The following is a 54,607-nucleotide window of genomic DNA, read 5'->3' on the forward strand; positions in this document are numbered from 1 at the left end:
CGTCCAAAAAGGACGGGCGGGACGCCCATCCCACAATAACAATTAAAATTGTAAGTTATTTAATTCGCGATCCTAACCTTGGATTTGAGCATGAGGTCGATCGCTCTCGATGCGATACTAGAGAAACGATGATGTCTGTCCAATTATAGATCACCTTTTACTCTAAACTCTTCCAAGCGAGAGATGATTTTTGGTTTTTTGAAATTTACTATAATAATACCCTCTAATCACTCAAATAATAGATTTTTAAAATGATGGGAAAAACAAGCCTAATAAATTCATGACAGGGAATCCAAAAAAACTTGATCCCGGATAAATCCTATATTGCACTGTTCAATAGTGCGGAAGGTTTTTCTCTGCTCCCATGGCTAATTTTCTAAGATTTTGAGACAGTGTGGATAATTAAATCAATGTCATCTCGACTCCTGACGCGACATTAAATTCGACTTTTTTATTCTGCTTGCCCTCTAAAGCTTGTAGTATTGTTCCCAAAAAGCCCGCTGTATTGAATGTTAACCTGGTTCTATTTATTACATTGACACGAGAAACTCATGGAAAACACATTGTTCGATCGCACATTTCGCGACAGCGAAGGCCAAATTGTTATAGCTCAGATGCCAAATCTACCACTGAGTGTCGGAATTGTAGCTAGTTTATTAACGCTCATTGTTACAACAGGTAAAATTAATTTAGGGTTGGATCTAGTAGCCTTTGGCTCTTTGTTTACTTGGGCTTGGGAAGAATTATTTCAAGGCGTTAATTACTTTCGTAGAGCATTAGGTCTGATTGTGCTTGTTGGTATAATTGCAGGGAAACTTCAATAATTAGGTCAGCATAAATCAAATCAAGAAGGTATAGCAAAACCTTTAATCAGGCGAATGAGGAACGGTGGAGAGGTTGACAGGCTGTAATGGACAATCCAAAAATTAACACCAATCGGATCTGGGAACACCTGAACAATGCTCAACTTATACGCTATCTGCTACTATTTGCGCTGGGCTGGGCGATCGTGCAGGTGTTGGCATATTTTGAAACGGTTCTGATTGTTTTTATTTTTGCAGCTATTCTAGCCTTTCTGCTAAACTACCCAGTCAAATTTGTATCTCGTTTCATCCCTCGTTGGGTAGCGGTTGTGCTGGTGTTTTTACTTGCCTTGTTGATTCTAGGTGGGTTAATGGCAACGCTAGGATTAGCTATAATTTCCCAAGCACAGCAGTTATTGGCACAGGCTCCTCAATTTTTAGAGTCGGCGATCGCACTGTTGGAAACACTCCAATCGTTTCTGCAAAAGCGCAATATTACGGTCGATTTCAGCACCTTTGAGACACAACTGCGCGAACAAGCCCTCGGCATCATTGGCATGGGTTTTTCCACACTGCAAAATGTGTTATTAAACTTGCTAGATGTGATTGTGATTGCGGTGGTTGGCTTCTTTATGCTCCTAGATGGTAGACGACTATGGAATATGATTGTGAGGTTGTTTCCAGCCGGCTTACGCGATGATTTGACCAGGGCAATCCAAAAGAATTTTCTGGGTTTCTTTTGGGGTCGGTTGCTATTATCAATCTTCTTCGGCATCTCTACCTTTCTGGTGTTTATTTTGCTGGATATTCCCTATGCACTGGTCATGGCAGCAATCGCAGGCGCATTTGACCTGATTCCCGGTATTGGCGCAACGATTGGGATTAGCCTCGTCTGCCTGATTATTCTGCCTCAAGGAATTCTGCTCAGTTTGAAAGTTTTAGTGGGTTGCATTGTCTTACAGCAGGTTGAAGAAAACTTACTCATGCCCCGTATTATGCAAGGCTCCATTAATATAAATCCAGTCATTATGTTCTTTGCGCTATTAGTAGGGGCGCGAGTCGCTGGATTGGTCGGAGTTTTTCTGTCGATCCCGATCGCGGGCGTGGCGATCGGCCTCCTGGATATTGATGAAATGCGTGGGGAAAAGACAGAGCAACCTTCTGGTTGATGTAGAAGCTAGTTGGCTTGAGGTTTCGGTTAAGATATTTTGTTGTGAATCTCTGGGAGAGCAATTATGAAAGGTTTAAAGGGAAAAAACGCACTAATTACTGGAGCGAGTTCAGGCATTGGGCAGGCGATTGCCATTCGTCTCGCCCAAGAAGGTTGCAACATTGCCGTTAACTATCGCAAAAGCTTAGAAGAGGCAGAAGATACGGAAGAAATAGCTCTGCAAAAAGCCTGTGGACAAGCATCGGAATGCGGCGTTGAAACCCTATTAGTTCAGGGAGATGTCTCCAAAGAAGACGACATCGTTCGTATGGTGAATACTGTCATTGATAAATTTGGTAGTCTGGATATCCTGATTAATAACGCTGGGATTCAAACAGAAACCGCATCCCATGAAGTGCCAACTGATGAATTCGATCGCGTGATTGCGGTGAATTTGCGAGGTGCATATCTCTGTGCGCGGGAAACCATTAAGCACCTATTGAGTGAGCAACGCCCTGGGGTGATTATCAATATTTCGAGTGTGCATGAAATCATCCCCCGCCCGATGTATATCAGCTATTCCATCAGCAAAGGCGGCATGGGGAATCTGACTAAAACCCTAGCGTTGGAATACGCAAACCGAGGCATCCGTGTCAATGCTATTGCGCCCGGTGCAACAATTACACCGATTAATGAAAGCTGGACGGACGATCCAGAACAAAAGGCAGTAGTGGAAAGCCATATCCCAATGGGACGGGCAGGCACATCGGAGGAAATGGCAGCATCGGTTGCCTTTCTTGTATCAGATGAAGCGGCTTACATTACGGGGCAAACGCTCTATATTGATGGTGGATTGACCCTCTATGCTGACTTTCGCGAAGCTTGGTCTGCGTAAGTTTTGTTGGAGAAACTATGTGGATGAAATAGGCGATCGCTGTCATTTTACCTAAAAACGGATTTGTTTGGGCGATCGCTTTCTTTACTCACCGGACACTAGACTAAACCGCACTAAGGTGTCATGCAGATATGATGGGAACGTGGCAGCCAGGAAGGCATTGCGGAGGAGTTAGACGCCAAATAATTAAAGCAGGTATTCTACTTCATAAACTTGGAATACGTTGTATCTGGCTTGGGTTTGCCGTTGTTATTAACTGTGCAACACGACCCAATTAATGCAATGTTGTCAAGTCCCGTTCGTTGACATGATTAATCTCAAATCCGGTAGCTTCGTCCGGCGTAAAATCGAATCAACAGTCAACAATCACGGATGGTGCAACCGGAATTTTTATATAATTAATCTGCGTTAATCTGTGTTTATCTGCCTGTATCTGCGGTTTAAAAAAGAGAATGTATTAACCGCCCCGGACAATGGATTGATGCTGATTCACGCAGATTAATAGAATAGATATATAAATGATTCCCCTGCTAACAAATTGATTTGATAGAAGCCCGTCAGAACAAGTCTATTTACCTTAACATTGGATAGTTAAAAGTATGACCGATAAACATAGCCAAAATGATCCATCATTGAATCCATTTCCGCTCAAAAATCTTGACGATTTGATTCGTCCTTTTATTGTTCCACCAAAGCAGCAAATTATTGTGCCATCACAGCGAGGAATTTCTCTAACAAAAGACTATGACCCAGCTTACAAAGCCAATCATCTAAAGAAGTCGAAAGCTAAAAGTCAATTAAAGGAAGGTATTAAAGCTTTAGCAGAATATCAAGATATTCTGTATGCCCAAAAAACCCATGCTGTACTAATCATTTTTCAAGCAATGGATGCGGCGGGTAAAGACAGTACGATCAAACACGTAATGTCAGGAATCAATCCCCAAGGATGTCAAGTGCATAGCTTCCAAGCGCCATCGACAGAAGAGTTAAATCATGACTATTTATGGCGTTGTTCCAAAGCCCTACCAGAACGAGGACGGATTGGAATTTTCAATCGCTCTTATTATGAAGAAATCTTGGTGACACGAGTTCATCCAGAAATCCTAGAACAGCGACCAATTCCACCTAGTTTAATCGACAAGGATATTTGGGAGCGGCGCTTTGAAGAAATCAACAACTTCGAGAAGCAATTAGTCAATAACGGGACGATTATCCTCAAGTTTTTTCTCAATGTGTCTAAGGAAGAGCAGCGAGAACGTTTTTTAGAACGGATCAATCGTCCTGAAAAAAACTGGAAATTTTCTGTTGATGATGCTAAAGATCGTACTTTTTGGGATGAGTACATGGCGGTATATGAAGATATGTTTAATCACACCAGTACGGACTATGCTCCTTGGTACATTATCCCAGCCGATCGCAAATGGTTCACTCGTCTTGTAGTAGCTGGCATCATTTACACTAAGTTGAAGGAACTGAACCTTGAGTATCCCAGTGTGAGCGAAGAAAAGCGTCAAGAACTTTTGCAAGCAAAGCTAGTTCTTGAGAGCGAGTAATTAAGGTAACGGTCAATCACCCGGCACCGAGCGGATTACCGATACGGTGCGGGCACAGAAATTGCCTAGTTGACCAGTCTAAGTGGTTCGCCCACTACGTTTAAGGCAAGTGTTATGGCGCGAGATTCCGACTTTGAACCAACGCGAAACTTGAATAATTAAACTTTGCTATGACAGAAACAATTAATCCGCTTTATCTAGCCTCCGAACTGGTTTTAAATAATGGCGATGGCTTAGGGCAAATCAGCTCTATTGTGGTAGCAGGAGTGGTGACTGCATTAGCGGGAATTGCGCTCTTTTCCATCTTAAGATTACCGTTAAGTTGGTTCGCTCCAGAATTATTAACCCAAACTTATATTCGTGTAGTGGTTGGCTCAAAAAACATAGTTTTGGTGTTACTAACTCTTTCAGCAATGGAAGTAATGTTACTTTTAGTTTCTCAAAGTAAATCGCTTAGTTTAATCGAGTTTTGCCTGAGTATTGGCATCACTATACTTAGCGGATGGATGCTGTCAAGACTATTTAGAGAATTTTTTAACACCACAATTTTAGGAGTAACTTTTGAGTCAAACCCCAAAGTTAAAGGCGAGTCAATCTTCTTAATTCGGTATTTGGGAGACTTTGCGATCGCTGTAACGTTAATTTTAGTTTTTTGTATTAGCCATAACATCAACGTTGTCGGCATAGTTGCCAGTTTGGGGATTGGAGGTATTGCCATTGCCTTTGCCGCTCAAAAGACTTTAGAGCAATTTTTGGGGGGGATTGTCTTAACCCTTGATCGTCCGTTTACTGTGGGTGACTATATCGGCTTATCGGATGGGCCTACGGGTAAGCAAGGTACTTTTGGTAAAGTAGAAAGTATCGGCTTAAGATCAACCAAAATTCGCACTTCTGGTAAAGGCACGCTCACAATTATTCCGAATAATGCGCTTACCCAAGCTACCATTGAAAATTTTTCCGGTGCAAAGAAAGTCATGTCTGTAATGGTACTTGAGTTTCTTAAATCAATATCTGCCGATGAGCAAGCATTGATCCGCCAAATTGTGATGGAATGTACTATGGATATTTTTGGTTTAGATTGGCGTAGTACAGAGGTTTCTTTTAGTGAAAATCAGGCTCAAGTTTCCTTTTTTATTCTGGGTTCTAATGAGTTATCGATGGAACTAAGACGACAATTGCTGGATTTGGCAACCCAAAAAATTACCAAGCAACTTCACAAACATGATATTTCTTTTATCCTTAACCAACCAACGATTTATGTGGATGCGCCAATTTCTATCTAAACAAGTAATTAGGCGAGCAATTAAACTGACTAGCTTATTTTTAGTGGTTTGTTTGTTGGTGTTTACTCCCATGAGTTTTGCTCAAAATCCTGCTCAAAATTTTAGTCAGAGTTTTGTTAATGGCAGTGCTCCGGTGGTTGTTGATGGGATTCCCCTTTTTAAGTTGCAAGCTGTGGAGCGATTTACAGCAAAGGAGCGCACCCAATTTGCTAATAATATTCTCAAGGAGGCGATCGCTAATGATCAATCCATAACTTTTGATGTGCGGAATGATGATAGTACCAGCGCTACTTCTATTTCCTTAAATAATAACTACCTTCTCACCGTTACAGCAAATGATGTTCTGCCAGGGTTTTCTCGAACTCAACAAGCTAATCAATGGCGGGCTATTCTAGAAACAGCGATCGCCAAAGCTAAAAAAGAACGCACTCCCCAATATATTTGGCAGAGAAGTCTATGGATTTTGAGCGTAATCGCAGCGCTGATCGTAGTGCGGCTTTTTTTGGGACTAGCAACCAGAATATTTAAGTTTCAAACTGGAATTTTCAGCAAGATTTTTTTTAGTTTTAGCTGGGGTGCGATCGCCATAGTCAGTTCCGAGTGGTTTCCCATCTTACGCAGTCTACGCTATCAGTTTCTTTCCCCATTTTCTCAGCCCCAGTGGCTGCTCTTCTTTGGAGCCATAGGAGCTTCTTTTGTATTTAGCCACTACGCTACCGATTTAGTAAAATTAGCGCTTAAAAAAATAGCTCCCCACGCCCTAGAAACTATCTATATAGAAATTGTTCAACCGAGCGATCGCCTTTTGGAATTTGCAGTTCTCAGTATTTGTATCAGTTGGTCTGTGAGCTTATTAGAACCATTAGTACCAGTCGTTTATAATCTCTTAAACCCGATTATAAATCTATTTTTAATTGGCAGCTTATATTGGTTATCAGTAAAACTAAGTAGCCGCTACCTGCGTACCTACGGATTCAAGTTGGGCGGCAAATTTAGCCCTAGTAGTGATGATGCCATTCTAGTGTTTGAGACCATTATTCATATCTTGATCTTTATTGCAGCTTTAGTTGCCTTTGCCAGCAGCCTCAACTTTGACTTGATTGGATTGGTGGCAAGTTTGGGGTTGGTGGGTTTAGCCGTCGCCTTTGCTGCTCAAAAAATTCTCGAACAACTGATTGCGACTTTAGTTTTATATCTTGATCGTCCTTTTGTTACTGGTGACTACATCCGCTTACCAGGTGGAGAATTAGGGAAAGTAGAAAGTATTGGTTTGCGATCAACCAAAATCCGTTCCCTTGGCACTGGCACAATTATTGTGATGCCCAATTCCATCCTTGTAAGTGTAGAAATTGAAAACGTTACTCTTGCCAAAAAAATCATGGTGTTATTTTATATGGACTTTGCTAGTGTTTTAGGGGAACGAGAATATGCCCTAGTACAACAAGTGATCATGGAAAAAACCGCTTACCTATCAGGGATTGATACTAACAGCACAAATATCTCTCAGGCTGATGGAACAGGAAAAAGATTAAGGGTTAGTTTTGCAATTTTAGGTTCTCAAGATAATGCGATTGAAGTGCGTAAACGTCTACTAGAGTTGGCAAGGGCTAAAATTGCCAAATCACTCTCTATCCATGGGATTGTCTTTACGATGGAAGACCCTACAGTTTATGTGCAGTCCCCGATTACAATTTGATTATTGTTGTGGAGTGTTCAACTTAAAGCAACTGTTTTGAGGGGTAGTCAATCGATTTTAGATTTTAGATTTTAGATTTTAGATTAAAGAATTGAAGCATTGACCCCACGGATAAATTCGGGGGTTCATTTATCGGATACAGGTTTTTTATTTCTGGACGGATGAATCCGGGGGCTTGTATCCTGGATGCTTTCAGTCAATCTCAAGCAATCCCCAATTACGAAGTAGTTCCTGGCAGCGTTTCAAATAACTCCTGAGCATCATACACTTGCTGACTAAATTGCTGAAAATCTTGCTCACAGAGTTTCAATGGCTCGATCGCTGAAACGTAACCAGACGCATCAAACAGAGCGCGATCGCGAATTTTAGGCAACCATGTGATATCATTTCCGGTTAAACCGGAATAATGTTGACTGTTGACGGTTGACGGTTCACTGTCAACAGTCAACCGTCAACAGTCAACAGTGAACTCAAATTTACTATTCCGATGCTAACGGATTTGATATGAGTTGGGGCAAGGCGATCAACTGCTGAAATTGATGAAAATGTTTCCTCAAAAACGCTCCTTTTTTATAAATTTGGACGGGCTACAATAGGTATGTTAAGTACATCCTTCTTGCTGGTTGCTTCTTGCTTCTTCTTTCTTACTTCTACTTATGACCACAAATTTATTGATGGTACCCGCCACGTGATTTATCCGTGGAATCAATCCAAAATCGAAAATCGAAAATCCTCAAGAAAGAGCATTTATCTCGCGCAAGTCAATCTAAAATCTAAAATCTAAAATCTAAAATCTAAAATCGACATTCCACTAGAATGACAGGAATAGGACTGCTTTCTAAGACGGCTTGAGAAACCGAACCTACTAGCACTTGTTCCCAAGGTTGATGTCCTCGTTTCCCGATCACAATATCTGTTACTTGCCGAGCTTGCGCCACGCGGACAATCTCTTCAGTCACAGTCCCAGAAAGACTCAGGAACTCATAGCGAATATCTGATAAGAGTCGTTGTGCTTGTTCTTGTAATTGGGCGATCGCCTTTTTATCTCCCAGATTATCCACATACAAAACAATCACATCCCCATCACTGCGCCGAGCTAAGTCTGCGGCCTTAGTTAAAACATCTGTTGTTAGGGGGGAAGCGTCTACTGCGGCGAGAAAAACTGGACGACCGGAAATAGCTACTTTGGTCGGGTCAACTTCGCCTTTTTCTAATAGTTTGGGAGCAAAGGTAGGAATTGCCCATGCACCCAAGGGAGCCGTTACTAAAATTGAGAGGGCTGCGATCGCCAAAATCGTCTCGCCACCAGCAATCCCCTGAGCTAGAGGAATCGCCCCAATTGCCGCCTGTACCGTTGCCTTAGCCGAATTTCCTGCTAGCAGAAACAGCCGTTCTTTCCCAGTCCAATTACTACCTAAAGTGGAAAGATACCAACCGAGCGATCGCCCAATCAGAGTCCCAATCGCCAACACCAGCAAACCAACCAGCAAGGTATTGCCTAATACATTAAGTTGAATACTGGCTCCCAGCAGCACAAACAAAATAATTTCCGCGATCGTCCACAAACTATCAAAACCACCCCGCAATCTTCGTGCTAAAGGCGCATCCAACTCAATCAGGAAAAACCCCGCCGCCATCACAGCCAAATAGCCAGAAAAAACCGGAATATGTTCTGCTGATACTACCAGCCCTAGGGCAAAGCCAGCAGCGACTAGGGAGTCCTGAACCGCAGTTTGAGTCCAGTTTTGCTTGACTAATAGTGACACCAAAATTCGAGCAGTCACCCATCCCAAAAGCACCCCCAAGGTAATTTGGATGATGATTTGAAATGGCAGCAATTGCAGAGGGCTGAGGGTGATTCCTCCCAGTAAGGTAATGGCTGTAGCTTTCCCTTGGGACAGAAACGCTAGCAGTAGGCTAAACACCAGCAAAAGCAATACATCTGACAAGGCACTCCCCGTCAGAATCGCATCGGGAATTCCTTTTTTTACTCCCCAACCTAGACTTTTTAACCGCAGCATTCCGGGAACAATTACTGCTGGAGATTCCGCGCCAATGATGCAGCCTAGCAGTAGCCCCGTCCAAAAATCAAACTGAAGTAGCCACATCGCAGCGACAGCAATGGCGATGGCCTCGCAAGCTGCCGGCAGAAAGCCTAATCGCAGCGCCACGGTTCCCTGTTGGGATAGCTTTTCGCGATCGAGTCCTAACCCCGCCTTCATCAAAATCACCATCACGGCTATGGTACGAAGGGAATTCGCTGCGCCCAAAACCTCTGGGCTAATGACATTCCCCAGTTGCGGGCCTAATAAAATGCCCACCAGCACCATACCTACGAGTGCTGGAGCTTTCAGCCGTCGAGCAATCTGCCCGACAAAAAAGCCCATTAATAAAATCCAGATTATACTTTCTAACATCACGCCACCTTAAATTTGAATCGATGAAGGTGACTTGTAGGGGAAAGATCGATCGAGGCATCCGCACCATCCTACCCTTCCGCCACAAGTCGGAACAGTAGGAGCCATCAGCCTTTTAAACGTTATGAAGATTATTAATAACGCAGGGCGGTTTCGGCGAGCTCCATCGCCATCATTACTTTTATAGCACTCTTGAAGCTGATAAGCTGTTCGGCATTTAAATTGTATGTCAAAAAAAATCAAAGTCTTGTGGGGAGTAGGGCCCAAGCGTCCCGCCCGCCCTTAATATACAATTTAAATGCGCGACAGCTTATTCCATTTCCGTGCCTCCCGGAATGCCTATCCTTGTTCATAAACTTCGACAGTTTGAATCCATCTTTTTGGGATGGAAACTAGCTCATATCCTGGAAGGATTACTATAGCACTCCTTCCAGGAGTCGTACAAAGATTTAGGGGTAATGCCTTTCTTTATCTACCCGGCCTCCTGGGGGCAACCACGGGGGGTTTGCCCCTACAAGAATTACACAAATGATTTAGCATTAGGATTGTTATAGGTAATTGAGAAGGGTGCACTATCTCAGTTATATTGGATTTTTACCCAAATTAAATAACCTTCTTTTTCCTAGCTCTTTATAAATTTATAAGGGCGATATTTTGCCCAATCTCGCTCGATCGCCTCGCAGCACCTGCCACCTTCAAAGCGTACAAACTACTGGCATTATCTACGTACAAAGGCGTACCGTTTGACAAATATTCCAACACCATATCGGTGTCTTTGGCAAACAAGCCGCGCCGCGTTCCTACTTTGATGTTGCGCCGATTTTCTCCCTGAATTAATTGACCGGATTCAGGAGTAAAAACCAGCGTTCCTGCTTCACCGTAGATGGTAAAAATGTTTTCCGACTGCCAAAAAGTCTCTCCTTTTCCATAAACAGCTTCAGCGACAACGCCATTGGCAAAGCGCAACTGTGCGTTGCACAAACAAGCTTTGTAGAAATCCGGCTGACTGTCCCAAAATTGAGCTTGACAGTTAACGCTTGCCACTTCCCCGAACAAATCAGTAAATCGGTGCAGTCGCGAAATTGCACCAACTAACGGAAACCCAAAGAGGGAATGTTGATAAGTCCACCGCTGCGGCGCTGGATGTTGAGGAGTAATAGTAATGTAGCGGGCGTAAAAAACTTTACCGATTAAGGGCAAAGATTCTTTGATTGAGGAGTGCAAACCGCCTAAGAGTTCGATGTGTTCGATGTGGAGGAGTTTTTGCTTTTGGGCTGCAAGTTCGATCGCCCTTTCTGCTTCAGATACGTCTAAAGATAGAGGATATTCCACCACAACGTGCTTGTTATTTTCTAGGGCGGCCAGGACGATCGCCCCGTGATCCCGGTTCACCGTACAGACAATTACCAAATCTAAATCGTCTCTTTCTACTAGCTTGCGCCAGGAAACCGCAGCTTCTGCCCCGAACCCTTGACAAAAGGCTGCGGTTTTTTCCGGGGAGTGGCCCGCAACTGCTACCAAGTTCGATCGCCCATCAGCTTGAATTGTCTGAGCCCTCAACTTAGCGGCAAAACCAGTACCCACAATCCCCACGCGAATTGGAGAATTAACTGAAAAACCAAAGCGAGTATCAATATTAGTCATGGGATTTGAGATTTAAGATTTTAGATAGTTACAGACTTGCGGTGCAGGGGTTTAGGGGTTCTATGGCCCCGATTTTAACCTGTGGTTGTGGTGCGATTTATGCGATCGAGCCTTCAACACCCAAGTCTTGATGTCGATCTAACTATACATTTCACCGCCTGCTGGGACTTGCCTTGCAGCAAGTCTTGCTGAAACTCGATCGACACACCGCATACCCACAACCCGGTTTTTGTGCTGTAGGGCTCAAAACAGGATTTTTCCTAGAAACCGGATTATTTCGCGCAAGTCTTGCGGCAACAGTATCACAAGGCTGAACCCAAGATAGGTATAAGTAATCAAGATGAAATTAGAAAAAGTTATAACTAATCCCATTCAAATGTTTTGTAAATAAGTGTGTCAACCTCCCTTATATCCCCTAATATCATAGAGGGAACGAACCTAATACCTAACCTCAAAGCTAATAGAGCCTTGAAGGTTGCATTAGGAAAAATTATCAATCTTGTTGAATTTTTGAGAGGATTTAGTGCATGGCAACTTACAAAGTTACCCTCATCAGCGAAGCCGAAGGAATTAACCAGACCATTGACGTTGATGACGATACTTACATTCTTGATGCTGCTGAAGAAGCAGGACTCGACCTCCCCTACTCTTGCCGCGCTGGAGCTTGCTCCACCTGCGCCGGCAAAATTACCAAAGGCGAAGTTGACCAATCCGACCAATCTTTCTTGGACGACGACCAAATCGAAGCTGGATTTGTCCTCACCTGCGTCGCCTATCCCAAGTCTGACTGTACGATCGAAACTCACAAAGAAGAAGAGCTCTACTAAGAAAGGACGCTCTGCGTGATACCCTAAGAAACCCGGTTGCTCGTTTCCAGAATTAAGAAGCTGAAATACGGCAATTATTTTAAGAAACCGGGTTTCGGTGTCTAACACTGCAACAAAGCCGCCAGCAGTCTCTCACTCCCATCTATGAATTCGTAGCTGTTTGAGCAGATAGCTGGCCCAATAATTTTAGATTTTAGATGGCCGATTTTAGATTAACTGTGAAACCAATCTAGAATCCAAAGTCTAAAATCTAAAAGTTTTACGGCTAATATTTAGTCTGGCGTGGCGCGGAATTTATTTGTGTAGTGGCGATTTAACTCGCCGACTCTTAGGCCGACTTCGATCGACTATTCGCGCCAAAATGTAATGTTATCGCTAAGCGGGACAACTTGAGCGCCGGGAAAATAAAAGCCCAGAATTCGAGATCCATTCCAGCCCAAATTAGCCAAATTGTAAGAACCAGTCTGACTCATTCCCACACCGTGCCCAAAACCGCCTCCGACAAAAGCATAACCATTGAGAGTTTTGTCGGGATTGTAAATTGGTTCTAGGTAAAAAAGCGTGCTAATCGGCGGGTAAAAAGCATTGCGAATCTCGTCTTTGTCGATATCAATCGGGCCCAAGTCAGTTTGAACCTTCATTTTCAAAACTCGACCTGCGGGCGACCTTTCTACCACTTCCACCTGAGTGACAGTTTTCAAATTAGCCATCGGGTGCTGTTTCTTCTGAAGATACTGTTTGAGAAATCCACCAATCGCCGTCAAAGAAGCGGGTTCGCGCCACCGAAAAGTGTCTTGTTTTTCCTCATTAAACCCTTTTTCCAAACTGATAAAGCGGCGAAAGTTGTTTTCGTCAGACAAACTCTGCTTGGACAAATCCCAGACATTATTGGGGGAATCGACGATCGATCTCAAATATGGACGTTCCGGGCCCTGCCACACATCGTTAAAAGAGGCTGTCACGCCGCCGCTAGACGCGGAATAGAGCGCGTCTACTAGCTGATTTTCGTAAGTTAGCACCAAACCGCTCGTTTGGGCGATCGCCTTATCACTTTGCGGGTAAACCTCCGTCAAACCCTTATAAACTTGACAGTTAACATCAGCGCACAACTCATAATTATCCACAGCAAACCGGCGCAAATTTCTCAGGGCGTAGGTTCTCGCCAAAATAGTTTGAGCGACAATCGCAGCGTAAGGCGAAAAAGCCCCGATTTCGTGAGGAACAACACCCCGCAAATAAGTTTCCGTCAGCACTTCATTCACCAAAGTATAAGTGCCGTAAGCATTTTTTTGCAGGCGCAAATTCCCACCATAACGGCGAGTTTGTTGAATAGCTTTTTCTGGTTCAATAGCTGTCGCCTCTTGGGTAGTTTGTTCCAATACCTCAATCACATTTTTCCCTGCCGTCACATCCAACTCATTGCGGTTGAAGCGAAAGCCGTTTAAAACCCAAAATGCCTGGGGTACTTGTTTTAAAACTTTGGAATCCAAAAAAGCTGTTGTGTTCCCTTGAGCTTGCAAACTTTGCAACAGCCAGCGCCGCACCAAAGGAGAGTTGTAAATATCTCTTTTTGCCCAAACTTGCCAGCGAAAAGGTTGAGCAATTTCTACCTCAATTCCCTGGGCGCGCCACTGATTAGCGCTATCTTCTGCACTCTCGAAACTGCGGTGGGAGCTCAGAACAACTCGTTCTTCTACTGTCGGCGTTTCCAGAGGTTTCGGGGCTATTTCTAACTTGACGCTAGCAGCAGTTTTGGTTTCTATGCCTTGAGGAGTTTTGTAACGCAAAGTTAAGCTGTCGCCCGGTAATGCTTTCAGCGTCAGTTTGTCGGTTGCTTTCGTGCCAAACCGCTGCACCACGCCGATTTTGATGGGTCTATTTTGGGGACTTTGGGCGTATCCCGCAGCGCTGAAAAGAGGTAACAGGCACAATGCGGTGAAAACAGTGCTAGAAATGCAGCTAAACCATTTGTAATTGGGAGTTGGAGGTGCTTGAGCGAACACGGTTATCTGTCTCGCGATAGTTGAAATTGGGGGATTTTTGATTGTACGTTAGCACATTTAGCGACTGCTATAGGGGAATTGCGGAAGATAAGGTGGTTTGGTTGCCAGAATTCTGTTAAGCAGCTAGGCGCAAATAAACTTTACATCAAGCAATTTTGAGCTATTACCCACCCCACAATCTTATTACGGGTAATTCAATGAAAGCGAGTTTACCTACTTACTTGCTGTTTCCAATATTGGTAGGCGGCATAGGCCAAGGTGACAGCGCCGGTAACTATAGCCGCTTCATCAACCTCAAATTGCGGGTGATGGAGGGGATAGTTCGGTTTGTCAGTCAGTCCCACTCCTAAGCGAAACATGGTTCCCGGTGCGTGTTCTAAGTACATCGAAAAATCTTCCGCGCCGAGGGATGGTTCTGGTAAAATTTCGACGCGCGATCGACCTAAAGCTTCTAAAGCCGCAGTTTCGACTAATTGGGTGAGTTTTGGGTCGTTTTGAACTCCGGGCACGCCGCGCTTGTAGGTGAGTTCGTACTTAGCGCCGTAAGTCGCGCAAACGCTAGAAACAATTTGTTCGATCCAAGCCGGCAGTTTTTCGTGGGTTTCGGGATGCAGCGATCGCACGGTTCCCAATAATTTTACTCGATCGGCAATCACGTTCGGCGCTCGTCCGCCGTTAATTTGCCCGATCGTCAAAACCAGTGGCCTCAAAGGATTTTGCGTGCGGCTAATTGCCTGCTGCAAAGTGGTAATTATCTGAGAAGCAATCCAAATTGCGTCGATCGCCTCGTGGGGACGCGCACCGTGGCCGGATTCGCCCATCACAATCAATTCTATGTCATCTGCCGCCGCCGTCAGTGCCCCGTGGCGGATACCGATGGAACCGCCCGGAATCGTCGGGAAAACGTGCACTCCGAGGATGCCGTCAACATCTTGCATTGCCCCATCTTTAATCATCCATTGAGCACCTTGGGCAATCTCTTCCGCCGGCTGAAACAAGAAGCGGACGTGACCGGGCAATTTTTCCTCTAGCTGAGACAATATCATTGCTGCGCCCAAACCGACGGTGGTGTGGATGTCGTGGCCACAGGCGTGCATCACTCCCTCGTTGCGGGAGGCAAATTCTAAGTTTGTGCGTTCTTGAATCGGCAAAGCGTCCATATCGGTGCGAATTGCCAGCCAGCGGGACTCGCTGCTGTTGCCTTTGATTTCGCCGAGCACTCCTGTTTTGCCGATTCCTTCGATCGCGCGGACTCCGCTGGATGCGAGAACTCCGGCTACGTAGGCGGCGGTTTGATATTCTTGGCCGCTGAGTTCGGGGTGGGAGTGGATGTGGCGGCGAATTTCGATTAAGCGGGGGGCGAGGGTGGCGGCTAATTCTTTGATGCGGGGAAGCATGAATTTAGTTGGGGAGTGCGGTACAAGTTGTAGTCAACTAGGTTAACGCATATGTTTGGGGGTGAACAGGGTTATAAGGCGCAAATGTGCGATCGGGCTTTTGGATGGCAATGCTATTTCGTTTGTGAATAGGATTTTTTTTTTAACCGCAGAGGGCGCAGAGGACGCAGAGAATAGAGAGGAAAGAGAGTTAGGTTGAAACCAGGAATAAACGTCTATATTCTAGGTTCAAAGGCTGATTTTTAGTTAATAATATGATGTCCGGTCGAGCAACCGCGATTTTTGTAGGGGCGGGTTCACCAACAATACCTGTTAATAATTTACTATCTCAAAAACCCGCCCCGACCGGGATATTAGGGTCGATGGATCGGACATGAGATAATTTCTGGTTGTGATATCATCAAATAGTAATTTTATCAAAATTATGACCTATGATTAGCTTGGGATTCTGGAATATAATTATTATAATTACCGTCGCTTTGTTCCTCAAATTTAATTGGCGATTAGATACCGAAAAAACAGCATGGCAAGATTCTTTGTTTTTCAAACATCCTTCGAGCCAAAGGTTGACTCAGTTTTTTCGTCAACCTATCGTTAACTTTATTTTGCAAGCAGTTATTGTATTAGTTCTCACCCGATTTCTCTGTTATACCGGTTGGTTGGTTTACAATCTGACTACTAGGCCCGATCCGCCTTACTGGGATTTTAAGTGGTTTTATGTGGCGAGTAGATTAGCCCATCAGCATTTGAGTCCCTTTAATGTGGAGGTGTTTAACATCGGTTTCTGTAGCATCACAAAAGTGTGTGGGTTTATTCCATCTTTTGTTTATCCACCTAATATCATTCCTCCGCTGTGGTTTTTGGGCTATTTCCCGATGAAGACTGCATTCACCATCTGGACTTGGCTGCATCTTATTGCCACAGGTTTTGTTTTATGGGGAGCGAATATCTTGTTGGTGTCGCACTCACGAGCTTTTAGGACTATTTGTAGTATATCAGTTGCATTCCTCTACGGTTTTGTCTTCGATCTTCAAGTTGGCAATGTGGCAACTTTTATTGCGGTTCTGCTGTTATGGATGTTTATTTATGCTAGAAAAAATCAGGATTTAATTGCTGGATTTTTATTAGGAATTGCCATTTTTAAACCAACATTAGTTATATTGTTTATTCCTTATTTTTTAATCAAAAGACGGTTTCAGCTAGTTTTTGTATCTATAGTCACGGTAACTTTGTTGGCAGTTATAGGTCTAGCTGTAACGGGCAATTCTTTAACAGGATTTATACAGGATGCGACTCGTGGATTTCCACTCTGGCTCAACGATCCATCGAATAATGCTTATATTTCTATGAGTCGCCTTGATTTAAGGGTTATGGGGCCGAGATTTTTCCCCGATAGTCCCTTCGTGGCGAAGCTATTTTCGGATTTAATTATTCTGGTGCTAGTTGGTTTAGTGAGTTGGTATTTTTACAAAAAACAATCTCGCAATGCTTGGTCAAAAAAAGTTGATTTATCTGAAATGGTGCTAATTTCCACTTTGAGCATTGCTATCAACTATTCACAGCCCACCAGTTCTGTGATGTTAGCACCGGCGGTGGTTTTTTTGCTGAATGATTTATGTTTTCAGATTAAAAATTGTGCCTTCTCTAGGCAAAGAATGTCGGTTTGGTTATTGGGGGTTGGCTGTGTCATGGTGCAAACCGCTGTGATTCATGGCGGGCTGTTGGTGTTTCTAGGAAAGCGGTGGAACTGGAAGGGGGGGGAATTGCCTTATTTGTTTAAAGTAACTATTTTTTCACTACCGAGTTATGCGATTTTAGGCCTTACGTTAAGTGTTTTAGTCTTAGCAATTACATCTCTTCGTCAAAAACAGGTTGCTGAATTTGACCTACCGAGCTGAAGCAGGAAATAGACATTTATCTGGCCAAGAGTAAGTAATAGGTAGGGTGTTCAAAATGTCATTTTATAACCAATTTATTCATTTCTCTCTTCTCTTCCTCTGTGCTCTCTGCGTCCTCTGCGGTTAAATCATTCAGAGTCGCTGTCGATTTTCTGTTGCTGCGATCGATCGTCGCTGTGAATTCTCCCCTCAGATTTAGCCTCATCTACTGCTTCTTGAATTAATGTCAACACCATATTCGAGACCGGCCGATAATGCGATTTGGCTAACCGCTCTAGGTCTGCTTTAAGTTCTTCTGGAAGATATACAACTATTCTGGGGAGTTTTGCTGGCAAGGCTGTTATTTGTGCTTTTACTGCCCTATTGTACCTTACCGCGTCACCGTCCAAAACAAAGTACACGGCAGGACACGCAGGCAGTTGAGAGCGATCGCGGGCAGTGGTAGTTGGTAGTTTAATCGTCTTTGGATTCATTAAACTTGCCTTCCTTCTGCGCTCTTTCGAGTCCTTCTTCCACCAAAAGTAATGCCATTTGGGAAATCGAACGACGCTCAATACTCGCCAGTTTTTCTAACTTCTCCTTAATTTCGGGTGGCGGGTAAAAGGCAACTCTAGGAGATTTTGCAGGACTCACATTGTTTGGGGGTAGCGTGTTCACCATGTCATTTTAGCTGACTGCAAATTTTTTAGAGATTTTTTAAGCCAAGGTAGCACACCACAATCTAGTTTATGCTATAGTAGTCTAAACACCCAAAAACCAAACCCCCACCGCTCAGACTCACGATCGTTCGGTGGGGGCTTGAACTCCCATATTTAGGAGGAAACTCTATGATATCACCGCCAAAGTCAGTTCCCGAACTGCTCCGGGAAGAAATTCCTGATGTACCTCAAGGTAAGCAACCGATTCGTTTGCTGTTGTGTGGCGTTCCCAAAGCGGTAGACAGCATCGTTAATCTGTTGCACGTTTTAGGTTTTGCAGAAGTTGGGGAATGGAGCCCGCCTCTACCATCGCCTCTAGCGGGTGAGGTAATTCGGATTTTAACCCGTTACTGGAAAGAGTAATCTTTGAGGGCGATCGCATGAATTGGAAAAGTGCGATCGTCCTTTCTGTCTCATTGAAGAGCGATCGTTATTTGTCAAGGTGAAATCGCTTCTTTTCTTGACAAATACTATAATCAATGGTAAGTAATATCCTATGTCAATTACATGAGAAATAAGTGTTCGAGTTGAGCGTATAAAGCAGGATATAAACAATTAAGAGGGAGGTTTAGATCCTTTTTTTCTATTACTGTCCCTGTGAGTAATTTGAAGGTTCTCTATAGAATCTACTCCCCCGATGCTTAATGGTGTATTATGATCTACCTCAATATCATCTCCTATAAATAGAGGTGCTCCTGAGATAGCACAGCGATTATCTTGTCCTCTAAGTTTTTCAAGCTTTTCGGCTTCAGAAAGTTTAGCTTGTCTTCGCTTCATTGCATACTTTTCCTGAAAGTTTTGAGCTTTTGATCGAAACAAATCTTTGGTGAAACTTTCTGAAGGATTGCTTAAATTAGAAAATATATTTTGCAAGTCTTGTTTCATGTTTAACCTGTGAAACTTAACCATTTCAAGATTAAGTGGATTGACAAGATACCACAGAATGTAAAAGTCTTGTTTTGTACGCCTACATGAACGAACTTGTCTTTGCGCTTTGAAGAGGAAATTCAATTCATCACCAAAAAACTTATCTAATGCTTCTTTGCCTCCTTCAACATCTCTATCCAGCAAAATAAGCTTCACTTTTTTTACAAAGCTTTCTACATTTTTGATACCTTTGAGAAAGTTAGTCTTTACCTCTTCATCTTCAAAAGCACTTTGAAGTAGCCTAGTAATTTCGTGTGAGGAAACTCTTAAATTGATGCCATCGTTTCTATTATAAATAGACCAACTCTTATGAGCCTCCTTCCTCTTCAGGCGCTGATATTCAAGGTACGCTAAGGATGTATAAAGTTCTTCATTTTCCATCCTATCTCTATCATTACTGCTTTTGACAAGTTTGATATAAAACCACTGTCTATGCTTATCAAGATTTTTTCTGATAGTTTCAATAATATCTCTATCTACCCAAGAATTCCACATCTCGAAAGAATTCTCTCTAATCGGATATGGCTTGTTATTGAGCCTAACAAAAAGATCAACTGGGTTAAAATCTGGATTTAGATTTTCTTGAATTTCGACTACCAAGAGTCCAAAGTCTAAAATTTTATCTTGTAAAGAAGCATCAAAATCTTTAAGATCATTGTAGGTTTTATTGTTTAAATGCTTCAGTATTTTTAATCCTTTTAAAGCAAAGCCAGAGTTTTTGCTTGTACATTGATTACCGTTTTCATCCATGTAGTTTTTACATATAAAACCTAAAATTGTTAGTAGACGTTGTTGTCCATCTATCACTTCAGAAACATCATCTTTACGCTTATAAATAAAGATTGGAGGAAGGCTGATACCTAAAAGAATACTTTCAATAATTGAAGATGCTTTAGATATATTAATTACTTCCGATCTCTGGTAAGAAGGACGAACAAGAAACATATCACGATCCATCACTGTCGCAATATCATCTATTGAATTTAGCGATGGTTCGGGTTTTGTTACTCTTAGAGAGGCTAACTCACCGAGTATTGTAACCGTATCGTCATTTTTACTCTTCCTAATGAGATTTAATTCATCTCTTGTCTTCTTGTTACCCTCTAAATAGACACGAAACTTTACACTAAATTCCTGCTCAAATAACTTCGCCGTAAACGAGAAACGTTCTTGAACATTACTATAGTAGTGAGAATCAATAAACTTATGATTGTTATCTGAAATTGCCTGACCTAAGCGTTCAATTAGAGCGTTATTATCCACCTTAGATAAATCAATGTTTTCAGCATCTAATACTTGAATTGCCCATAACAAACATTCAAAAGCTGGTCGTTTTAAAATTAGATTTTTATCGCTAAATATCTGCTTCATTCGATGAACCAGACGAATTTTTTCTACAAATTTATTACATAAATCATCTATATTATCTACTTCATTTGTCATGTGTTCATACAATTTATCTAACGTTTCAGTTCTGTTGTTTCCCCATGAGTAATACCTAATAGGAAACTTGTAGAGAACTAAATACCTACGAATAAACTGTAGTATTCTTCCGCGATCAGAAACTCTTTCACTCTCCTTCGGCAAGAAAAGGTCAGTAATCATGTTGCAGAATTCAGAGTCTTGTTTTACCAAATTCTTGAATTTCCGAAAGACTGAATCTGTATCATAGAGAGCATTATCTATTTCTGGTTTCTTTAAAGGGGTTATACCAGAATTATATCTGCCAAATATTTCCTTCTTAACCTTGTCTTCAAGGGCTAAATCAAGTCTAGGTTCACTAACTATTTTAAATTCTATGATTCTAATTTTTGCAGTCAAAAATAAATTAATTATACTTTTTGTTTCAGAACTAGCTTGTAAAGACTCATAAGTTGCTTTGGCAATCTGCTTTAGTGCTTCCAGACCATTCCTTGTTAAGGAAAATTCATTTTCTTTAAACCTTTTGATGGTTTCAAATCTTTGCCTTCCATCAATTACTTCAATACCCGATCCGTTGTCAAAAAATATAAGAGGAGGAATCTCAGTCCCTAACAAAATACTTTCAATAAAGTAAGTCGCTTTATGATCGTCCCATACATAATTTCTCTGATAATACGGCTTGTAATTGATTTTATTTAAATTGCGTAAACTAAAAAGTGATTCTATAGATCTGGAATAGGTTCCAATCTTCAAGTGCGATGTAAAAATTTTTTCAAAGTCTTCTGGTTTTAAAAAGCCACTCATTTTTAAGTTCTCACTTACATTTTGTATGATCAATACTTCGGACAGTTTTATATCTAATCGAGTGTCCGAAACCCAGACTGGCTATATGGTGGACTATTATTTCAAGGTTTAAGTCCAGCCCTAAGTTTCCTAAAATGCGTTAAAAATGGCAGGGCTTTCTCTGTAAGGCTTACAGGGCCGTTAAAAAACTGTCCGAAGTATTGTATGATGTTTAAGTTTTTAATTATAGCATAGCGACACGCCAAACCCTCAACCTGCCCCAACTCCCCCAACTCCTGCAACCCCAACTCGCCGAAACCAACCTCCACCAAAGCCTCCCTCCAACTCTTCTGCATCGACGGCAGCAAATTCGATAACCTCGCTCGCCCCGCCGATATCTACCTGCAACGGACTGTTTTAGAGACTTGAAGCCATCCTCAATCCCAAAAATTGAGATAAAATATCGACAAGCCCTAAACATAACGAACAACAATGACTCTAGCCAACTATCAACTTTCCCTAAACTTTGAGCAAATTTTAGCCCTAGTCAAACAACTGCCCTATCCCGAAAAATTGCAGTTAAGTCAAGAGCTTGAAAAAGAAGTATTAAACAGTAAATTAACAGTTCTTTTGGAGTCATTTAGAACCGATGAACTTTCTTGAGAAACTATCACCCAAGAAGTAGAATCAGTCCGAAGCGAAATTCATGCCAGAAAAACCAGCCCTTAAAGTAATTAACTATGATTCCAAACAATATTCATTAATTGTCAGGTCGGAAGCGCAAACAATTGAGCGATCGCACTCTCTGAATAGTTTCAAAATCGCGATCGTTATGAACTAGAATAAGCTGGTGTTCGATCGCAAGTTGGGCAATGCAGCAGTCGATACTACTTCTAACCGTTAACCCCTGTCGTTGCAAATCGTAGTAAATCCGAGCAGCCGCTACCCAAGTATTAGGCGTAGACTCGATGTAATCTTGTTCTTGGAGATAAGTTTCTAATAGTGTCCACTCCCGTTCATCTCGACAACCTTGCAAAAGTTCCATCTGAGTAAATCGGTTCAGAAAAATACTTTCATCATTAATTATTGCTTCGAGGGATTGGCGTACTACACCTGTCCTGTCGCGGAAAACGCTGATCTAGACTGAGGTATCAATCAGAAACATTTCGGTTTTCCCGCAAAGCTTTGTAGTCGTAGTCAGTTGAAAATTGAATTTGTCCGCTTAAATCAAGTATATTCCGCTTTTTACGGGTGCGAATTAATTCTTGCAAAGCAAAGTCAATCAGTTCTTTTTCTGTTTTGAAATTGGTTAAGCGAAAGGCTTCTTTAACCAATTCTTCGTTAAGTTCAACGGTGGTTGTCATGGTTAATGGTTGATTTCATTCTCTCATTCATTATGGCATAGCCACACCCAACCCTTAACCTAACCCAACTTCCCCAACTCACCTCAACCAACCTCAACCAAACTCTCTAACTCCTCTGCATCAACGACACCAAACTAGAACTACCCAGATTCCCGACTTCTCAAAGAAGTCAGGAATTTACAAATGGTTAAATTGTCAAGGTGTTTTATACAATTATGACTTGGGCGTATAAGTCGATCGCACTTGCAACTCCTTCAACTGCTTCTCATCCACCCCAGCCGGCGCATTCGTCAGCAAACAACCCGCCTGCTGCGTCTTCGGAAACGCAATCACATCGCGAATAGATTCCTCACCAGCCAACAGCATCACCAACCGATCCAAACCGTAAGCAATGCCACCGTGGGGCGGAGTTCCATACTCAAACGCATCCAACAAAAAGCCAAACTTATTGTAAGCTTCCTCAGTCGATAAGCCGATCGCCTCAAACACCTTTTCCTGAACTTCCCGCTGATAAATCCGCAGAGAACCGCCGCCGATTTCTGTACCGTTTAACACCAAATCGTAAGCTTGAGCTCTCGCAGTTTTCAAATCATTAATATCGTCGGGATGCGGCGCAGTAAACGGGTGATGCAAAGCTTCCAAACGCTTCTCATCAGCGTTCCATTCAAACATCGGGAAATCTGTCACCCACAGCAGATTCATCTTCTCTTTGTCAATCAATCCCAATTCGTTACCGACAAACAAACGCAATCTATCCAAAGTCTTATTGACAGTTGTCACATCGGCTGCGGCGAATAACAACAAATGACCTGGTTGCGCGCCCGTGCGATCGAGCAATTGCTGTTTTTGTGCTTCCGTCAAATTATCCTTAATTGCGCCGATCGTATCAATTTCGCCATTATCCCGCACGCGGATGTAAGCCAATCCCTTCGCACCCGCTTCGCTGGCTTCCTTAAACAAATCGCCTTTCGGGCCCGGTTTAATCCGCACATTAGAAATCGCATCATTACCGCCCGGAATCGGCAAAACTTTCACAATTCCGCCCGCAGCAACCGCCCCGGAAAATACCTTAAATCCCGAATCTTTCATCAAATCGGAAACATCGACTAATTCCATACCGAAGCGAGTGTCTGGTTTGTCGCTACCGTAGCGATCCATTGCTTCAGCGTAAGTCAAGCGCGGAAAAGGACGAGGCACTTCTACGCCTTTGACACTTTGGAAAATCTGGGAGACTAAACCTTCGTTTAATTCGATAACTTCTTCTAAAGACATGAAACTCATTTCCATGTCTAATTGTGTGAATTCCGGCTGTCTGTCGGCGCGCAAATCTTCATCGCGGAAACAGCGGGCAATTTGATAATATCTGTCCAAACCCGAAACCATTAACAATTGTTTGAACAACTGCGGCGACTGCGGCAAAGCGTACCATTCGCCCAAATTGACGCGGCTGGGCACTAAATAATCTCTCGCACCTTCAGGAGTCGATCTCGTTAAAATCGGTGTTTCAACTTCAATAAAACCTCCCACATCTTCCAGGTGGCGGCGCATAGCTTTGACTACTTGGTGGCGAAGCTGCAAATTGCGACTCATACGATCGCGCCGCAAGTCCAAATAGCGATATTTCAGCCGCAAATCTTCCCGCACGCTTTCGGTATCCGCCGTCGCCACCTGAAACGGTAACTGTTTGCGAACCGCATTCAACAACTCAATTTCGTCAGCATAAATTTCCACCTCACCCGTAGGCAATTTCGGGTTGAGGGAATCTTCGGGGCGGCTGCTGACTCTACCCGTAATTTTAAGCACGTATTCGCTGCGTAAAGCCTCAGCCCCGTGATAGGAATCGGGGGTGCGTTCAGGATCGCTAACAATTTGCACAATACCCGATCGATCGCGCACATCCAGAAAAATCACCCCGCCATGATCGCGGCGGCGATCCACCCAGCCGTAAAGGGTGACAGTCTCTCCGATGTGTTCGCTTCGCAGTTCGCCGCAGTAGTAACTTCTCATGGTTGGGGGTTATGGACTAAAAATAATGCTTTTTGATTATAGCGCTTAGTGTCAAAACCTTTTATGAACAGGCAAGATGCCTGTTCCACAAGAAAATTCAATCTTTGTGGAACAGGCATCTTGCCTGTTTTTTAAATATGAACAGCCAAGATGCCTGTTCCACAAGAAAATTCAATCTTTGTGGAACAGGCATCTTGCCTGTTTTTTAAATATGAACAGCCAAGATGCCTGTTCCACAAGAAAATTCAATCTTTGTGGAACAGGCATCTTGCCTGTTTCTTAAAATGGTGTCATATCTGAGTTTAATCCTTCTTGTCAAAAAACGCCGTTAGCGCATTCCATGCAGACTTAGCCGCATCCGTCAAGCGAGTGCCGATCGACTCAATTTGCTTCACAATAAGGTGCCAATTCTTTTCAGCTTCCGTGTGAATGTGGTCAACAGCTTGTTCGATGCGATCGCGTTCGATCAATTTATTTTGTTCCACCGCTTCTCGCGCTTGTCGCACTGCTTTCAAATAAGCTTCGCGACTGACTTCGCCGGCATCTTGCACCTGCGCTTGCGCCCGCGTTTTAATCGCATCTACCACCAGCCAATTTTTCTCAGTTTCTTTTTTAATCAGCTTGACTGCTTCTGTGAATCTCTCGTGGGCAAGATCCTTATTTTCTTCGATCGCCCCCGATGCCTTATTGACAGCTTTTAAATAAGCTTCGCGGGTGAGTTCGCCCGCTGCTTGCACTTCGGCGGTGGCCCGTTTTTTAATTGATTCAAACAGCGCCGCAGTTTCTGCGATCGCCTCATCAGTCGCGTCGGGCATCTCTTTTTTGACGAGCTCCGTCGTTTCGAGAGTAGCCTCTAAAACTGGTTCCTCGGTTACTTTTGGATCTGTCATCTCAATCTTCTCCTTTCGTAGTAAACATTTTGAAAAAAACTAACAGTCCCAGGACGCAGACTTTGTATGTGTAGCGCCAGATTGAATTGTGGTCTTTTATACAGACTTTGTACGTGTAGCGCCAGAAGGAATTCTGGCATTTAATAAGAACTAGGCAATTCTTGTTCCAGCTTTATCAACTTTTGTATCCGCGCTTACCTAGTTGGAATGACCTCAGTTCTATTACATTATATCTACCAAAGTTTCTCTTGTCTGTAGGATACCGCCAACTTGCAGGTACGGTTTAGCGCACTTAGGAGCGCGAATTAAATAACTTACAATTTTAATTGTTATTGTGGGATGGGCGTCCCGCCCGTCCACTCATGACGGGCGGGACGCCCATCCCACTTTCAAGAGTGGAAGTTATTTAATTCTCATTCCTTAAATTTATGATAAGTCTCTCTACCTAAAACAACACACACCAATCAACTTGGTTTCTCAACCCAATAAAACGGGCCAATTTAATAATTTTAATTTGCCAACTGCAAATCTTCGCGATCGTCCGTATATAACAAATGGTGACCTCTTTGAGCGTGCAGTAAAGATTGAGGAAATTCGTACTGAGATAAGAGGATATCTTCCAGCGCAACTTTCATTTGATTGGCACAGATATGTGGCGGCATTTTGCCCATTCCCGTACCCATGCCGGGAATAGCGATAGTTTCAATTATATGTTTGACAGGCGTTCCATCTGGGACAGAGCCAAATTTTACGAGAGTCAAAATAGCGCGGGTTGCTAGATAAACATTTACTGTTTCTCTTAAAACTGTGGGAACCCTCATAATTGGTGCAGCTATTAAATAGGGAATTTCAGCATGATCTGTGTCTACAAGTTCTGCCATGCCTACTAAGAGTTCGCCGTGATGTCGAGATTGAATTATTTTTTGCAAGCGTTCAAGAACCTGCCCTCCAAAATATTCCGAAATTTCTAACTCTAAGCCGTCGTCCATGAAACCAAAACTATTCCCCGGACTAACAATAGCATCGCATTTCACATCAAATATTGAACCGTGATGTATCTTTACATTTTCCATACTGCCGCAAGTGCTTTCCCAGGCTCTAACTAAACTATCGTCTAAGGCAGCCAGCACAATTTGCATAAATACTCTCTCTTAATTTTAATGGCGAACAGCCAGAGCGATCGCCAATTTAATCCTACAATACTTTACATAAGTCCGCTGAATCTAAAATTTATCTCAATTTCAACTAGCAAATGTTCAATAGCTACGACATTTTTTGCTCGCACACACCCTTAACCTAATACAGAGAGAGCTTTTAACGCGGTTGTCACCCTCTCAGTTTTAGGTGTGATGAGCTGTACTGCATCGTGTTTTCTGGCCCAGGGGCTAATGTCTGCAAGCTGTTTCCCGATCTTGTTTTCAGTTTACTCTTTCTCGGTTGATCTCACATTTAATAAATACTGCTTATGACGCTCCGATATCGGTGTTCTCAAAAGAAAGGTTGAGGATTGAAACAGCGTTTGGTGCGTTTATGCTCGTACATCAGTTTATCAGCCTTTGCCAGCAATTGTTCTAATAAAACTTCATTATTTAAATCCCCAAACTGCACACCAAGACTTATTGATATATAAGCTCGCTCTGACTGTTGATTAAAGCGATCTATATTGTCTTGCAGCCGAGCATGAAAATTAGTAGATGAATCACCAGAAAAGTTAGGAATAAATAAAGCAAATTCATCTCCTCCCAGTCGAGCCACAATATCCGCCTCACGAAAGGTTTGTTTCAATATTTGAGCTGCGTCCACGATTACTCGGTCTCCCATTTCGTGTCCTAAAGTGTCGTTAATTTTTTTCAAACCATCTAAGTCAGCGAACAAAATAAAATAAGATGTTTGCGTGCGCCTCGCAATTTTTAGTTGTTGCTCTGCTAGTAAAAAAAAGCCCCGTCGGTTATATAATCCCGTTAATTCATCGGTCACGGATAGCTGTCTTACTTCTGCTTCTGCCCTCAGACGTTCTTGGATTTCATGTTCTAAACGTTGATTTTGTTCTAGCAGTTGTTGGCGTTGCTGTTGGATGAGTAATTGATTTTTTACTCGCATCAGCACTTCCTGTTCTTGAAAGGGTTTGGTAATATAGTCTACGCCACCGAGTTCAAAGGCTCGTACCTTGTTTTCTAGTCGTTCGAGGGCACTGATAAAAATAACCGGTATCTGAGCACTCGCTTCCGATGCTTTTAACTTTTGGCAGACTTCGTACCCATTCATTTCGGGCATATTGATGTCAAGTAAAATTAGACTCGGTGGGTCGCGATGAACACCTTGGAGTGCCATTCTGCCGTTGAGGGCTTTACGGACAATATAGCCCTGTGACTCTAGAATTTTGGCTAACAAGCGTAGATTGTCTGGGGTATCATCCACGATGAGAATATGCGTTTGGGCTACAAGTTTGAATAAAGCTGTCATGTTCTTATTCCTAAATCTGGGTGAGAGTTGCGATCGCTTCAAGCTGAAAGTTATCTACCAGAGATGTCATCGCCGCGATGAAATCTTGTTTCTCCTTGGGAATTTGAGCGATAAGTTCATAAAGCTTATTATCACTAAGATCGAGTGCTGCTTCATGAACTTCTGCAATCCACTTGGGGGGCATGGTTTTCAAGTATGGAGTCAATATCTTTGGTGGCGAAGCTGATGAGTCTGGCGGAATTTTTTCGGCGTAGCAGTAGCGGACGCCCAAGTGATGAGCTATCTTGTCGAAAAGTGTGTCTTCAGTAAACGGCTTGGCAATGTAGTCATCGCAACCGACTTGCAGGCTGGCGATACGATCGTCCTCAAAAGCATAGGCAGTCAGGGCAATAATGCGTGTAATTTGTCTTTTGTCCTGTGACATTTGCCCTGAGTTATCTGCTGATGACTCATGACTCATGACTAATGACTGTTGCGATCGAATCTGTCTCGTCGCTTCATAACCATCCATGACAGGCATTTGAATGTCCATCAAAATCAGGTCAGGGTGCCATGTTTGCCAACGATCGATCGCCTCTACCCCATTTTCCACCGCACACACCTCAAACCCAACTGACTCCAGCAGTGTCACCAGCAGTTGCTGATTTTCGGGAACGTCTTCTGCTACTAGAATTCGGTAGATAGGTTGCCCAGGTTCAATCCCGATAATCCGATCGCTCGTTTCAGGTTCCTCTAAATCAACCGACTCTGGTAGTTCCAAAACGACTTGGCAGGTAAAAGTCGAGCCTCGATTCAGGGTGCTTCGCACGGTGATATCCCCTCCCATCAGACGCGCAAACTCACGACTGATAGACAGTCCTAAACCTGTTCCTCGATCGTGACGATCGCGATTGGTTTGCATGAAGGCGTCAAAAATTGATTCTAAATCTGAGGGAGAAAGGCCCGATCCGGTATCCTCAACTTCGAGACACAGGGTAATAGTTCGTTGAATATCCGGTTGATTAGTGGCGCGATCGCAATTTGTACTGGATGGCATATCATCTGATGAAAAAGCTCGTCCGCGCAGCACTATGCTTCCTGTTGTTGTAAATTTGATCGCGTTCCCCAACAAATTAATCAAGATTTGGCGAAGTTTTGCTTGATCGCCACAGACATAACGGGGGACAGTAGCATCCCACTCGCTGCTCAGATGTAACCCTTTCTCAGGCGCTTTGATGGTGAACATCTCGTTAATAGAACCCAGCAGTCGATGCAGATTAAAACAGCTTTTAGTCAGTACCAATTGCCCTGCTTCAATCCTAGACATTTGCAAAACATCGTCGATCAATGTCAGCAGGTGTTCTCCACTACGGGTAATGATCCCTAAATGCTCTTGAAATTCTTCTGGGATATGGGGGCTGCGGTTCATAAGCTGGGTAAATCCCAGAATGGCGTTGAGTGGCGTTCTGAGCTCGTGGCTCATGTTCGCAAGGAACTGGCTTTTGGCACGGTTGGCTATTGCTGCCCTTTCTGCAGCGTGTTCTAGGGCAGCTTGCGAAAATTCTAACACCGCCAGCATGAGGATATGTCTCATTTCGGCGGCACCTTCTAACTCTGCAATCTGCCACGGCTCAGACATCTCCCGCACTGTCTCTTTCCACAGTTCAAAGGATTTGCGGGGAGACAGGTGCATTTTTCCAATTTCGTCGATCGACACAGCATCATGTGGATTACCTGCCCAGTTTACGGTTTGAATTTGTTCGGGTCGGAACCAAAGGATGTGGTATGACTTTTGTATGGCGTAGGATAGCAAGATTGAGATTGCTAAAACACCGCTAGCTCGCTCTTTGAATTGCTTCGCTTGGGGATACAACTGAGACAAAGAAGCTGTTGCAAACACTCGTTCTTTGTTCTGTTGCAGCAACCACTGCACGAGTTCGTCAACCTCAGCTTCAGATGGTGTTTTACCCACCAATGTCAGACGACCATCGAGCAGAATAGCAGCTCCCTGAGCATGAACTAAATCTAGCAATTGAGAAGCATTTTCGGTCAATACCTGTTCGATAAAATTAGACTCTCGCCGGAATGCCTGCTGAAGTTGATCCTGAATAGTTTTCGCCTGCGATCGGTAAACGTTCAATTCTCGCTCTTGCTGATGCACCAGTTCGATCGAGGCAAATTGTCCTAAAAATTCACAGGTTTTGCGAGTGTCGTAATCTACCAATCGCGGGCTGTAATGGTGACAGGCAATTAATCCCCAGAGGCGTCGATCGTCAATTAACGAAATCGTCAGTGTCCCAGCCACTCCCATATTCTGCAAATATTCAATGTGGTAGGGAGATACTCCCCTTAAGACACAAGCACTTAGATCCTGGGGTGTATTGGTTAGGGGATGGTTGGTGGGAATTAGCCGGGCCGGGGTGTAATTGATATCAGGAATTTGGCGCACCCAGTTGCGGTAAAACAATTTGCGGGCGGGTACGGGAATATCGATCGCCGGGTAATGCAATCCCAGGTAGCTTTCTAGATAGCTTTCTTTCTCTTCGGCAATCACCACCCCATGGTCATCGGCTTCAAACCGATAAATCATCACGCGATCGAACCCTGTCATGGCTTTTACTTCTCTAGCAATGGTTTGAGCTAAATCAGAAAGACCGAGCGCAGTGCGAAAGTTGAGGATAACTGTTTGCAGACGCTGATAAAAATCCATTGCATGATTATTTTCAATAGTCAATTGGGGTTCTAGTTCCAGAATCAACTCATCGGGTCGCTGATGCACTGTGCTTCTAAATGTTTGAATTTTGCCGTCTTTTAGAGGTATTTTCAGATTAAAACTATTATGAATCTTGAGCTTTTCTTGATTGAGATACCTGACCATTTCTTGTACTTGCTCGTGACCAAATAACCATGGCAATGGCTGACCTAGCAATTCTGCGACACCAATGCCAAAAAACACTTCTACATTGTCACTTACTTGTAAAATGTTGAGGCTTTTTTCTTGCAGACATAAAAGTATTCCGTGGGGCTGAATATGACCGGGAGCATATACTGATTCTTCACTGCATTCCTCTAAATTTGTTAAATCTAAAGGAGTAATTTCCGAAATTTTTGGTACTTTATGAGGCATTTTAGAGCAGTAGTTATCAATAAAAATTAAGGATGTTTTTTTGGCAATTTTACCAACAATCAAATTGAATTCTTGTTGGCTGTGCCTAATTTCCTAGTCCTAATCAAACGTTTAACTGCACAACAGCTTATAAATCCAATGGAGGAATTTCACTTGGGAAATTACCTTGAATTAGATTAAGGATTTTCTCAAATTGATACTGGTGGGCGAGTTCCGTCAGATGAGTACCGAATTGAGCCAGGTCTGATGAAAGTTGAGCTACCAGTTCAACGATCGCAAAATCATCCCCACATAAAGCAGCATCTTCCAACTCAACCACCCATTCTTTTGGTAATGTCGCCAGAAGCATTGGATCGAGGGAATCTGGAACCCCAGAGGCAACAGAACAGAAATAAGAAGGAAAACAATCTGTTCCCCGTTCCCCCTTTTCTGTTTCCTCTTCCTCATATACATACTCTAAACCTAGGTATTGGGCCATCTTAAGAAATAGGGTCTGTTCCCGGAAGGGCTTGCTGATGTAGTCGTTGCAGCCAGCAGCCAAGGCGAGGGTGCGATCGCTCTGGGAAGCTTGGGCCGTAAGTGCAATAATGATACTGTTCTGTCCGTCTTCCATTGCCCGAATTTGCTTCGTAGCTTCGTATCCATCTAACACGGGCATCCGAATGTCCATCCAGGTTAGGTCGGGTTGCCATTGTTGCCAAATCTGCACCGCTTGCTGTCCGTTGGTAGCTTCTTTTACCTCTAATCCTAATTGTGTCAGTAATCTGACCATTAGCAAGCGATTTTCTGCTTGATCATCAACCACCAAAATGCGATGATCCGGTTGACCGGGAGCCAGCCCAATCACGAGGCGATTATTCTCTTCGGGTGTAACATTAACTCCACTGATGGGGCTGACGGGAAGGGTAAAGGTGAAGGTACTCCCCTGTCCCAGAGTGCTGCTGACAGAAATTTTTCCGCCCATGAGTTCCAGCAATTTGCGGCTAATGGTGAGACCTAGCCCAGTACCGCCGATCGATCGTCTCCCAGCTTGGGCTTGCACAAACGCATCGAAGATGGTACTGAGTTCGATCGGTGCAATCCCTACACCTGTGTCAGCGACTACAAACTGGAGAATCTGCCGAGTTGTGGTTAATGCCCCTGTACCGTCCGCCTCAATACTGACTTGCAAAGTAATGCTTCCCCGATCGGTAAATTTGATGGCATTACTCAGCAGATTGAGCAAAACCTGGCGCAGTTTTTGAGCATCGACAAGCATAAATTGGGGAACTTCTGGCGCAATCTCGAAACAAAGGTCAAGTCCTTTAGAACTTGCTCGTTGGGCCAACATATTTCGCAGGGAATGCAGCAGCGCAATTAAGTCTAATCCGCTTTCTTCAACTGTGCAGTGTCCCGATTCAATTTTCGAGAGATCCAGCACATCGTTAATCAAACTCAAGAGGTGATCCCCACTCCGTCGAATTGTTTGCAGGTCTTCTTTTTGGTTGGGAGTTAGGGAGGGGTCATGGGTCATCACCTGAGCAAATCCTAGAATTACGTTGAGAGGTGTGCGTAATTCGTGGCTCATATTGGCTAGGAAGGTACTTTTTGCCAAGTTCGCTGCTTCTGCTGCTTCCATTGCGTGCTGCAGTGCCAGTTCTTTACGTTTGCGATCGCTGATATCTTGCCCAATGCCCAAAAAATGCCCGCTAGAAAGCCGCACGTTTGCCCAAGATGTCTCTAACTGCTGTCCGGTGGCGGTCAGTGTTTTCATATCTTGCCACTTGCCGGTTGCTGATAACATAAAGTCCCCGACACTTTGACGATCAACTGGGTCAGGATAACACTCAGCTAAGATATCTTTTTGCTGCCAATCTTCTAGCGACCAACCTAAAATGTTTTCAAATTCCGGGTTGAGCAATTCCATTTGACCTTGCGCGTTAAATAAAGCAATCATCACTGGGATATTATCGACGATCGCCTGAAACATCTCTTTCTGATAGCGCAGAGCTTCCTCTGCCTGTTGTCGAGCCGTAATATCTCGCAGAAAGGTAGTAAAAATAATTTCACCGTTGATCTCGATCTTGGAAATGGAAGCCTCTGCGGGAAACTCTGTGCCATCTTTGCGCCGCCCAAAAATGGCTCCTCGCTCTGCCATTTGCCTTGCAGAGCCTCCATTATGGGCATAGTGGCGGACGTGGTGATGGTGAGCATCGGCAAGGCGCGAGGGCATCAACATCGCCAGGGGTTTCCCTAAAATTTCCTCAGCCACGTAACCAAAAATTTTTTCGGCTCCCTTGTTAAACAAAGTGATTTGCTGATTGGTATTGATGGAAATGATCGCATCGCTGGCAATTTCTAAAATTCCGGCAAATCGCGCTTGAGAGATTTTTAACTCGATTTCGGATTGTTGGCGATCGGCTTCGTTGCGTTTACGTTCGCTAATATCCCGGCAGATACAGAAGTTCATCATCTCATCTTCTAATTTCACCCGGTTCCAGCTAATTTCCACGTCATATACAGAACCATCCTTGCGGCGATGTCGCGTTTCAAACAGCGGAATAACCTCCTCTCTCTGGAGCATAAGTTGTAGTTCTTCCCTCGTCCATTCAGCATCCCAATCAAACACACTCATACTCAGGGTTTCTTCTAGGCTGTAGCCCAGCATTTGAGCAAAACTGGGACTAGCTTCGACAACTTTTCCGACCCTATCCATGACAACAACACCGTCCAGTGAAGTCTTGAAGAAGGCTTTACTCCGCAGGAGTTCCTGTTCTAGTGCAATTTCGGCTTTTTTGCGATCGCTAATATCTTTCATGAAGCAGTAATGCCCCAAAAATTGATGCTGTTCGTCGTAAGTTGAAATCATCACCAATTGCTTATAAAAAACCGAACCGTCTTTACGAACCCCTCTGCTTTCAACTTCAACTCTGCCCTCTTGCACCATCAGCCAATAGGCTGCAACCAGTTTTTCCAACTCATCGGGATCTACGGTTTTTTGCCAGGACATCCCGATCATTTCTTCTGGCTGATAGCCGGTCACGTCAGAATATGCTTTATTGACATAGAGGTAACGTCCTTGAGTGTCTATTTTGGAAATGCCGGACAGCGCATTTTTCATCACCTCACTCATTTCTCTAAGCTCTGCTTCTGCTTGTTTGCGATCGGTGATATCTTCTGAAAAACAAAGTAGGTACTGGGACTGATGCTGTTCGTCGTAAATGGGAATCTCCACCGTATGCAGCCAACGTTTTCCCAGACTATGACTGTCAATGACTTCTTCGAGAATATCCTCAGTCTTACCTTTTTCAAAAACTTCTCTATCCTTTTGGTCAAAAAAGATAGCCTGTTCTGTTGGGAACAAATCATAGCCACTTTTGCCGATCGCCTGTTCGGCTGAAATGCCAAATAACCGTTCGCTGGTTTTATTCCAAAACTGAAATACGCCAAATTGTTTAGGCTGTGCGTCCTTAACAAAAACCGCCACGGGTAAATTATCCAGAAGTGCTTGTAAGAAATTGCGAGTTTTTTGGATTTCCAGCTCCACTTTTTTGCGCTGGCTAATATCAATAAACGTAACTATAACTTTTTTAAGTTGACCTTTTTGATCTAACTCCGGGTAGGCATTAACTAATACCCACACACAACTATCCATTTCTTTTTTAATTCCTAAAACCTGATTTTTGATAGAACTTCCCGTGGATAAAACCTGATTCACGGGATATTCCTCTAGGGGCATCACGCTGCCATCTTCCCGCACCAAATGCAATGCCGGATCGCTCACGGGTTTTCCCAGCATTTGATCCATTGAAAACCCTAGTAATTCAGCGGCCGTTTCATTACAGAATTGGAGGCAGGTATCTGTCCCATGAATCACAAAACCCGCATTTAAGTTATCGATCAATTGCCGATATCTGGCTTCGCTTACCTGTAAAGCAACTTCAGCTTGCTTGCGCTCCGTAATGTCGGTGTGAGAGCCAGCCATCCGAATTACGTTACCTGCATCATCCCAAAGTGCTTGACCACGATCCAAAATCCATTTGTAGGAACCATCTTTGCAGCGAATGCGATGTTCTGTGATATAGAAAGGAGTTTTCTTGGCAAAATGATCTTGAACGGCTTGCATCACCCATCCCAAATCATCGGGATGTACCAGATTAGCCCATTCGTCTAGAATGTTTTGGATTTCATGGTCTTCATAGCCCAGCATTTCCTTCCAACGACTAGAAAAGAAGACCTCGTTGGTTTGAACATTCCAATCCCAAATGCCGTCATTATTCCCGCGTACAGAAAGTTCCCAGCGTTCTTCACTTTGACGTAGTGCTGCTTCTGCTTGTTTGCGGTCAGCAATATTCCGGGCAATCTTTGAGGCTCCAATTATATTCCCTGCATCGTCTTTAATGGGGGAGACACTCATCGAGACATCGATTAATGTTCCATCTTTCCTCAGCCTCTTTGTATCGTAGTGTTCGATGCGTTCTCCTCGCTGGATTTTAGTGATAATTTCGTTTTCCTCATCTCGATAGTCTGCGGGAATCACTTTTCTCCCTGATTGCCCTACTATTTCGGCCGCTGTATAGCCAAAAATTGTTTCGGCTCCTACATTCCAACTTGTAACTACACCCTCTAAATCTTTACTAAGAATGGCATCTTCCGAAGATTCAACGATCGCAGCTAGTCGGGCGATCGCAATTTCTGCCTGTTCTCGCTGGTGAATTTCCCATTGCAACTGGCGATTAGCTTTTTTGAATTTATCGACTTTGCCATAACTAATTTGTGCGAGATACACGACCCACATCAGGATCAAAACTAAAACTAAACCACCAATTAATACAACTCTTGGCCAATAAAATTTGACATTATTTAGTAGATATGAAGTTGGAAAAACCTCTATCCTCCAGTCTACACCATAGGCTTTCACTACAACTGTTTTATCCTCTGGTTTTTGAGGCAAATACTTTTGACCGTAGATCAAATTTGGGCCATCATATATAGCCACATTGTACCCAGATGACACTTTTAAAATACTCTCAAATAGAGTTTTAAATTGAAAAACTCCGACAATAAACCCATCAAACCGTTCACCTACAAACAAAGGAAAACTTGCTAAAAATCCTTTACCCCCTTGAACAAGTGAAATATTGCCACTTAAGATAGGTTGACGCAAATCACGAGCTACTTGCAAAGTAATTTTCCGACGTAGTTCCCCATTCAAATCTAGGTTTTGCGCTGCCTCATTCCCTGCCAGTGGTGCAACCCATCGCACTTTAAATGATGGATCGACTAATGCGATCGCCTGATAACCGTAAAAATCCTTTACATAAGCCTCAGCATCGGCTTCCCAAAGAGCCTTTGGTGTACCGCCATTGGCTTGCCAGCGACTCGCCATTTGCCGAAGCGTCAAAACTCGAATGGATAATCCTTCGGTTAGTTGTGACTGAATCGCATTGGCTTCCTGCTGAATTAACTGCTCAATGTGAATTTGTGCATTGATGGTTAGCTGTTGCCACGTAAATAAAACAGCAAAAGAAGCCACCACACCAAGCAAAAGAGGTAGCAATCGTTTAAGTGGTGTTTGGTCTAAACTTATAATGACTTTGCGTCGAGGGATCACCATAAATTAAGCGATAGATGAATAGAGCTGTTTTCGATTTATTGGGCTATAATTGGGTAATTTACTGAGGCAAGAGAGCTAAGTCTTGAGCCGGAAAACCAGTTAGTTATAAGGCACTATCTAAACTTTATACCCCCTCAAATGAGCTATTAGATTCCACTGGTAAAGAATGTTGTTCATTAAGCCCTAGCCCTCTAACTAGATTTATAGAGGGCGATGAGCAACATCTGTTCAGATTGTAAATAGGTGTTGTTTGCCAACATTGGCGACAAAACCAGTAGATTTGATGCTGGCGAACGTGACGGAGCATTTGATTCGAGCAGCAGGGGCACTGTGTCATAAAGACCTCTTTTTTAACTAAAGGCTATTTCACTTTTGTTGCAAAATGCTGTAAGCTCGCTTGAAGCAACGATAACAAGACCCTATACAAAAAAAATAAAGATTTGGTAAAGAATATAAAAGGGTTAAGAAAAAGATACAAGTTTAAACATTCCGTAATAAAAATAAGAGCGAAGAGAATTTTTATCCTACAATACGCACCTTGTAATATCACATCTGTTGTGTGATAATTATACACTATTCAGATGCAGCTTTTGAGACTCATTCCTACATAAAATAATTTTCTTGTTCCCTGTTCCTTGATTTGATCTGAGAGTCTAAATCCTAGCCCTACACCTTTGTATGAAGGTATCGCGGGCAGACAGTCTGGTGTAAAAGATGCGGTATCAGGAACAATCGATGCCTTCGCTAGCGACGGAATGCTGTTAGTAGGAGAAGCGCTGAGACAGGGTTTAAGTCCAAGCCAATATTCTGTGATACCGGAGCAGCCTTTAACCTGCATTTCTTACGGCATGATATTGCCAGCAAGTGACACTGAATGGCAAGAAACAGTCAATAATTATATTCGCAATCAAAGTTCGACGAACCTGTTGGAAAAAGTGCTGGGGCGCAATTCTCCTTTCCTACCGATGAGTGTCGCCGATCGAGATAAATGTATTTGAACCCAAATCGGGCAAGATGCTGGGCGCGCACCAGAAGAATAGGGGTCAATCGATTGCGCGATTTTAGATTTTAGATTTTAGATTTTAGAGGCGACCCCACGGATCAATGCGGGGGCTCTTCTGATTTTCGATTTTCGATTTGGGATTGATTCCACGGATAAATCACGTGGCGGGTACTACCTTTGAAATTCGTGGTCAGGTGCGGATCTTGTCAGGGCAAGTCCGATCGCTGTAACCAGTGGCGTCAATAGGCTCTAAACTGGATTCAGGAAGGCGCGCAGCACAGGTTTAGGAGGGTCATCAGTGACAGAAAAAAGTTATCAATCGTCTTCTCTACCAACCTACGCGCGAAAAGAACTGCGGGAATTAGTTCGATCGCAGTTAAGGGCCCTGTTGGAAGAAGGAGACTTTAAAGGAGCAAAAGCCATTTTGCACCCGGTGCAGGAAGCAGACATAGCTGAAGCTATCGAAGGCCTGCCAGAAACCATGCAAGTAATAGCTTTCCGCTTGCTTTCCAAAGACGAAGCAATCGCAGTTTACGAATATCTCGACTCCAGCGTTCAGCAGTCCCTCTGCGAAAAATTCAAACGCCAAGAAGTCATTGACATTGTAGACAAAATGTCCCCGGACGATCGAGCTAAACTGTTTGACGAACTGCCGGCAATATTAGTCCGTCGCCTGTTGGGTGAATTGAGCCCGACGGAACGGGAAGCAACGGCTCAACTTTTGGGTTACGAAGCCAGTACCGCCGGTCGGATCATGACCCCGGAATATATTTCTCTGAAAGAAAGCTTTACCGTCGCCCAAGCTTTAGACCGAATTCGCTCTTTGGCTAAAACTACCGAAACAATTTATTCTCTTTACGTCACTGACGCCGGACGCAGCTTGACAGGTATTTTATCCCTGCGGGATTTAGTCACTTCGCCCCTCGACAAAACTGTCGGCGAAATTATGACCCGCGACGTAGTTTCTGTTCAAACAGGAACGGATCAAGAAGAAGTAGCTAGGCTGATCCAGCGTTACGATTTTTTAGCTGTGCCCGTTGTAGACCGCGAACAGCGTTTGGTCGGCATCATTACAGTTGACGATGCGATCGACATTTTAGAACAAGAAGCAGCCAAAGATATTTATACCTTGGGCGGCGTCCAATCCGGTGGCGACAATTATTTTCAGACCGATTTAATTACCGTTGCCCGGAAAAGAGTCGTGTGGCTGTTTGTTCTGCTTTTAACTAATACTGTCACCGGCGCAATTATTAGAGCTCAAGAAGATATTTTGAACCAAGTAGTCGCCCTAGCAGCCTTTATTCCCCTGCTGACTGGCACTGGAGGCAATGTCGGAGCTCAGTCCTCAACAGTTGTAATTCGCGGTTTGAACACTGATGAAATTACAGCAATGGGCCCGTTTCAAGTAATTGTTCGCGAGGGGATGGCGGGAGCGCTGCTAGGAGCTATATTGGGAACTGTAGCGACGGGCTGGGCTTACACTCTGCAAGGGAGTTTACCAGTGGCACTCGCGGTGGGAGTGAGTTTGTTTGCGATCGCAATTTTAGCTTCTATTGCCGGTTCAGCTCTGCCTTTTCTATTTCGTTCTTTGGGTTTAGACCCCGCTTTAATGTCTGCTCCCTTTATTACCACCGCAGTTGATGTCCTCGGGGTCTTGATTTATTTCACTTTAGCTCGACAAATTTTGCAGCTTTAATATATTTAATTACATGGCTGTCAATAAAAAACCCATAGTAATTTTAAATTCCGTGATGTACAGCCTCCCAATTCCCAATTCCCTATGCCCTATGCCCTATGCCCAATTCCCTATGCCCAATTCCCAATTCCCAATTCCTAATTAACTTATGTCATCATCCAATTCACCAACAAAAATCCAAAATCCCACGTCGAGCAATTTGTTAGAAACTGCTGAAGTGGTTTTTATTGCTGCCTCTGCTGTGGGATTGGCTGCTAGTTTGGTTTGGGAACAGAGCGTTTATGCTCAAGGCGCGATCGTGATTGCGTTGGTGTTGAATTTTGTGAACCGGCAGAAGCTGCACAAGCAAGTTAAAGCAAGTACGGCGGCCACGTTCGATCGCGTAAATCAACAAGCAGCTACTACCGATCGCGCGATCGAGCAATTGCAACTTGCTGTAAATGCTTTAGACGAAGCTCTTGCTCAAACATCTCGCGAAAATCTCAATGTTGGGCCTGGAGAAAATGTACACTCTCTAATTTCAGCAATTGAGAACCTGCGCCAGCGACTAATAATTTTAGAAAAAACTATTAAAATGATTCAAAGCGAGATCGAACTCACCAGCCGCCAATTCAAACAGCGACCGGAGTTGCAACAAGTCGAAACTTTGACAACAATAATTCTGGACTTGCAGCAGTTTATCAACGAACTGCCACAGTGGGGCAATTTGCAGCAGCGACAGCTAACAGAACTTCAGCAAAAAGTAGACAATGCTTTGGCTCAACTATCTGAAGAAATTGCTGTGATTCCCAACCGCGTGCAAGATGCGCTAGCCCATCGCGGTGGGGAAATTAACCCACAGTTTGGTTCGGGTTTGAATGCCGATCAAAAGAATGGTTATCGACCAAAAACCCAGAATGAGAAAATTCGCCAGAAATATCCCAGAGCTTATGTCAAGTGGAGTCAGGATGAAGACGAAAATTTGAAGCAAGAATATGCTAGCGGTCAACAAATTGACGAATTAGCTCAGAGATTTCAGCGACAGCCTAGTGCCATTCGTTCGCGATTACAAAAATTAGGAATAATCAAATAATGGGAATGGTATAGACAAAAATGAGTAAATCTAAAATCTAAAATCTAAAATCGGCAATAACAAAACGATCGCCCTTTTTTTTCAAAAGAGCGATCGCTTTGTTTCTGTATTCAGTACCGGCTGCTAACAGCGGGCCACTAACATTACATCTCAAGGCTTTTTAGCCTGGGTCTACCTCATTTTAGAAATCTTGGGGTAACAAAGAACTTAAACGCTCCAACAAAGGATCGGAATTCCGAGGAGGAGCAACTTCAGCATCAGGCACTACATTATCATCCGCCACAGAGTCAGACTCAATCGGGCCAGGCTCTACTACTTTTGAAACTGGGGCAAAAGAAACTTGAGCAAACTTACTGTTAACACTCCCCTGCAACTGATCCAACTGCGCGCTGAGTTGACTCAGTTGATGTTCCAGTCCCTCCAAACGGCTTAATTCCTCTGCCGAAACATTGTGCTCAAACTCAGCAAATTTCACCACAAGTTCAGCAATACGCTGTTCCAACCGCTGAAAGTTCTGTGTAGAGCTAGCAGACTCAGATACAGACAAAAACTGCCACAAAGCTTGCTTGCAGAGATTGCTGAAAGTCTGATACTTCGTGAAAGCCAACTCTTTTTCAATAGCGGCCAGCAAAGTTTGATCCGCAGCATCTTCCGTAAACGCCACCGAGAAATTCGCCTTATTTTTTGCCCACAGTGCCATAGGGTTCAAGCCTTAATGCGTTACTTTATCGTGGCTAGCTGAGCCTCAGCATAAATAAACTGTCCCAAAGCATTAGCTTTCCGGGAAGGCTGAGCCAAGTGAGCCTTAAGATTGGCGTCTTTAAGCAAAGGTTGCAAAACCTCCCAGAAAAACTCGCCGCCACCGCCAGTCAGAACCACATCCGTCACACGTTCGGGCAACCACTGCACCAAACGTTCGGACAGTTCGTTAGCGAAAGCCTCTCGCAAATCCTTAATAATCGGATCTAAATTAGTCGGCTTAGTCGCTCCTCTGGGACGGTAGAAACGCTGGCCTTCGGGTTTATTCACCGCTTCCAGTAAAGACAGAGATTGAGGGTCTGCCCCCGGAATCTTTGAGGCAACTTGTTCGTAGAACTTGTTCATTGCGAAGGAATCGCTCTTTGAAGCCGCCCGGGCGAAACGGAAACGATCGACCATTAACAAATCGGTAGTTTGGTGTCCGATATCTACAACAGCCACCGACAGTTCCGGCAACTCCGGCGTAAACTCCTTGTTATCTTGAGCCTCGCACCAAATCAGGCTGCCGAACCCTTCCGGCATCACCCAAACGTGACTGATGTTAATATCCACCCGCTCGCCCCGGTACACCACAACGTGGGGAGAGCGCAGTTGGCTGATAATCTCTTCCTTTTCCTTCTCAAACTGATCCTGCGAATAAAACGGCAAACCCAGCACAACTGCTATTTCGCCTTTCATCTGGAAATATCCAGCACAGGAAAAGACCTTAACCAAAGCATCTACTACTTTCGATTGGTCAGCGCCACCGAGATTAGCGCCAAAATCTGCTGCCAATTGACCGATCGCGTAGCCCTTGCCCTGGTACTCCAGCCACATATCCAACAGAGGGTCTGTTGCTTTGGACTCAAAGCTGCCGCCCCGCACCTTTTCCACGGGCATAGTAGCCACGTTGGCAGGGATGAAAACAACGCTACTCGGGTTGCGACTCACGCAAGCTTTAGTTGCCGTCCGACCCAAATCAGCACTAATAATCGATTTGTTAGAAGCGACTTTAGTCTGCTGGGTCAGCATAGCCGAATTAGGAACAAGCTGTCTAGTTGTCATTGAAATGTGTTACCTCACTGAGCCTCACCATTATCATGCCTTATCCCTTGACACTGCCACGCTTAAAGACAGTGGGTTTTGCGGCGATTCTTCTAACTCTACCTAGATCGGTATCGAAATCAGCACCAAACATTATATTCGGGACGATCGCCCTTAATTGATTTTAGATTTTAGATTTTAGATTTTAGATTTTAGAGGGGACAACAGGGGGCGCGGTCCGGGGGCTTGTACCCTGGATGGTTTCGGTCGAGGAGTATTCTCGATCGATCGCGGCAATACGGCCTGTTGCCTGAGAGTGCATTGTTAAGTTAAATTTAGTTAAGATTCTGAGTGTAAACTTTTGTCGCACTTCTCCCACACCGCGATCTTACCCGATCTGTCCCCAATTCAAGGCATCCTCATTTATGAAAATTTCTTGGCGAACTATACTACTTTGGACTTTACCCGCCTTAGTCATCGGCTTTTTCTTGTGGCAGGGAGCCTTTGCGCCATCCCCCGCAGAAATGAGCAAGAATACCGCCAGCACCCGCCTGAGCTACGGTCGATTCTTAGATTACTTAAACGCCGGTCGAGTGACCAGCGTTGACCTTTACGACGGAGGTCGGACGGCTATTGTCCTAGCAGTCGATCCCGAACTGGACAATCACGAGCAGCGGTGGCGGGTAGACTTGCCCTCAAATGCCCCGGAACTGGTTTCGAGGCTCAGAGACTCCAAAATCAGCTTCGACACTCACCCACTACGCAACGACGGTGCTGTCTGGGGACTTTTAGGCAATCTAGTATTTCCCCTGTTGTTAGTAGGAGGGCTGTTTTTCCTCTTCCGCCGCGGTGGCAACGTGCCAGGGGGCCCTGGCCAAGCCATGAATTTTGGCAAATCCAAAGCTCGCTTTCAAATGGAAGCTAAAACAGGCGTACTGTTCGACGACGTAGCAGGCGTTGAGGAAGCCAAAGAAGAACTTCAAGAAGTGGTGACATTCCTCAAAAAACCCGAACGCTTCACCGCAGTCGGGGCGAAGATTCCCAAAGGCGTGCTGCTAGTGGGCCCTCCCGGAACCGGTAAAACCCTGCTGGCAAAAGCGATCGCAGGCGAAGCCGGCGTGCCTTTCTTCAGCATCTCCGGTTCGGAATTTGTCGAAATGTTCGTCGGTGTCGGCGCTTCCCGCGTTCGGGACTTGTTCAAGAAAGCTAAAGAAAATGCTCCTTGCATTATCTTTATCGATGAAATCGATGCAGTGGGCCGCCAGCGCGGCGCAGGTATCGGCGGCGGTAACGACGAACGGGAACAAACCCTGAACCAGTTGCTGACCGAAATGGACGGTTTTGAGGGCAATACTGGCATTATTATCATTGCTGCCACAAACCGCCCCGACGTGCTCGACTCAGCGTTGCTGCGTCCGGGACGTTTTGACCGCCAAGTTAGCGTAGATACGCCGGATATCAAAGGCCGCTTGGAAATTTTGGAAGTTCACGCGCGCAACAAGAAGCTGTCTCCAGAGATTTCTTTGGACGCCATCGCCCGCCGCACTCCTGGTTTTACCGGCGCTGATTTGGCTAACTTGCTCAACGAAGCTGCGATTTTAACCGCCCGCCGCCGCAAAGAAGCGATTACGATGCTCGAAGTTGACGATGCAGTCGATCGCGTGGTAGCAGGTATGGAAGGCACTCCTTTGGTGGACAGCAAGAGCAAGCGCTTGATTGCTTACCACGAAATCGGCCACGCGATCGTCGGTACAATCATTCAAGCCCACGATCCAGTTCAAAAAGTTACCTTAGTTCCTCGCGGACAGGCCCGCGGCTTGACTTGGTTCATGCCCAGCGAAGACCAAGGTTTGATTTCAAGATCGCAAATTTTAGCCCGGATTAGCGGTGCTTTGGGTGGCCGCGCAGCCGAAGAAGTAGTTTTCGGCGATGCCGAAGTAACCACCGGTGCCGGTAACGACTTGCAGCAAGTCAGCGGTATGGCGCGGCAAATGGTGACTCGCTATGGGATGTCTACCTTGGGCCCGATCGCCCTGGAAGCTCAGCAAAGCGAAATTTTCCTCGGCCGCGACTACACAGCGCGATCGGAATATTCCGAAGAAATAGCTTCTCGGATTGACGGACAAGTTCGATCGATTGTCGATCACTGCTACGACGACGCCCGCCGAATTATTCGCGAAAATCGCACTGTGATCGATCGCTTAGTCGATTTGTTGATCGAAAAAGAAACCATCGACGGCGAAGAGTTGCGCCTAATCGTCTCTGAATACACTTTTGTTCCTGAAAAAGAACAATACGTTCCTCAACTTTAATAGTTGTTTGAACATTAGGGACACGGCATTGCCGTGTCTTTAAAAAGTAGGGACGCAAGACTATTGCCACGTCCCTACTTTTTTATTAAACTGTCAATAATATTAAACCGCCCCTAAACGCCAATTAACGCAGATGAATACTACATTGGCCCTACATACTAAGAATTTGTCATTTTTTTTTATAGCAGCTTTTATTTTTGTTGGTGTCAATACTTTGAGCGCCCGCGCCGAAAAATCAAGATGTTTTGTAGATATTTGCATCGACTCCAGCAGCGTTGAATTAAGCAAATCCGATATTCCCGGTGCTCCCTCTTATCCAGTCAGAACTATTTTAGTAACTCAACAGTTTAGTAACGATAAATTGTTGGCGCAAATGGAAGTTGACTGCCAGCAACGACAGTTGAGAACGGTCAGAGTTAGCCAAGATGGCGAAAATTGGTCGAATTTCTCTCCGAAATGGACTTTAGTCGATGGCCACTCATCTTTGTCTCGGCTGGTTGACTATACTTGTAAATTGGCGATCGCAGAACAAGAGAATAAATAAGTATAGCCTTTCTCAGTAATATGAGGTGTACGCTTGATAAGCGGGCATAGGGCATAGGGCATACCTCACCAAGATTGAGAAGTGCTGTAACCCAGAAAAAAAACAGATCGCCTATATCTTCAACCATTGCCTTGCAGGTGCAAGTCTGTGTGCCCGTAAACTTAGCCGTTTCAACCGCCGAGTGTTAATATTACAATCAATCTAAAATCTAAAATCTAAAATCTAAAATCTAAAATCGGATGACCAACCCCACCGAATATCGGCAAAGACGCGAACAATTAATGGCCAAAATTGGCAGCGGGACGGCGATATTTCGTAGCGCACCCGCAGCCGTCATGCACAACGATGTAGAATATGCCTACCGACAAGATAGCGATTTTTTCTACTTAACCGGTTTCAACGAACCTGCGGCGGTAGCAGTGCTCGCGCCGCACCACGAAGAACACAAATTTGTGTTGTTTGTGCAGCCAAAAGACTTGGAAAAAGAAACTTGGCACGGTTATCGCGCCGGAGTAGAAGGCGCTAAGGAATTGTACGGCGCGGATGAAGCTTTCCCGATTAATGAACTTGCGGAAAAATTGCCGAAATATTTAGAAAAAGCCGATCGCATATACTATCACTTCGGGCGCGATCGTAGTTTCGACCAAACAGTCCTCAATCACTGGCAGCGCTTGATGGCAACCTATCCCAAACGTGGCACAGGCCCGACAGCAATCGAAGATTCCAACATCATTTTACACCCAATGCGGCTGGTGAAAAGCGAAACTGAATTAGCATTAATGCGAAAAGCCGCTAATATCTCAGTTGCAGCGCACAACCGCGCCCAAGAATTCGCTAAACCGGGCAGATACGAATATGAAATTCAAGCTGAAATAGAACATACTTTCGGCTTAAATGGCTGCACTCCCGCTTACCCTTCAATTGTTGCATCCGGCTACAATTCCTGCGTCCTCCACTACATCGAAAACAACCGGCAAATGCAGGAAAACGATTTGTTGCTAATAGATGCCGGTTGTGCTTGCGACTACTACAACGCTGATATTACTCGTACCTTTCCTGTTAGTGGCAAATTTACAACTGAACAACAGATAATTTATGACTTAGTTTTGCAAGCACAATTGCAGGCAATTAGTCAAGTATATCCCGGAAATCCTTACAGCAAAATTCATGAAACAGCGGTGCGCGTTTTGGTGGAAGGTTTAATGGATTTAAAACTTTTGGTGGGCGACATTGAAGAGATAATTAAAGAAGAGAAATACAAGCCATTTTATATGCACCGCACTGGTCATTGGCTGGGATTGGATGTGCATGATGTCGGCGTTTATCAGTACGGCGAAAATCCGCAAGTTTTGCAGGCAGGACAAGTGCTGACGGTGGAACCGGGGATTTATATTTCTCCTTATATTAAACCCGTTGAAGGACAGCCGGAGGTTCCTGAAAAATGGCGCGGTATTGGCGTGAGAATTGAAGATGATGTTTTGGTGACATTGGAAAGTCATGAAGTCTTGACGGCGGGAGTTCCTAAATAAAGGAAAAGTAGAAGGCTTTGGGGAGAAGTCAAGAAAGATTGATTAATTAAGTTAGCAGTAAAGGCTTGAGCTTTGTTAGTATGGGCTTGAAAAAGCTCAAGTCCGCCACTGCCAAACATACAGCCATTATGTGTATTGATCCTACCAAGATCGATCGACCTCTGGAAACCTGCGAAGCATTAGTAGCAGAGCAAAAAGCAAAAATTCGGCAACTAGAAGAGGATTTGCAGCAGCAGAGAGAATTGTGCCAGAAATTAGAAGCACAACTCAAAGCAGTCGAGAATGCTGGCGTTTCGGGTTCGGCAACAGAATTTGATATCACCGAGGACGATCGCATTGGGTTAATCACATCTCTGGAAAAAAGCCAGGAAATGTACCGAACTCTCATCAAACATTATCCCAATGGGTCGGTGTTTTTGTTCGATCGCGATTTGCGCTATACTCTGGTTGACGGCCAAGGTTTGGCAGTAGTTGGTTTGTCCAAAGAACTGTTGGAAGGCAAAACATTGTGGGAAGCATCGCCACCTGAAGATTGGCAACTTTTTGAGACTACATATCGCGCTGCTTTGGCAGGAAAAGAGAATACTTTTGAATATAAATACGGCGATCGCGTTTATTTAACAACAACTGTTCCCGTCAAAAACGACCGAGAAGAAATTTTTGCCGGCATGGTAGTTACTCATGATATCACCGAAAAAAAACAGGCAGAAATAGCGCTGCAAGAAATCAAAAATCAGCTAAAAATTAAATATCAAAAGCGCACAGAAGACTTAAAAACAGCTAACACTCAATTGCGGGAAGAAATTATCTATCGCTGGCAGGCAGAAGAAGCTTTGCGAGAAAGCCAGGAACAGCTAGAATTGTTTTTCTCTCAATCTTTAGATGGTTTTTTATTTATGATGCTGGACGAACCAGTGCACTGGGACGATACAGTTGACAAAGAAAAAGTTTTGGATTATGTATTTACTAACGGGCGGGTAACGAAGGCAAATGATGCTTTGATAGCTCAATACGGGGGTACTAGGGAAGAGTTTATTGGTCGCACGCTTTACTCTTTGTTATCGCACAACTTGACTGGTGGCAGAGAGATAATCAGGGAATTTTTTGATGCTGGCAGAATCCACATCGAAAATGAGAATCGCACGTTTGACGGGGTTCCAGTTTGGATAGAAGGCGACTATATTTGCATTTACGATTCCCACGGCAAAATCGTGGGCTATTTTGGCGTGCAGCGCGATATTAGCGATCGCAAAAAAGCAGAAGCAACCCTCAGAGATAGCGAAGAACGCTTTCGGGCAACCGTCGAACAAGCGGCAGTCGGTATTACGCACCCTGACGCAACAGGCCGCTATTTGCGAGTCAATCAAAAATTCTGCGAGATAGTGGGATATAGTGCGAGCGAACTGCTGTCGCGAACTTGGATGGACGTTACTTACCCAGAAGATATAGATGCAGATTTAGAACAAAACAAGAAATTATTTGCCGGAAAAATTGACAGTTTTAAAATGGAAAAACGCTTGCTGCACAAAGACGGCACTGTAGTTTGGGTAAATATTACAGTATCGCTAATCAAAGAACCGCTGAGTGGGGCAATTTACAATGTAGTAGTGACAGAAGATATTAGCGATCGCAAAAAAACCGAAGCAGCACTGAAAGAGAGCGAAGAAAGGTTCCGACAGCTAGCAGAAAACATTGAAAGCGTGTTTTGGATGGTAAACGTTCAACCCCAGGAAATTATTTATATTAGTCCGGCTTATGCAAAAATATGGGGCAGAAGCTGTGCTGATTTGTATGCTTACGGGCGCTTTTTTACAGAGTCTTTCCATCCAGAAGATCGCGACCGCGTTATTGCTACCTTCACGAAACAAATGGAGTCTGAAAAGGATATCGAATATCGAATTTTCAGATCTGACGGCCAAATTCGCTGGATTCGCGCTCGGGCTTTTCCGATTAGAAATCAAGCTGGTCAAGTTTACCGCATCGTTGGCATTGCAGAAGATATAAGTGAAAGCAAACAGGCAGAAAAAACCATTCGTGAAAGTGAAGAACGCTTCCGCCAGCTAGCAGAAAATATCCAAGATTCCGTCTGGCTAATGTCTGCAGAATTCACCGATTTATTGTATCTGAGTCCAGCTTACGAACAAATCTGGGGGCGCAGTCGCGAAGAATTGTATGCTGATCCATTAAAAATGATGGAGTGGGTGCATCCAGAAGATAAAATCCTGTTGGAAGAGGCAATGGGGCGAGTGTTGCAGGGCGAGTCCACCAATACCGAATATCGGATTTTTCTGCCAGACGGCACAATTCGCTGGGTGTGCGATCGAGCTTTTCCCATTTACGACGAATCGGGTAAAATTTACCGCATCGCCGGTATTTGCGAAGATATCAGCGATCGCAAATTGACCGATGCCCGCATCCAAGCAGCACTCCGCGAAAAAGAAGTATTGCTCAAAGAAATTCACCACCGAGTCAAAAATAATATGCAGGTAATTTCCAGCTTGCTGCAACTTCAAGCTCAATACATTGAAGACGAAGCGACGCTAACTTTATTTGAAGAAAGCCAGACCCGCATCCATTCAATGGCTCTGATTCACGAGCAACTTTATCAATCCGAACATCTCGATCGCATCGCCCTCTCCCCCTACGTCGAAAACTTGGTTGCTAATTTGTATCAATCTTTTGGTTGCGGCAACACTTCAATCAAATTTAATCTCAAAGTTGACCCCATTTATTTAAACATAGAAACAGCAATTCCGTGCGGTTTAATTATTAACGAACTGGTTTCTAACTCTTTAAAATATGCCTTTATCTCAAGTCTTGCTGGTGAAATATCTATCAATTTTCATGAAATAAATAATTCCCAATTTCATTTAACTATTCAAGATAACGGTCGCGGATTTACGGCGAATTTTGACTGGGAAAATACTGAAACATTAGGATTGCGATTAGTAAAAATGTTGGCTTACCAATTAGAGGCGAGTATTGCCATTGACAGTCAGCGTGGAACCTGCTACAGTCTGATTTTCCAAGAGTTAAATTATCGGCAGCGTATTTAACAAAAAATGAACCCTATACAAATTTTGGTTGTAGAAGACGAAGTTATTGTAGCCCAAGACATAGCAGGTCGATTAAAAAAACTGGGATATGTAGTAACAGCTACAGTTTCTTCAGGAGAAGAAGCAATTAAAAAAGCGATCGAAAACCCGCCCGACTTAGTGTTGATGGATATCGTGCTTAAAGGTGACATGGACGGGGTAACAGCAGCCGAGAAAATCCGAACTAATAGGAATGTGCCGACAATATTTTTAACAGCTTATGCCGACGATCAAACGCTGCAAAGAGCGAAACTTACAGATCCATTCGGTTATATTATCAAACCATTTCAACAAAATGATTTGCGGGTGGCGATCGAGATTGCCCTGCACAGACACGAAATCGAAACCAAGATGCGAGAATCTCTCAAAGCCGCGGAAGCAGTCAGAGAGTCGGTGGAAGAAAAATCGCACCGCCAAAACCAGTATATTTCAATGGCCGCTCACGAATTGCGGAATCCCCTCAACGCGATTTTAATCTCTGCGGAACTTCTCGATCGAACTCGCAGCAGTGACGAATCCCAAGTTAGAACCCTGCGGCTGGTGCACTCAGCTACCCAAAAGATGAACCAGCTAATCGATGATATGCTGTTTATGGGTCGAGCAGAAGCAGGCCAACTCAAATGCAATCCATTACCGATAAATTTAGTCGAATTTTGTCAAGACTTGCTCGATCAATTGCAGTTAGGAAATGAAGCCAAGCACAAACTAACATTAATCCCGTCAGATGTTACCAGCGCGATGTTAGATCAACAATTGCTGCACGGCATTATTTCTAACTTAATCGTCAATGCCATCAAATATTCTCCCAACGGCGGGCAAGTCACCTTGGAATTGGAATGCCGTCTAGCAGGCGAGGGAGACAAAGAAGCTATTTTCTGCTTGTCTCCTCAGTGTTTGTTTCCAAATTCCCAATTTACAAATATTAGCTCTACCTTACTAATTATGCGTATCCGAGACGAAGGTATCGGCATCCCAGAAACTGAAGTAGGGAAAATATTTGAAATGTTTTACCGCTGCAAGAATACGGGAAAGATTAAAGGTAACGGTTTGGGATTAACAATTGTTAAAAAAGCTGTGGAATTGCAAGGAGGGGCGATCGCCTGCGAAAGCAAAATCGGCGTTGGTACAACCTTCACCGTCGCCCTTCCTTACGTAGCACTTTCCTGTTCGACTCAACGATAAACAACTTAAATGCCACTACAAACACTAATCAAACTGTTGTAAAATCCACTCCACTGCTACCGCTAAATTTGCTGCAATAAAATCAGGTTTAGTATGGTGCTGATACTCCCCGCTCAACACGCTTTCCCCGTAACCAGTCTGCACCAAAATGCCAGTACAGCCGGCATTGTGAGCCATATCAACATCAGTCGCTTTATCTCCTACCATAAAACTATTCGGCAAATCCAAATCGTATTCCCAAGCCGCTGCTACCAACATCCCTGTATTTGGTTTTCGCCACGTTGTATACCGCGTAAATTCGGGGTTTATTCCGCCTTCTGCTGCGCTTAAATAAGGACAGTAATAAAGAGCATCTAACTTGGCTTTTGCTTCATTTTCTAATAACTGACACAGGCGTTTGTGCAAAGCTTCTACGTGGCTAACCGGATAATAATCTCTCGCCGGGCCGGATTGATTGGAAACCAAACAGCAAAATATTTGTTTGTCATTTAAACGGCGTACAGCTTGGGCGACTCCGGGGATTAAATGCAAATCTTCTACTTTGTGAATGTAACCAGCTTCGATATTGAGGACGCCATCTCTGTCAAGAAATACTGCTCGTTTCATTGTTGTATTGTTTTTGATATAATATAAAACTCGGTGGCATCGGAATTGATATTACTTAAGCTTTTCGTCGGCTAGTCCTCCCGCCTACCCGCCAGCCCGCCAGGGAATGAATTCCCTGTCTCATAGCGAAAGTCCTCTAAAAGAGGACTGACTCATTCATTAGTCCTCTTTTAGAGGACTTCAGCTTTGAGGCAGGGGTTTCAACCCCTGTCGGACTATCGGTTTAACGTGTTTGTTGACTCCAATGGACACGGCGCCGTGTCCTCATAATGATTCTAAAATAGATTGTTTGCCTAACCATTCGCGGAAACTATTATGATACAAACTATAGCAAATTTCTCCTCCAATTTTTTGTTGATTTAAGAACTCGATCCAATTGTCTAACGCTTTTTCAACATCGTATTCATCCTGATCAATTATATTGGCGATCGCACTTACAGACAAACCTGTTATGGATTTTACCAAAACATTCAGCACAGACAACTCGATCGCCGATAAAGCATCACCTCTCATCCGCAGCCAGTGGTTTTGATAATACGCTGCTAAACCGGGAGGAAGTTCAGAGACAAGTGAGGACTCCCCCAGATTAGCATCGGGGTGTGAATTCTCGTTAATGGCAGGTAACATCTGACTCAGATACATGAAATTGTTTTCGCTGACAGTTGCGAGTTGTTGGCCGAATTCGGGTGCAGTTAAATCGGGTGCGGTTGATAGGTATTGCTGAATGTAGTTCAGGGCATCTTCGCGATTTTGGGCGGGATAATCTCTTAAATCGAGAGTTTGAGAGGGCGTTTCAATTAACAAACCGGATTTCTCTCTCAAAAACGGGCGGCGGGCGAGGATAAAATAAGTACGATCGCCCAAATATCTCGGCAGATAAAACAGATTTGTGCTGGGAGGCTGACTCGTGCGGGCGATCGCGTCTACGGAATCAATGACAATTATCAACTTTTGGCGAGAGTCTAATTTATCGCTAATTTGCTGAAGCAACAAAGACAGAAACCAACTCCCATCATCGGATTCTAGATTTTGAAGTTGAGATTTGAGCTTGACAATTTCCGATGTTTCCCGATTGGCGGCAAGGTATTTGTCAATCAGTTGAGTGCAGACTGAAGCGAGAAAATCTTCAGCTCGATTTTTGCCTTCAACTCCAGCGTTGTAATAGATACTGCGAGGATGGGCGGTGACATATTGGGCGAGGATGGAACTTTTGCCGCAGCCGGGAGTGCCGACTATTGTGAAATAACCGCGGCTGTGGGAGTCCAGAAAGTCGGAAATGGCAGAAAAAACAAACTTGCGCCCTGCAAAATTCTCGGTTTTTTCTCGCAGGAGTTGCTGAAATTCTTTTGGGTAAGCATCGGTAGAGATGGGAGTTGGCAGAGGTAAGGAATTCATGTTAGTTCCTCCACCCCTTCTAGCCGCAGGAAATATACGCGATCGGATTCATCGCCTGCCACAATAGTGAGTCCATCGGGTGCAATGGCGCAACAGGCGATCGAACTATCACCCATGAAACTGGCAATGACATTTCCACTCGATAAATCCCAAACTTTGATGGTGTTGTCATCTGAACCAGAAATCGCCCGCTTGCCATCAGCAGTGACGGCGACTGCATTTACCCAACTGGTGTGACCATTGAGAGTAAACTGTTCCTTTCCAGTTGTTAAATCCCAGACTTTGAGGGTGTTGTCATCTGAACCCGAAATCGCCCGCTTGCCATCCGCAGTGAGGGCTACTGCATATACCGAACTGGTGTGACCATTGAGAGTAAACTGTTCCTTTCGAGTTGTTAAATCCCAGACTTTGAGGGTGTTGTCCCACGAACCAGAAATCGCGCGCTTACCATCAGCAGTTACGGCTACTGCTTTTACCGCGTTTCTGTGACCTATGAGAGTAAACTGTTCCTTTCCAGTTGTTAAATCCCAGACTTTGATGGTTGTGTGATCTGAACCAGAAATCGCCCGCTTGCCATCAGCAGTGACGGCTACTGCATTTACCGAACTGCTGTGACCTATGAGAGTAAACTCTTCGTGTCCAGTTGTTAAATCCCAGACTTTGAGGGTATTGTCCCACGAACCAGAAATCGCCCGCTTGCCATCAGCAGTGACGGCTACTGCATTTACCGAACTGCTGTGACCATTGATAGTAAACTCTTCGTGTCCAGTTGTTAAATCCCAGACTGTGATGGTCTTATCCGATGAAGCAGAAATCGCCCGCTTGCCATCTGCAGTGACGGCTACTGCATATACCGAACTGCTGTGACCATTCAGAGTAAACTCTTCGTGTCCAGTTGTTAAATCCCAGACTTTGAGGGTGTTGTCCCACGAACCAGAAATCGCCCGCTTGCCATCTGCAGTGACGGCTACTGCATATACCGAACTGCTGTGACCATTCAGAGTAAACTCTTCGTGTCCAGTTGTTAAATCCCAGACTTTGAGGGTGTTGTCCCACGAACCAGAAATCGCCCGCTTGCCATCTGCAGTGACGGCTACTGCATATACCGAACTGCTGTGACCATTCAGAGTCAACTCTTCGTGTCCAGTTGTTAAATCCCAGACTTTGAGGGTTTCGTCATCTGAACCAGAAATCGCCCGCTTGCCATCAGCAGTGACGGCTACTGCATATACCGAACTGGTATGACCATTGAGAGTAAACTGTCCATTTCCAGTTGTTAAATCCCAGACTTTGAGGGTGTTATCATATGAACCAGAAATCGCCCGCTTGCCATCAGCAGTGACGGCTACTGCTTTTACTAAGTAGCTGTGACCATTGAGAGTAAACTGTTCCTTTCCAGTTGTTAAATCCCAGACTTTTAGGGTTTTATCATCTGAACCAGAAATCGCCCGCTTGCCATCAGCAGTGACGGCGACTGCATTTACCGAACTGGTGTGACCATTGAGAGTAAACTGTTCCTTTCCAGTTGTTAAATCCCAGACTTTTAGGGTTTTATCATCTGAACCAGAA

41 protein-coding genes and 1 riboswitch are annotated in these 54,607 nt (G+C 44.1%); of the genes, 19 read left to right on the forward strand and 22 right to left on the reverse strand.

Annotation, left to right across the window (positions count from 1 at the left end):
* Window positions 1-551: 551 nt before the first annotated feature.
* The 6 genes from QUB26_RS11710 to QUB26_RS11735 all read left to right on the forward strand — a co-directional run bounded on the left by QUB26_RS11710 (window position 552) and on the right by QUB26_RS11735 (window position 7,380).
* On the forward strand, window positions 552-824 hold the full coding sequence (locus QUB26_RS11710; RefSeq protein WP_333240397.1) for a hypothetical protein: 273 nt from the start codon (window positions 552-554) through the stop codon (window positions 822-824).
* Between the two features lie 86 nt (window positions 825-910).
* Window positions 911-1,972, forward strand: coding sequence for an AI-2E family transporter (locus QUB26_RS11715; protein ID WP_333318084.1), 1,062 nt, complete (start codon window positions 911-913; stop codon window positions 1,970-1,972).
* Window positions 1,973-2,038: 66 nt separating this feature from the next.
* A complete protein-coding gene (locus QUB26_RS11720) occupies window positions 2,039-2,848 on the forward strand; it encodes a glucose 1-dehydrogenase (protein ID WP_333240391.1) in 810 nt (269 codons plus the stop codon).
* Window positions 2,849-3,447: 599 nt separating this feature from the next.
* Entirely contained in the window at window positions 3,448-4,401 is a 954-nt protein-coding gene (locus QUB26_RS11725) for a polyphosphate kinase 2 family protein (RefSeq protein WP_333240389.1), read from the forward strand.
* 170 nt (window positions 4,402-4,571) lie between these two features.
* Window positions 4,572-5,684 carry a mechanosensitive ion channel domain-containing protein gene (locus QUB26_RS11730; RefSeq protein ID WP_333318086.1) on the forward strand — a complete coding sequence of 371 codons (1,113 nt, stop codon included), beginning with the start codon at window positions 4,572-4,574 and terminating at the stop codon, window positions 5,682-5,684.
* The gene (locus tag QUB26_RS11735) at window positions 5,623-7,380 is read left to right on the forward strand and encodes a mechanosensitive ion channel domain-containing protein (protein ID WP_333318088.1); all 1,758 of its coding nucleotides are present in this window, start codon (window positions 5,623-5,625) and stop codon (window positions 7,378-7,380) included. Before QUB26_RS11730 ends, QUB26_RS11735 begins: the two co-directional genes overlap by 62 nt.
* Before the next feature lie 217 nt (window positions 7,381-7,597).
* Here the strand turns inward: QUB26_RS11735 and QUB26_RS11740 are convergent, their stop codons facing one another.
* The 3 genes from QUB26_RS11740 to QUB26_RS11750 all read right to left on the reverse strand — a co-directional run bounded on the left by QUB26_RS11740 (window position 7,598) and on the right by QUB26_RS11750 (window position 11,441).
* The gene (locus tag QUB26_RS11740) at window positions 7,598-7,828 is read right to left on the reverse strand and encodes a hypothetical protein (protein ID WP_333240382.1); all 231 of its coding nucleotides are present in this window, start codon (window positions 7,826-7,828) and stop codon (window positions 7,598-7,600) included.
* A gap of 346 nt (window positions 7,829-8,174) precedes the next feature.
* Window positions 8,175-9,797, reverse strand: coding sequence for a cation:proton antiporter (locus QUB26_RS11745; RefSeq protein ID WP_333240380.1), 1,623 nt, complete (start codon window positions 9,795-9,797; stop codon window positions 8,175-8,177).
* A 91-nt stretch (window positions 9,798-9,888) separates the two neighbouring features.
* Window positions 9,889-9,977: riboswitch (Fluoride riboswitch) on the reverse strand.
* A 450-nt stretch (window positions 9,978-10,427) separates the two neighbouring features.
* A complete protein-coding gene (locus tag QUB26_RS11750; protein WP_333240378.1) occupies window positions 10,428-11,441 on the reverse strand; it encodes a Gfo/Idh/MocA family oxidoreductase in 1,014 nt (337 codons plus the stop codon).
* A 527-nt stretch (window positions 11,442-11,968) separates the two neighbouring features.
* Between QUB26_RS11750 and QUB26_RS11755 the strand changes: the two genes are divergently transcribed.
* Window positions 11,969-12,268: a ferredoxin gene (locus tag QUB26_RS11755; protein ID WP_333056974.1), complete on the forward strand. Its 300-nt coding sequence runs from the start codon at window positions 11,969-11,971 to the stop codon at window positions 12,266-12,268.
* A 347-nt stretch (window positions 12,269-12,615) separates the two neighbouring features.
* On the opposite strand, the gene QUB26_RS11760 is transcribed toward QUB26_RS11755, so the two are convergent.
* Both QUB26_RS11760 and QUB26_RS11765 read right to left on the reverse strand, forming a co-directional pair.
* Entirely contained in the window at window positions 12,616-14,271 is a 1,656-nt protein-coding gene (locus tag QUB26_RS11760; RefSeq protein ID WP_333318090.1) for a SpoIID/LytB domain-containing protein, read from the reverse strand.
* A gap of 209 nt (window positions 14,272-14,480) precedes the next feature.
* Window positions 14,481-15,668, reverse strand: a complete 1,188-nt coding sequence (locus QUB26_RS11765; protein ID WP_333318092.1) for a M20 family metallopeptidase — start codon at window positions 15,666-15,668, stop codon at window positions 14,481-14,483.
* Window positions 15,669-16,099: 431 nt separating this feature from the next.
* On the opposite strand from QUB26_RS11765, the gene QUB26_RS11770 reads away from it, so the two are divergent.
* The gene (locus tag QUB26_RS11770; RefSeq protein ID WP_333318094.1) at window positions 16,100-17,566 is read left to right on the forward strand and encodes a glycosyltransferase family 87 protein; all 1,467 of its coding nucleotides are present in this window, start codon (window positions 16,100-16,102) and stop codon (window positions 17,564-17,566) included.
* Window positions 17,567-17,694: 128 nt separating this feature from the next.
* Here the strand turns inward: QUB26_RS11770 and QUB26_RS11775 are convergent, their stop codons facing one another.
* Both QUB26_RS11775 and QUB26_RS11780 read right to left on the reverse strand, forming a co-directional pair.
* Window positions 17,695-18,039: a ribbon-helix-helix domain-containing protein gene (locus tag QUB26_RS11775; protein ID WP_333318096.1), complete on the reverse strand. Its 345-nt coding sequence runs from the start codon at window positions 18,037-18,039 to the stop codon at window positions 17,695-17,697.
* Window positions 18,020-18,226: a ribbon-helix-helix domain-containing protein gene (locus QUB26_RS11780; RefSeq protein ID WP_083888202.1), complete on the reverse strand. Its 207-nt coding sequence runs from the start codon at window positions 18,224-18,226 to the stop codon at window positions 18,020-18,022. Before QUB26_RS11780 ends, QUB26_RS11775 begins: the two co-directional genes overlap by 20 nt.
* Window positions 18,227-18,393: 167 nt before the next feature.
* Here QUB26_RS11780 and QUB26_RS11785 point away from each other — a divergent pair, with 167 nt between their 5' ends.
* A complete protein-coding gene (locus tag QUB26_RS11785) occupies window positions 18,394-18,627 on the forward strand; it encodes a hypothetical protein (protein ID WP_190733091.1) in 234 nt (77 codons plus the stop codon).
* Window positions 18,628-18,819: 192 nt separating this feature from the next.
* Here QUB26_RS11785 and QUB26_RS11790 read toward each other — a convergent pair whose 3' ends face one another.
* Both QUB26_RS11790 and QUB26_RS11795 read right to left on the reverse strand, forming a co-directional pair.
* Window positions 18,820-21,417: a GmrSD restriction endonuclease domain-containing protein gene (locus QUB26_RS11790; protein ID WP_333318099.1), complete on the reverse strand. Its 2,598-nt coding sequence runs from the start codon at window positions 21,415-21,417 to the stop codon at window positions 18,820-18,822.
* Window positions 21,418-21,666: 249 nt separating this feature from the next.
* Entirely contained in the window at window positions 21,667-21,804 is a 138-nt protein-coding gene (locus tag QUB26_RS11795) for a hypothetical protein (RefSeq protein ID WP_333318103.1), read from the reverse strand.
* 84 nt (window positions 21,805-21,888) lie between these two features.
* On the opposite strand from QUB26_RS11795, the gene QUB26_RS11800 reads away from it, so the two are divergent.
* On the forward strand, window positions 21,889-22,059 hold the full coding sequence (locus tag QUB26_RS11800; protein WP_333318107.1) for a hypothetical protein: 171 nt from the start codon (window positions 21,889-21,891) through the stop codon (window positions 22,057-22,059).
* 97 nt (window positions 22,060-22,156) lie between these two features.
* Here QUB26_RS11800 and vapC read toward each other — a convergent pair whose 3' ends face one another.
* From vapC to aspS, 3 genes are all read right to left on the reverse strand, one after another.
* The gene (gene vapC / locus QUB26_RS11805; RefSeq protein WP_333240403.1) at window positions 22,157-22,534 is read right to left on the reverse strand and encodes a type II toxin-antitoxin system VapC family toxin; all 378 of its coding nucleotides are present in this window, start codon (window positions 22,532-22,534) and stop codon (window positions 22,157-22,159) included.
* A gap of 13 nt (window positions 22,535-22,547) precedes the next feature.
* On the reverse strand, window positions 22,548-22,760 hold the full coding sequence (locus QUB26_RS11810) for a type II toxin-antitoxin system VapB family antitoxin (RefSeq protein WP_333240359.1): 213 nt from the start codon (window positions 22,758-22,760) through the stop codon (window positions 22,548-22,550).
* Between the two features lie 213 nt (window positions 22,761-22,973).
* Window positions 22,974-24,767: an aspartate--tRNA ligase gene (gene aspS, locus QUB26_RS11815; RefSeq protein ID WP_333318113.1), complete on the reverse strand. Its 1,794-nt coding sequence runs from the start codon at window positions 24,765-24,767 to the stop codon at window positions 22,974-22,976.
* 76 nt (window positions 24,768-24,843) lie between these two features.
* Between aspS and QUB26_RS11820 the strand changes: the two genes are divergently transcribed.
* Window positions 24,844-25,050, forward strand: coding sequence for a hypothetical protein (locus tag QUB26_RS11820; protein WP_333318114.1), 207 nt, complete (start codon window positions 24,844-24,846; stop codon window positions 25,048-25,050).
* A gap of 19 nt (window positions 25,051-25,069) precedes the next feature.
* Here QUB26_RS11820 and QUB26_RS11825 read toward each other — a convergent pair whose 3' ends face one another.
* From QUB26_RS11825 to QUB26_RS11845, 5 genes are all read right to left on the reverse strand, one after another.
* Window positions 25,070-25,657 carry a hypothetical protein gene (locus QUB26_RS11825; RefSeq protein WP_333318115.1) on the reverse strand — a complete coding sequence of 196 codons (588 nt, stop codon included), beginning with the start codon at window positions 25,655-25,657 and terminating at the stop codon, window positions 25,070-25,072.
* Between the two features lie 509 nt (window positions 25,658-26,166).
* On the reverse strand, window positions 26,167-26,796 hold the full coding sequence (locus tag QUB26_RS11830; RefSeq protein WP_333240350.1) for a macro domain-containing protein: 630 nt from the start codon (window positions 26,794-26,796) through the stop codon (window positions 26,167-26,169).
* A 349-nt stretch (window positions 26,797-27,145) separates the two neighbouring features.
* Window positions 27,146-28,120, reverse strand: coding sequence for a diguanylate cyclase (locus tag QUB26_RS11835; RefSeq protein WP_333056958.1), 975 nt, complete (start codon window positions 28,118-28,120; stop codon window positions 27,146-27,148).
* Between the two features lie 10 nt (window positions 28,121-28,130).
* Window positions 28,131-31,226, reverse strand: coding sequence for a response regulator (locus QUB26_RS11840; protein WP_333318116.1), 3,096 nt, complete (start codon window positions 31,224-31,226; stop codon window positions 28,131-28,133).
* A gap of 127 nt (window positions 31,227-31,353) precedes the next feature.
* Window positions 31,354-36,822, reverse strand: coding sequence for a PAS domain S-box protein (locus tag QUB26_RS11845; RefSeq protein ID WP_333240346.1), 5,469 nt, complete (start codon window positions 36,820-36,822; stop codon window positions 31,354-31,356).
* Window positions 36,823-37,496: 674 nt separating this feature from the next.
* Here QUB26_RS11845 and QUB26_RS11850 point away from each other — a divergent pair.
* The 3 genes from QUB26_RS11850 to QUB26_RS11860 all read left to right on the forward strand — a co-directional run bounded on the left by QUB26_RS11850 (window position 37,497) and on the right by QUB26_RS11860 (window position 40,593).
* Window positions 37,497-37,820 (forward strand): hypothetical protein, encoded by a 324-nt coding sequence (locus tag QUB26_RS11850; RefSeq protein WP_333318125.1) that lies wholly within the window; start codon window positions 37,497-37,499, stop codon window positions 37,818-37,820.
* Window positions 37,821-38,123: 303 nt separating this feature from the next.
* Window positions 38,124-39,521 (forward strand): magnesium transporter, encoded by a 1,398-nt coding sequence (gene mgtE / locus QUB26_RS11855; RefSeq protein WP_333240340.1) that lies wholly within the window; start codon window positions 38,124-38,126, stop codon window positions 39,519-39,521.
* Between the two features lie 148 nt (window positions 39,522-39,669).
* Window positions 39,670-40,593 carry a hypothetical protein gene (locus QUB26_RS11860; RefSeq protein ID WP_333240338.1) on the forward strand — a complete coding sequence of 308 codons (924 nt, stop codon included), beginning with the start codon at window positions 39,670-39,672 and terminating at the stop codon, window positions 40,591-40,593.
* A 181-nt stretch (window positions 40,594-40,774) separates the two neighbouring features.
* Here QUB26_RS11860 and QUB26_RS11865 read toward each other — a convergent pair whose 3' ends face one another.
* Window positions 40,775-41,293: a hypothetical protein gene (locus tag QUB26_RS11865; protein ID WP_333056950.1), complete on the reverse strand. Its 519-nt coding sequence runs from the start codon at window positions 41,291-41,293 to the stop codon at window positions 40,775-40,777.
* Between the two features lie 20 nt (window positions 41,294-41,313).
* A complete protein-coding gene (locus QUB26_RS11870; RefSeq protein ID WP_333041971.1) occupies window positions 41,314-42,396 on the reverse strand; it encodes a ParM/StbA family protein in 1,083 nt (360 codons plus the stop codon).
* 404 nt (window positions 42,397-42,800) lie between these two features.
* Between QUB26_RS11870 and ftsH2 the strand changes: the two genes are divergently transcribed.
* The 5 genes from ftsH2 (at window position 42,801) to QUB26_RS11895 (ending at window position 51,037) form a co-directional block, all read left to right on the forward strand.
* Window positions 42,801-44,687, forward strand: coding sequence for an ATP-dependent zinc metalloprotease FtsH2 (gene ftsH2 / locus QUB26_RS11875; RefSeq protein ID WP_333082514.1), 1,887 nt, complete (start codon window positions 42,801-42,803; stop codon window positions 44,685-44,687).
* A gap of 133 nt (window positions 44,688-44,820) precedes the next feature.
* The gene (locus tag QUB26_RS11880; protein ID WP_333240336.1) at window positions 44,821-45,231 is read left to right on the forward strand and encodes a hypothetical protein; all 411 of its coding nucleotides are present in this window, start codon (window positions 44,821-44,823) and stop codon (window positions 45,229-45,231) included.
* A 239-nt stretch (window positions 45,232-45,470) separates the two neighbouring features.
* Window positions 45,471-46,760, forward strand: coding sequence for an aminopeptidase P N-terminal domain-containing protein (locus QUB26_RS11885; protein WP_333240334.1), 1,290 nt, complete (start codon window positions 45,471-45,473; stop codon window positions 46,758-46,760).
* 128 nt (window positions 46,761-46,888) lie between these two features.
* On the forward strand, window positions 46,889-49,816 hold the full coding sequence (locus tag QUB26_RS11890; RefSeq protein ID WP_333318127.1) for a PAS domain S-box protein: 2,928 nt from the start codon (window positions 46,889-46,891) through the stop codon (window positions 49,814-49,816).
* Window positions 49,817-49,822: 6 nt separating this feature from the next.
* A complete protein-coding gene (locus tag QUB26_RS11895) occupies window positions 49,823-51,037 on the forward strand; it encodes an ATP-binding protein (RefSeq protein WP_333240329.1) in 1,215 nt (404 codons plus the stop codon).
* Window positions 51,038-51,061: 24 nt separating this feature from the next.
* Here QUB26_RS11895 and QUB26_RS11900 read toward each other — a convergent pair whose 3' ends face one another.
* From QUB26_RS11900 to QUB26_RS11910, 3 genes are all read right to left on the reverse strand, one after another.
* On the reverse strand, window positions 51,062-51,643 hold the full coding sequence (locus QUB26_RS11900) for an HAD family hydrolase (protein WP_333246664.1): 582 nt from the start codon (window positions 51,641-51,643) through the stop codon (window positions 51,062-51,064).
* Window positions 51,644-51,907: 264 nt separating this feature from the next.
* A complete protein-coding gene (locus QUB26_RS11905; protein ID WP_333318131.1) occupies window positions 51,908-53,038 on the reverse strand; it encodes an ATP-binding protein in 1,131 nt (376 codons plus the stop codon).
* Window positions 53,035-54,607: WD40 repeat domain-containing protein (locus tag QUB26_RS11910; protein ID WP_333318132.1), on the reverse strand; the 1,573-nt coding region annotated here is incomplete at its 5' end. The genes QUB26_RS11910 and QUB26_RS11905, both read right to left, overlap by 4 nt.

Source organism: Microcoleus sp. B4-C1, assembly GCF_036705285.1.
GTDB lineage: Bacteria > Cyanobacteriota > Cyanobacteriia > Cyanobacteriales > Microcoleaceae > Microcoleus.

What these genes read in the sequence shown, in the direction of transcription:
- QUB26_RS11710 (WP_333240397.1), top strand. Translation starts at nt 552, where the DNA reads ATGGAAAACACATTGTTCGATCGCACATTTCGCGACAGCGAAGGCCAA.
- QUB26_RS11715 (WP_333318084.1), top strand. Translation starts at nt 911, where the DNA reads ATGGACAATCCAAAAATTAACACCAATCGGATCTGGGAACACCTGAAC.
- QUB26_RS11720 (WP_333240391.1), top strand. Translation starts at nt 2,039, where the DNA reads ATGAAAGGTTTAAAGGGAAAAAACGCACTAATTACTGGAGCGAGTTCA.
- QUB26_RS11725 (WP_333240389.1), top strand. Translation starts at nt 3,448, where the DNA reads ATGACCGATAAACATAGCCAAAATGATCCATCATTGAATCCATTTCCG.
- QUB26_RS11730 (WP_333318086.1), top strand. Translation starts at nt 4,572, where the DNA reads ATGACAGAAACAATTAATCCGCTTTATCTAGCCTCCGAACTGGTTTTA.
- QUB26_RS11735 (WP_333318088.1), top strand. Translation starts at nt 5,623, where the DNA reads ATGATATTTCTTTTATCCTTAACCAACCAACGATTTATGTGGATGCGC.
- QUB26_RS11745 (WP_333240380.1), bottom strand. Translation starts at nt 9,797, where the DNA reads ATGTTAGAAAGTATAATCTGGATTTTATTAATGGGCTTTTTTGTCGGG.
- QUB26_RS11750 (WP_333240378.1), bottom strand. Translation starts at nt 11,441, where the DNA reads ATGACTAATATTGATACTCGCTTTGGTTTTTCAGTTAATTCTCCAATT.
- QUB26_RS11755 (WP_333056974.1), top strand. Translation starts at nt 11,969, where the DNA reads ATGGCAACTTACAAAGTTACCCTCATCAGCGAAGCCGAAGGAATTAAC.
- QUB26_RS11765 (WP_333318092.1), bottom strand. Translation starts at nt 15,668, where the DNA reads ATGCTTCCCCGCATCAAAGAATTAGCCGCCACCCTCGCCCCCCGCTTA.
- QUB26_RS11770 (WP_333318094.1), top strand. Translation starts at nt 16,100, where the DNA reads ATGATTAGCTTGGGATTCTGGAATATAATTATTATAATTACCGTCGCT.
- QUB26_RS11775 (WP_333318096.1), bottom strand. Translation starts at nt 18,039, where the DNA reads ATGAATCCAAAGACGATTAAACTACCAACTACCACTGCCCGCGATCGC.
- QUB26_RS11780 (WP_083888202.1), bottom strand. Translation starts at nt 18,226, where the DNA reads ATGGTGAACACGCTACCCCCAAACAATGTGAGTCCTGCAAAATCTCCT.
- QUB26_RS11785 (WP_190733091.1), top strand. Translation starts at nt 18,394, where the DNA reads ATGATATCACCGCCAAAGTCAGTTCCCGAACTGCTCCGGGAAGAAATT.
- QUB26_RS11790 (WP_333318099.1), bottom strand. Translation starts at nt 21,417, where the DNA reads ATGAGTGGCTTTTTAAAACCAGAAGACTTTGAAAAAATTTTTACATCG.
- QUB26_RS11800 (WP_333318107.1), top strand. Translation starts at nt 21,889, where the DNA reads ATGACTCTAGCCAACTATCAACTTTCCCTAAACTTTGAGCAAATTTTA.
- QUB26_RS11810 (WP_333240359.1), bottom strand. Translation starts at nt 22,760, where the DNA reads ATGACAACCACCGTTGAACTTAACGAAGAATTGGTTAAAGAAGCCTTT.
- aspS (WP_333318113.1), bottom strand. Translation starts at nt 24,767, where the DNA reads ATGAGAAGTTACTACTGCGGCGAACTGCGAAGCGAACACATCGGAGAG.
- QUB26_RS11820 (WP_333318114.1), top strand. Translation starts at nt 24,844, where the DNA reads ATGCCTGTTCCACAAGAAAATTCAATCTTTGTGGAACAGGCATCTTGC.
- QUB26_RS11825 (WP_333318115.1), bottom strand. Translation starts at nt 25,657, where the DNA reads ATGACAGATCCAAAAGTAACCGAGGAACCAGTTTTAGAGGCTACTCTC.
- QUB26_RS11830 (WP_333240350.1), bottom strand. Translation starts at nt 26,796, where the DNA reads ATGCAAATTGTGCTGGCTGCCTTAGACGATAGTTTAGTTAGAGCCTGG.
- QUB26_RS11835 (WP_333056958.1), bottom strand. Translation starts at nt 28,120, where the DNA reads ATGACAGCTTTATTCAAACTTGTAGCCCAAACGCATATTCTCATCGTG.
- QUB26_RS11840 (WP_333318116.1), bottom strand. Translation starts at nt 31,226, where the DNA reads ATGCCTCATAAAGTACCAAAAATTTCGGAAATTACTCCTTTAGATTTA.
- QUB26_RS11845 (WP_333240346.1), bottom strand. Translation starts at nt 36,822, where the DNA reads ATGGTGATCCCTCGACGCAAAGTCATTATAAGTTTAGACCAAACACCA.
- QUB26_RS11860 (WP_333240338.1), top strand. Translation starts at nt 39,670, where the DNA reads ATGTCATCATCCAATTCACCAACAAAAATCCAAAATCCCACGTCGAGC.
- QUB26_RS11865 (WP_333056950.1), bottom strand. Translation starts at nt 41,293, where the DNA reads ATGGCACTGTGGGCAAAAAATAAGGCGAATTTCTCGGTGGCGTTTACG.
- QUB26_RS11870 (WP_333041971.1), bottom strand. Translation starts at nt 42,396, where the DNA reads ATGACAACTAGACAGCTTGTTCCTAATTCGGCTATGCTGACCCAGCAG.
- ftsH2 (WP_333082514.1), top strand. Translation starts at nt 42,801, where the DNA reads ATGAAAATTTCTTGGCGAACTATACTACTTTGGACTTTACCCGCCTTA.
- QUB26_RS11880 (WP_333240336.1), top strand. Translation starts at nt 44,821, where the DNA reads ATGAATACTACATTGGCCCTACATACTAAGAATTTGTCATTTTTTTTT.
- QUB26_RS11885 (WP_333240334.1), top strand. Translation starts at nt 45,471, where the DNA reads ATGACCAACCCCACCGAATATCGGCAAAGACGCGAACAATTAATGGCC.
- QUB26_RS11890 (WP_333318127.1), top strand. Translation starts at nt 46,889, where the DNA reads ATGTGTATTGATCCTACCAAGATCGATCGACCTCTGGAAACCTGCGAA.
- QUB26_RS11895 (WP_333240329.1), top strand. Translation starts at nt 49,823, where the DNA reads ATGAACCCTATACAAATTTTGGTTGTAGAAGACGAAGTTATTGTAGCC.
- QUB26_RS11900 (WP_333246664.1), bottom strand. Translation starts at nt 51,643, where the DNA reads ATGAAACGAGCAGTATTTCTTGACAGAGATGGCGTCCTCAATATCGAA.
- QUB26_RS11905 (WP_333318131.1), bottom strand. Translation starts at nt 53,038, where the DNA reads ATGAATTCCTTACCTCTGCCAACTCCCATCTCTACCGATGCTTACCCA.